This is a genomic window from uncultured Streptomyces sp., assembly GCF_947488945.1.
GTDB lineage: Bacteria > Actinomycetota > Actinomycetes > Streptomycetales > Streptomycetaceae > Streptomyces.
Window position 1 is genome coordinate 1 of the sequence record NZ_CANLBS010000002.1, and the last position, 55760, is coordinate 55760.

The 55760-nt window shown below is 68.6% G+C and carries 57 protein-coding genes (1 of these 57 running past the window's edge); 16 read left to right on the top strand and 41 right to left on the bottom strand.

Annotated elements, in window-relative coordinates:
• A partial coding sequence (locus tag Q0994_RS02180) for a hypothetical protein (protein WP_299528161.1) occupies positions 1-272 on the top strand: 272 nt, incomplete at its 5' end.
• Between the two features lie 76 nt (positions 273-348).
• Here the strand turns inward: Q0994_RS02180 and Q0994_RS02185 are convergent.
• Together Q0994_RS02185 and Q0994_RS02190 are read right to left on the bottom strand one after the other, a co-directional pair.
• A complete protein-coding gene (locus Q0994_RS02185; RefSeq protein WP_299528163.1) occupies positions 349-1512 on the bottom strand; it encodes a hypothetical protein in 1164 nt (387 codons plus the stop codon).
• Positions 1513-1552: 40 nt separating this feature from the next.
• Positions 1553-2659 (bottom strand): hypothetical protein, encoded by a 1107-nt coding sequence (locus Q0994_RS02190; protein WP_299528165.1) that lies wholly within the window; start codon positions 2657-2659, stop codon positions 1553-1555.
• Between the two features lie 197 nt (positions 2660-2856).
• Between Q0994_RS02190 and Q0994_RS02195 the strand changes: the two genes are divergently transcribed.
• The 4 genes from Q0994_RS02195 (at position 2857) to Q0994_RS02210 (ending at position 4885) form a co-directional block, all read left to right on the top strand.
• Entirely contained in the window at positions 2857-2985 is a 129-nt protein-coding gene (locus Q0994_RS02195; protein WP_299528167.1) for a hypothetical protein, read from the top strand.
• Positions 2986-3311: 326 nt separating this feature from the next.
• A complete protein-coding gene (locus Q0994_RS02200; protein WP_299528169.1) occupies positions 3312-3665 on the top strand; it encodes a DUF317 domain-containing protein in 354 nt (117 codons plus the stop codon).
• Between the two features lie 91 nt (positions 3666-3756).
• The gene (locus Q0994_RS02205; protein ID WP_104784050.1) at positions 3757-4047 is read left to right on the top strand and encodes a hypothetical protein; all 291 of its coding nucleotides are present in this window, start codon (positions 3757-3759) and stop codon (positions 4045-4047) included.
• A gap of 16 nt (positions 4048-4063) precedes the next feature.
• Positions 4064-4885: a DUF317 domain-containing protein gene (locus Q0994_RS02210; RefSeq protein ID WP_299528176.1), complete on the top strand. Its 822-nt coding sequence runs from the start codon at positions 4064-4066 to the stop codon at positions 4883-4885.
• A gap of 185 nt (positions 4886-5070) precedes the next feature.
• Here Q0994_RS02210 and Q0994_RS02215 read toward each other — a convergent pair whose 3' ends face one another.
• Complete coding sequence (locus Q0994_RS02215) at positions 5071-5766, bottom strand: hypothetical protein (protein WP_299528178.1); 696 nt, start codon at positions 5764-5766, stop codon at positions 5071-5073.
• A 79-nt stretch (positions 5767-5845) separates the two neighbouring features.
• Entirely contained in the window at positions 5846-6289 is a 444-nt protein-coding gene (locus Q0994_RS02220; RefSeq protein WP_299528180.1) for a hypothetical protein, read from the bottom strand.
• A gap of 187 nt (positions 6290-6476) precedes the next feature.
• Here Q0994_RS02220 and Q0994_RS02225 point away from each other — a divergent pair, with 187 nt between their 5' ends.
• Positions 6477-7292, top strand: coding sequence for a sugar nucleotide-binding protein (locus Q0994_RS02225; protein ID WP_299528182.1), 816 nt, complete (start codon positions 6477-6479; stop codon positions 7290-7292).
• 26 nt (positions 7293-7318) lie between these two features.
• On the opposite strand, the gene Q0994_RS02230 is transcribed toward Q0994_RS02225, so the two are convergent.
• The 8 genes from Q0994_RS02230 to Q0994_RS02265 form a co-directional block, all read right to left on the bottom strand.
• The gene (locus Q0994_RS02230; protein WP_299528184.1) at positions 7319-9052 is read right to left on the bottom strand and encodes a relaxase/mobilization nuclease domain-containing protein; all 1734 of its coding nucleotides are present in this window, start codon (positions 9050-9052) and stop codon (positions 7319-7321) included.
• A complete protein-coding gene (gene mobC / locus Q0994_RS02235; RefSeq protein WP_299528187.1) occupies positions 9049-9444 on the bottom strand; it encodes a plasmid mobilization protein in 396 nt (131 codons plus the stop codon). Before mobC ends, Q0994_RS02230 begins: the two co-directional genes overlap by 4 nt.
• Positions 9445-9707: 263 nt before the next feature.
• Positions 9708-9920, bottom strand: a complete 213-nt coding sequence (locus Q0994_RS02240) for a hypothetical protein (protein WP_299528189.1) — start codon at positions 9918-9920, stop codon at positions 9708-9710.
• An 86-nt stretch (positions 9921-10006) separates the two neighbouring features.
• The gene (locus tag Q0994_RS02245; RefSeq protein ID WP_299528191.1) at positions 10007-10198 is read right to left on the bottom strand and encodes a hypothetical protein; all 192 of its coding nucleotides are present in this window, start codon (positions 10196-10198) and stop codon (positions 10007-10009) included.
• A complete protein-coding gene (locus tag Q0994_RS02250) occupies positions 10195-11787 on the bottom strand; it encodes a hypothetical protein (protein ID WP_299528193.1) in 1593 nt (530 codons plus the stop codon). The genes Q0994_RS02245 and Q0994_RS02250 overlap by 4 nt, the downstream gene beginning before the upstream one ends.
• Positions 11784-12425, bottom strand: coding sequence for a WhiB family transcriptional regulator (locus tag Q0994_RS02255; protein WP_299528195.1), 642 nt, complete (start codon positions 12423-12425; stop codon positions 11784-11786). Before Q0994_RS02255 ends, Q0994_RS02250 begins: the two co-directional genes overlap by 4 nt.
• Positions 12426-12598: 173 nt before the next feature.
• A complete protein-coding gene (locus tag Q0994_RS02260; protein ID WP_299528197.1) occupies positions 12599-13318 on the bottom strand; it encodes a hypothetical protein in 720 nt (239 codons plus the stop codon).
• Positions 13319-13320: 2 nt separating this feature from the next.
• The gene (locus Q0994_RS02265) at positions 13321-14217 is read right to left on the bottom strand and encodes a helix-turn-helix domain-containing protein (RefSeq protein WP_299528198.1); all 897 of its coding nucleotides are present in this window, start codon (positions 14215-14217) and stop codon (positions 13321-13323) included.
• A gap of 684 nt (positions 14218-14901) precedes the next feature.
• On the opposite strand from Q0994_RS02265, the gene Q0994_RS02270 reads away from it, so the two are divergent.
• The 4 genes from Q0994_RS02270 (at position 14902) to Q0994_RS02285 (ending at position 17867) form a co-directional block, all read left to right on the top strand.
• Positions 14902-15354 (top strand): helix-turn-helix transcriptional regulator, encoded by a 453-nt coding sequence (locus tag Q0994_RS02270; RefSeq protein ID WP_299528200.1) that lies wholly within the window; start codon positions 14902-14904, stop codon positions 15352-15354.
• A 179-nt stretch (positions 15355-15533) separates the two neighbouring features.
• Positions 15534-16088, top strand: coding sequence for a secondary metabolite protein (locus Q0994_RS02275; RefSeq protein WP_299528202.1), 555 nt, complete (start codon positions 15534-15536; stop codon positions 16086-16088).
• Positions 16085-17284, top strand: coding sequence for an MAB_1171c family putative transporter (locus tag Q0994_RS02280; protein ID WP_299528204.1), 1200 nt, complete (start codon positions 16085-16087; stop codon positions 17282-17284). The genes Q0994_RS02275 and Q0994_RS02280 overlap by 4 nt, the downstream gene beginning before the upstream one ends.
• A complete protein-coding gene (locus tag Q0994_RS02285) occupies positions 17274-17867 on the top strand; it encodes a hypothetical protein (RefSeq protein ID WP_299528206.1) in 594 nt (197 codons plus the stop codon). Before Q0994_RS02280 ends, Q0994_RS02285 begins: the two co-directional genes overlap by 11 nt.
• A 91-nt stretch (positions 17868-17958) precedes the next feature.
• Here Q0994_RS02285 and Q0994_RS02290 read toward each other — a convergent pair whose 3' ends face one another.
• From Q0994_RS02290 to Q0994_RS02425, 28 genes are all read right to left on the bottom strand, one after another.
• Positions 17959-18819 (bottom strand): phytanoyl-CoA dioxygenase family protein, encoded by an 861-nt coding sequence (locus Q0994_RS02290; protein WP_299528208.1) that lies wholly within the window; start codon positions 18817-18819, stop codon positions 17959-17961.
• The gene (locus tag Q0994_RS02295; RefSeq protein WP_299528210.1) at positions 18816-20933 is read right to left on the bottom strand and encodes a phosphoketolase; all 2118 of its coding nucleotides are present in this window, start codon (positions 20931-20933) and stop codon (positions 18816-18818) included. Before Q0994_RS02295 ends, Q0994_RS02290 begins: the two co-directional genes overlap by 4 nt.
• On the bottom strand, positions 20923-21579 hold the full coding sequence (locus tag Q0994_RS02300; RefSeq protein WP_299528212.1) for an L-threonylcarbamoyladenylate synthase: 657 nt from the start codon (positions 21577-21579) through the stop codon (positions 20923-20925). The genes Q0994_RS02295 and Q0994_RS02300 overlap by 11 nt, the downstream gene beginning before the upstream one ends.
• A 14-nt stretch (positions 21580-21593) precedes the next feature.
• Positions 21594-22364, bottom strand: a complete 771-nt coding sequence (locus Q0994_RS02305) for a phytanoyl-CoA dioxygenase family protein (RefSeq protein ID WP_299528214.1) — start codon at positions 22362-22364, stop codon at positions 21594-21596.
• A 78-nt stretch (positions 22365-22442) separates the two neighbouring features.
• Positions 22443-23222: a class I SAM-dependent methyltransferase gene (locus tag Q0994_RS02310; protein ID WP_299528216.1), complete on the bottom strand. Its 780-nt coding sequence runs from the start codon at positions 23220-23222 to the stop codon at positions 22443-22445.
• Entirely contained in the window at positions 23219-23893 is a 675-nt protein-coding gene (locus tag Q0994_RS02315; RefSeq protein ID WP_299528218.1) for an HAD family hydrolase, read from the bottom strand. Before Q0994_RS02315 ends, Q0994_RS02310 begins: the two co-directional genes overlap by 4 nt.
• Before the next feature lie 20 nt (positions 23894-23913).
• Positions 23914-24339, bottom strand: a complete 426-nt coding sequence (locus tag Q0994_RS02320) for a hypothetical protein (RefSeq protein WP_299528220.1) — start codon at positions 24337-24339, stop codon at positions 23914-23916.
• Between the two features lie 23 nt (positions 24340-24362).
• Positions 24363-25412 (bottom strand): enolase C-terminal domain-like protein, encoded by a 1050-nt coding sequence (locus Q0994_RS02325; RefSeq protein WP_299528222.1) that lies wholly within the window; start codon positions 25410-25412, stop codon positions 24363-24365.
• Positions 25399-26517: a hypothetical protein gene (locus Q0994_RS02330; RefSeq protein ID WP_299528224.1), complete on the bottom strand. Its 1119-nt coding sequence runs from the start codon at positions 26515-26517 to the stop codon at positions 25399-25401. The genes Q0994_RS02325 and Q0994_RS02330 overlap by 14 nt, the downstream gene beginning before the upstream one ends.
• A 104-nt stretch (positions 26518-26621) precedes the next feature.
• Positions 26622-27797 carry a bifunctional class I SAM-dependent methyltransferase/NUDIX hydrolase gene (locus Q0994_RS02335; RefSeq protein WP_299528225.1) on the bottom strand — a complete coding sequence of 392 codons (1176 nt, stop codon included), beginning with the start codon at positions 27795-27797 and terminating at the stop codon, positions 26622-26624.
• 83 nt (positions 27798-27880) lie between these two features.
• Positions 27881-28879 carry a hypothetical protein gene (locus tag Q0994_RS02340; RefSeq protein ID WP_299528226.1) on the bottom strand — a complete coding sequence of 333 codons (999 nt, stop codon included), beginning with the start codon at positions 28877-28879 and terminating at the stop codon, positions 27881-27883.
• 70 nt (positions 28880-28949) lie between these two features.
• Positions 28950-30071 carry a GntR family transcriptional regulator gene (locus Q0994_RS02345; RefSeq protein WP_299528227.1) on the bottom strand — a complete coding sequence of 374 codons (1122 nt, stop codon included), beginning with the start codon at positions 30069-30071 and terminating at the stop codon, positions 28950-28952.
• On the bottom strand, positions 30068-31207 hold the full coding sequence (locus Q0994_RS02350) for a hypothetical protein (RefSeq protein ID WP_299528228.1): 1140 nt from the start codon (positions 31205-31207) through the stop codon (positions 30068-30070). Before Q0994_RS02350 ends, Q0994_RS02345 begins: the two co-directional genes overlap by 4 nt.
• A gap of 4 nt (positions 31208-31211) precedes the next feature.
• Positions 31212-33257: a methyltransferase, FxLD system gene (gene fxlM / locus Q0994_RS02355; RefSeq protein ID WP_299528229.1), complete on the bottom strand. Its 2046-nt coding sequence runs from the start codon at positions 33255-33257 to the stop codon at positions 31212-31214.
• Positions 33258-33293: 36 nt separating this feature from the next.
• Positions 33294-34364 (bottom strand): lanthionine synthetase C family protein, encoded by a 1071-nt coding sequence (locus Q0994_RS02360; protein ID WP_299528230.1) that lies wholly within the window; start codon positions 34362-34364, stop codon positions 33294-33296.
• Positions 34361-36400 carry a lantibiotic dehydratase family protein gene (locus Q0994_RS02365; RefSeq protein ID WP_299528231.1) on the bottom strand — a complete coding sequence of 680 codons (2040 nt, stop codon included), beginning with the start codon at positions 36398-36400 and terminating at the stop codon, positions 34361-34363. Before Q0994_RS02365 ends, Q0994_RS02360 begins: the two co-directional genes overlap by 4 nt.
• An 88-nt stretch (positions 36401-36488) precedes the next feature.
• On the bottom strand, positions 36489-36674 hold the full coding sequence (locus Q0994_RS02370; protein WP_299528232.1) for an FxLD family lanthipeptide: 186 nt from the start codon (positions 36672-36674) through the stop codon (positions 36489-36491).
• Positions 36675-36798: 124 nt separating this feature from the next.
• Positions 36799-37266 carry a DUF6082 family protein gene (locus tag Q0994_RS02375; protein ID WP_299528233.1) on the bottom strand — a complete coding sequence of 156 codons (468 nt, stop codon included), beginning with the start codon at positions 37264-37266 and terminating at the stop codon, positions 36799-36801.
• Between the two features lie 73 nt (positions 37267-37339).
• Positions 37340-37915 carry a DUF6624 domain-containing protein gene (locus tag Q0994_RS02380; protein ID WP_299529239.1) on the bottom strand — a complete coding sequence of 192 codons (576 nt, stop codon included), beginning with the start codon at positions 37913-37915 and terminating at the stop codon, positions 37340-37342.
• Positions 37912-38475, bottom strand: coding sequence for a hypothetical protein (locus tag Q0994_RS02385; RefSeq protein WP_299528234.1), 564 nt, complete (start codon positions 38473-38475; stop codon positions 37912-37914). Before Q0994_RS02385 ends, Q0994_RS02380 begins: the two co-directional genes overlap by 4 nt.
• 185 nt (positions 38476-38660) lie before the next feature.
• Positions 38661-39914, bottom strand: coding sequence for an acyl-CoA dehydrogenase family protein (locus Q0994_RS02390; protein ID WP_299528235.1), 1254 nt, complete (start codon positions 39912-39914; stop codon positions 38661-38663).
• A gap of 87 nt (positions 39915-40001) precedes the next feature.
• Positions 40002-40643, bottom strand: coding sequence for a GAF domain-containing protein (locus Q0994_RS02395; protein WP_299528236.1), 642 nt, complete (start codon positions 40641-40643; stop codon positions 40002-40004).
• Positions 40643-41272, bottom strand: coding sequence for an ATP/GTP-binding protein (locus Q0994_RS02400; protein ID WP_299528237.1), 630 nt, complete (start codon positions 41270-41272; stop codon positions 40643-40645). The genes Q0994_RS02395 and Q0994_RS02400 overlap by 1 nt, the downstream gene beginning before the upstream one ends.
• A gap of 43 nt (positions 41273-41315) precedes the next feature.
• On the bottom strand, positions 41316-41720 hold the full coding sequence (locus Q0994_RS02405; RefSeq protein WP_299528238.1) for a DUF742 domain-containing protein: 405 nt from the start codon (positions 41718-41720) through the stop codon (positions 41316-41318).
• A complete protein-coding gene (locus Q0994_RS02410) occupies positions 41717-42232 on the bottom strand; it encodes a roadblock/LC7 domain-containing protein (RefSeq protein WP_299528239.1) in 516 nt (171 codons plus the stop codon). Before Q0994_RS02410 ends, Q0994_RS02405 begins: the two co-directional genes overlap by 4 nt.
• 76 nt (positions 42233-42308) lie before the next feature.
• Entirely contained in the window at positions 42309-43829 is a 1521-nt protein-coding gene (locus tag Q0994_RS02415; protein WP_299528240.1) for an ATP-binding protein, read from the bottom strand.
• Positions 43830-43859: 30 nt separating this feature from the next.
• Positions 43860-45761, bottom strand: a complete 1902-nt coding sequence (locus Q0994_RS02420) for a glycoside hydrolase family 15 protein (protein ID WP_299529241.1) — start codon at positions 45759-45761, stop codon at positions 43860-43862.
• Between the two features lie 232 nt (positions 45762-45993).
• The gene (locus Q0994_RS02425; RefSeq protein ID WP_299529243.1) at positions 45994-46368 is read right to left on the bottom strand and encodes a DUF6415 family natural product biosynthesis protein; all 375 of its coding nucleotides are present in this window, start codon (positions 46366-46368) and stop codon (positions 45994-45996) included.
• Between the two features lie 389 nt (positions 46369-46757).
• Between Q0994_RS02425 and Q0994_RS02430 the strand changes: the two genes are divergently transcribed.
• From Q0994_RS02430 to Q0994_RS02455, 6 genes are all read left to right on the top strand, one after another.
• Positions 46758-47540, top strand: a complete 783-nt coding sequence (locus Q0994_RS02430) for an aminotransferase class IV family protein (protein ID WP_299528241.1) — start codon at positions 46758-46760, stop codon at positions 47538-47540.
• A 9-nt stretch (positions 47541-47549) separates the two neighbouring features.
• Positions 47550-48467, top strand: coding sequence for an SUMF1/EgtB/PvdO family nonheme iron enzyme (locus Q0994_RS02435; RefSeq protein ID WP_299528242.1), 918 nt, complete (start codon positions 47550-47552; stop codon positions 48465-48467).
• Positions 48468-49402: 935 nt separating this feature from the next.
• Positions 49403-50269: a helix-turn-helix transcriptional regulator gene (locus tag Q0994_RS02440; protein WP_299528243.1), complete on the top strand. Its 867-nt coding sequence runs from the start codon at positions 49403-49405 to the stop codon at positions 50267-50269.
• The gene (locus Q0994_RS02445) at positions 50266-50508 is read left to right on the top strand and encodes a DUF397 domain-containing protein (RefSeq protein ID WP_299528244.1); all 243 of its coding nucleotides are present in this window, start codon (positions 50266-50268) and stop codon (positions 50506-50508) included. Before Q0994_RS02440 ends, Q0994_RS02445 begins: the two co-directional genes overlap by 4 nt.
• An 876-nt stretch (positions 50509-51384) precedes the next feature.
• Entirely contained in the window at positions 51385-51567 is a 183-nt protein-coding gene (locus Q0994_RS02450; protein WP_299528245.1) for a helix-turn-helix domain-containing protein, read from the top strand.
• 38 nt (positions 51568-51605) lie between these two features.
• On the top strand, positions 51606-52853 hold the full coding sequence (locus tag Q0994_RS02455; RefSeq protein ID WP_299528246.1) for a site-specific integrase: 1248 nt from the start codon (positions 51606-51608) through the stop codon (positions 52851-52853).
• 244 nt (positions 52854-53097) lie between these two features.
• Here the strand turns inward: Q0994_RS02455 and Q0994_RS02460 are convergent, their stop codons facing one another.
• Positions 53098-55760 carry the 3' portion of a DUF499 domain-containing protein gene (locus Q0994_RS02460; RefSeq protein ID WP_299528247.1) on the bottom strand. It continues 283 nt past the right edge of the window, so the window shows 2663 of its 2946 coding nt (coding positions 284-2946); its start codon lies off the right edge, out of view; it ends in the stop codon at positions 53098-53100.

Below are 55760 nucleotides of genomic sequence, written 5' to 3' on the forward strand. Positions count from 1 at the left end.
GACCAAGTCCGCGCATCCCCCACCAGATCACTCACACACCATCAACGAGCCTGCACCCAAAGCGTTTCGGATCAATAGCGCCGTATGAGCGCAAGCGCCGACGCGGCACAGGCTTCGCGATCCCAGTTATCGACGCCTACCTGGCCAACCCGCCGGCGCGCCGTCCAGAAGCCCGTGTCATCCGCGGGCGGGATGATGCCTACCTGCCGACCTCCTGGGCCTTCATACACGATGCGCAGGTGGTCAAGCGCGGGTATGTGGGGTGGTTGTGAGCGCTCCGCAGCAGGCCAGTCGCCAAGAACAAGCCCTTCAGGATCTGGCCTGCCGCCCATGCGCGGGATACGGGCCTCAGTGCTCCAGCAACTCTGCGCTGATCCGGTCCCAGGTCGGTCGGGGGTTCTCGACCGAGCGTACGACCGTGACCAGGCGGCCGTCGAGGAACGTGTCGAGCCGATCTCCTGTCAGGGTGGCCAGTCGCTCGCGCTGAGCACGGTGGTCCAGTTCCACGCGCTCGCCCAAGATACCGAGCAATACCTCGTGCCGCGCCTCACCAAGGGTGTCGCCCGGGATCCAACGCCCCCGGACAGGTACGCCAGCAAACGTGCCGATCTCCTCCTCCTCGCGGCTGAAAGCCCGGTTCATCGCTGCCTCCGCCGCCGGCCCCACCCGGCTGATCGCCGCCCTGGTGGCAGCCTGACCGCTGACCACACGAAACGGAGCCTGGATCGCGAAGTCTTCCTCCGGGGACGGGTCGGCCATGCGGCGGAGGTCGGGTCGGGGGACGCGGAACTGCCAGGGCTTCCCGCCTCCCGGTGTCTCGATCCATCCGGTCTTGAGGCCCTTCAGGGCGAGGGAGTCCTCGGGAAGGAAGATATCGACGTAAACGCCGCCCTGGCCGATCCAGACCCAGCTCATGAAGTAGGCATGATCACCGTGGTCGACGGACCACTGGGCGAGCTTCTCCAGACGCTTCCGCTGCTCCGGGGTGCCTTTGCCTGCCGGGAACATCTGCTTGGCGCGCCTTCGCCGACCCCGTGCTTCTCCGGCGACCGGCCCGTCGGCCAAGTCGTACAGGAGATCCGGTCGCACGCCCGTATTCGCGTAGACCCCACGGAGCTTTCCAGGCAACACGTCGAAGCTGCTGAGCCCGCTGGTCGTGTGCTTCCAGTCGAACAGGACCTCACTGGCAGCGCTCATCACACCGAGCCCGGTGCACTCGCTGACGAAACGCTGGATGTGGCCAGCGCTGGAGTCGAGGGCGTAACACTCGGCACCGAGCTGCCCCTTGCCCTGATCGCCGACGATGTAGCTGAGCAGCAGACTGATCTCGTGATCGCGTACACGCTGGTCGACCGTCTTGCGCAGGTCACAGGCAAGGGCATTGACGTTGACCATGGCGGCCAGGGAAACCGGCAGCGGGCCCTGCCCGATCTCGACGGCCCGGACAGCCTCCGCGCCAGCCTTCCCCTTCTCGATCGTGAAGCGCCACACCCGGGCGCGCACTGTGCTCATGAAAGAAGCCTAAGGTCTGCTTTTCGTCGTGAATTACGCGTCACCGCACAGGTTTGGGACCGGTGTCCAGCTCGCCGTCCAGAAGGGCTTGGATGATCCTCTGAGTGCGGGCCCGCATCTCGTGGCTGAGGCCGGCGAGATTGCGGTCAAGTTCGGCCTGCGGCAGGTCAAGCACCTGCTTCATCTCGCCTACCAAGGTCGGCCATCGCGCCAGTGTGGCAGCCAGGTCCTCCACGTTGCCGAACCAGTCGGCCCCGCGTGCACCCAGGACGAAGGCCATCAGGAGGACGGCCATGAGGGGCTCGCTGTCCAGCGCGGTGTGTCCGCCCATACCGGCGAAGTTCTTGTTGCCGGTCATAGCGGCGACAGCCCGGCTGAAAACGGGGAGCTGGAGGAAGAACGCCGCAGCTGATGAGCGAGCTTCCTTCCATTCGGTATCGGTGGCGTCGGTGAGTGCTTCGGTCATCCGCGGCAGGGAGACGAAGTCGGCAGCGCCGACGAGGACGCTCGCCGGACCGGTCAGCCAGGGGCCGGCGTCCTCCACGCGATGCCGTCTGCCCGGAGAGACGCCAAGGACCTTCTCGACCGTCTCCGCCTCGTCTTCGGTCACGTTCGGCTGGGTGCCGAGGGCGAAGATACGAAGCAGCTGCGCGACGGCGGTCGCCCGTTTGCCTGCCGGGACGCGGATCGGGCGGGGCAGAGCGTCCTTGCCTCGCTTCGCGGCCATAGTCTCGGCGACGGCGTCCACAACCGCGTCCTGGTCGTCAGCTGGGTCGAGGCCCCGGCTGGATGCCTCCGTCTGCAGGAGCTGCTCCAGCTCGTGCGACAGGCCGTCCATCACGGCGGTCGCGGAGGCCCGGACAACGTCAAGGGCGAGCGGGAAGCCTTCAATCCACAACACGACGCGCAGCACGTTCACATTCGAGGTGTGCCTGCGCCAGCGCAGGAGCTGGACCAGCTGGCGGTCGCTGCCCGGCGGGTAGATCCAGACCGGACGGTGCCCGTCGTTGCCAACGCGGACGGGACGGGGCATCAGGCCGTCGCGTCGAAAGTCCTCCAGCCGCCGCTCGGTCATTACGCTGAAGCCGGCGGACGTGGCGGCGAGAAGGAGGTCGTCGCGCCGCAGAACACGGAGTTCAACTGCCATGCGGAGCAACGTTAGTGGCGCAGTGGGCGACCGGTCGAACCGAGTACTCCCGTCCCGGGCCGCTCTAACTTGCAAACGCACCTATGCCCGTTGTCACCAGTGGCTTTGCTCTGCTTCTGTGAGTGAGCGGCGCCAATTCGAGCGTCTCTCCCTTCTCTCGGAAGGACTGACCTATGTCCAGGAATCAGGTAGCGGCCGTGACTGGAGTGATCGTCCGTGCCCTCGCCAAACGGTGGGCTGACGCGAACGGCGTCAGCAGGAGCCAGAGCCTGCTGCTCGCCTGGGCGGCTGGCGCCCTTGCGTCGGTGGTCGTCATGCGTGTCTGACCCAGTGGATGGAGTAAACGGCCGCCTCCGCAGATGCGTCGAAGGCCCTGGGAACCATGGATGGTCCCCAGGGCCTTCGAGCCGGAGTGGATGTGAACGGGTAAGGCGGCAGATGCTGGTGCTGGGTCCTGCCGACGCGCGGGGGGACTCAGAAACTGCCCTCGTGGTGCCATTTGCCGAGCTTCGGCGCGTCGCCGTTCGACGTCGACGGACACAGTTCGCCGGGGGCAGACAGGAAAGAGTGCGGAAAGACTGGCCAACGGCCGCGAGGGCATGTCAACGTAGACAACCTTGCAGAAATCCCCAGGTCAGAGAGGTGTTTGCCTATGACCGCACCCCCTGCGGGCCCCGGTTTCTCCACCACCGTTGAAGCCCTGCGGCTGCGTGAGTGGCAGCTTGGCCCCGGTCGGCCCACGCTGGTCCTGGACCAGTTCTCTGCGGAGGACTTCCACCTGATCGTGGACGATCGCGCGGACGTGCATGTCAGCTCGAAGGACGGCCGTTTCTACCTCGGCTGGTTCCCGGACGGCCGCCCCGGCACCGACGGTGAGGGATGGACGATAGCCGTCACCGGCACGGCCGAGGTGCCCGGCTACCACCTGTCGTTCGACACCGAGACGCCGGCTGACATCGTCGCCGCCGCCGTGGCGCGAGTGTTGGAGACGTCGCGGCGCGTATGACCGTGCAGAACTCAGCGGAAGCCCTCGCCCGGAGGACCGGCTTCCTGTCGGCCTTCTTCGCTCCCCGTCCCCTCACCCCAGGAGGCCCTTCGTGACGTCCCCGGAGATGACCGTCGGTGATCTCATCGATCTGTTGTCCGCCTGCGACCGAAGTGCTCCGGTTCGCCAGGCCATGAACCCATTCTTTCCGATGGCACACCGGCTGGCACAGGTCGTGCAATCGGTGGACGAGACCGGCCGGACCGTCGTCTACCTGGCCGAGGGGCGGGACGAGAGTGCACAGCTCGGCCATTTGCCGCCCGAGGTGGCCGTTGCCCTGACGTGGCAGGGCCCTGTCCAGGCACCCCCACGCCGACCCCGCCGCCGTGCCGGCGGCAAGTAGAACCCGCATCGAGCCTTTGGAGGCGCCCCTGTACCCCGACTTCCCTTTCGACCCGTCCACTCCGCGTGGCGGCCAGCCCGCGTTCTGGGTCGGGCCCCGATATCTGGCCGGTGATGATGGGCGCCTCTACGACGCCGTCGCCAACACGCTTTCTGGCCTGGGCTGGACGAGCCTGACGATCGTCCGCGGTCGTCACCAGCCGGACGAAGCAGATGAGGACCGCCAGGTCCTGCGCAGTACCATCCTGCACATCAGCCCCGACACCCTCCGGTGGGCACAGTGGAGCTTGGCGGACGAGCCGTTCCACCTGGGGGATCTGCCGATCGCCTGGCAGGTTTCCGCCCGCCCGGACACGAGCAGCCCGCTCGCTCAGTGGTCGGCGTACTTCACCTGCGGCGTCCCTGGCGAGTCCGTGGCCGACTTTCTCGTCGCACTCGATGCCCGCGACCAGCCCGCCGTGCCGATCGCGGGCCCCGAGCTGGTCCTCGACGCCGTCGCCTCACACGGCTGGTTCCGCGACATCGACCAGCCCCGGGCGGCGGCGACGGATCCGACGTTCACCTCGCACATCAGCCTCGGCGAGGTGCCGCCCCTCATCCAGGACGGCGACCCCCGCGCTTTGACCACCGAGGTCGACGAAGTGGGATCGGCTGGGTGGCAGGCGTGGGCGGAACCCGCGCTCGGCGCGCCGTGCCTGTGGGCGGTGTCCTTCGGCGCGAGCGTCCCGCACGACCTCGTCGCGGCCTTCGCCTCCTCCCTCAGCTCGACCGCGCCGGTCCTGCGCCGGGTGCTGCCCGAGGCCACCCAGGCTCGCCTTCTGCGCGCGCCAGCCATCTAACATCCAGCCAGCCCCTCCCGACGCCCGCAGCCCGGCGCCCTCCTCATTGGAGGGCGCCGGGCTTCCTGCTTCCCCGACCGCGACAGTCGCGGTGCACCGTTGATGTCCACAAGGCTTTGCCCCTGGGACGCACTGCTGCCCCCGACGCACAGCGTTCGGAGGCAGCAGCAGGGCGGATGGGCAGGTCAGCTCGTTGTCGTGGCCTTGTCGAGGGCCTTGTCGAGGTGCCGGTCGACGAGGGCCGGGGAGCCGGAGACAATCAGCAGCAGACTTCCGTCGCGGATGGCGGTCTGCTTGACCACGGTGCTCCGTTCCCTGGTGGAGAACGTCAGGAGCTGGCTCCACTGCTCGTCGCCGAGCTTGTGGGGCGGTATCAGCTTCTGCGAAGCCATGTCGATGGGGGTGCCGCCGACGACGACCTGATAGGTCGGGCACCCGGTCATCGCGTCGAAGATCCGGCCGATACCGTCGGACAGCTTGGTCGGGTTGTCGCTGTACAGCTCCTCGGAGACCTCTGAGGAGCTGCCCCCGTAGGTGAACTCCGCCTTCGCCTTGCGCGGGAAGCTGAGCGTGCCGCCGGTCGCGGCGTCGCCGCCCAGCTCGCTCAGGGCTGGACAGCCGATGACGGTGACGTCGTCGTCCTGGGAGGGGCGTTCAGGCTTGCGGAGGTAGCCCCTGCCCAGGTCGCTCTTGTTGAGCAGGCGCGTCTCGAGCGCGGCCGACGAGAGCAGGGCAGTCTGCTGGGCTGTGTCGGCCTGCTTCCCGGGACGGGCGGACGGTGTGGTGTCGGACGGGTTGCCGACGGTGTCGGTGGAGCAGGCCGGTACGGCGAGGAGGGCGGCGGTGATGCCGAGGATGGTGGTGGCGACGCGAACGCGCATGACGGAACTGACCCCTTGGTGCTAGGCGACGGGTGGTCAGTGCGGGCCCGAAGGCCCGGTGGGGTCGTAGGAGTGGTGGTCAGTGCCCAAGGTGGCGCAGGCAGTCCTCGAACGTGGCGTGCGTCGCGTCCGCCGGCCCGCTGTTGCGGTTGTACCAGGCGGTGTCGAGGCGCCTCTCCTGCTGCTGGTGGCCCGCCCGGCAGCGCAGCCAGATCTGGTCGCGGGTGGAGAGGATGAGCCAGTTCCGATACGCCCCGCACTCGGCGCAGGCGACCATCTCGCCGTCGAGGACCAGGGGCTGCGTCCACGGCATCATCTTGCCACCGAGCTGGTCGTGGCTCGGTACGCGCAGCTCCGGCGGGAGGAAGTCGTCGACGACGGCGACCGGCTCGGTGTGCTCCGGTGTAGCGCGCGGCGCCCCGAGGCCCGGCGGGACCTGGTTCTGCATCCGCGCAAATACCTCGGCGAACTGGCGCTGCTCCTCGCTCGGCCCCTTGGCCCTGCGTCGTATTCGGTGAAACACCCTGGCGTCCTCCTCTTGCCTCAACCGACTCGCTTCATGATCGTGCCTCATGCCCCTGGCGGTTTCAATTCACAAAGTTCACAGTCACTTTCCGCAGGTCATGAGGTGTTTCCTCGCTTCTTGGGGGCTGGCGTTGCTCCAGGCGAGGCGCTTCGAGCGAGGTGAGGACCGTCTACCGTGGCATGACATGACTGTTCTTGTTGTCGGCGGCGGCGGTTTCCTGGGCGCCGAGTTGGTCCGCCAGGCATCTGCCGCTGGACATCGCGTCGCCGCGACCTTCGCGACCAGGCCGTGTGATGGTCCGGAGGCCACGTGGTACGAGGTGGACCTGCGGGTCGGCGACGGTGTCGAGGAGATCGTTGCCTCGCTCGCCCCCTGCGTGGTCATCAACGCGAGCAGCGGCGGCGCCGACTGGGCCGTCACGGCCGATGGCTCGGTCCGCCTGGCGATGGCTGTGGCGAAGTACGGCTGCCGCCTCGTCCACGTGAGCAGCGACGCCGTGTTCTCCGGCGCGCGAGTCCACTACGACGAATCCTGTCGTCCCGATCCCGTCACCCCGTACGGCGCAGCGAAGGCCGCGGCGGAGACCGGCATCCGGCTTCTGGCTCCGGACGCCGTCGTCGCCCGTACCTCTCTGATCATCGGCGGCCTCCAGTCCGAGCATGTACGCCTCGTGCACGACCTCGCGACCGGCTCCCGATCCGGAGCCCTGTTCACCGACGACATCCGCTGCCCCGTGCATGTCGGTGACCTCGCCGCCGCCCTGCTGGAACTGGCCTTCACCGACGCCCGCGGCATGCACCACCTTGCGGGTACCGATGCCGTGAGTCGTCACAGCCTGGGTGTGCTGATCGCTGAGCGGGACGGCCTCGATGCTTCCCGACTGCCGAAGGGCCTCCGCGCCGGCACCTCGCTTGCCGGCGCACTCGACGTCCGGCTCGACAGCCGGGCCACCCAGGCGAAGCTGCGCACGACACTGCGCGGCGTCCACGAGTTCCTCTGAGGCGCAGTTGCACCGGCGGCGGGGGCTCATCGTGTGTGGCCGGGTGCCTCTTCACCGAAACGGCGACCAGAGGTGGTGGCTCGGGCCGTTGCCGGGCGCACCTTCGCCGGATTTTTTACCGTGCGATTCTTCGGTACCCCCGTAGCGTCGGCCGGTAGATCCGCTCGCCGCCGCAGTCGCCACACCAGGACGTCACTGACCGAGTCCGCAGTGCCCAGTTCTCGGCTCTCCACGGCGTCGGACAGGAGTGCTGCCGAGTCGTGGCCGGCGGCGTCGGCTTCCACGATGGTCGCGGCCAAGGCGTACCAACCGGGCTCGGCGAGAATCTTCTCGGCCAGGCTCGGCAGCGTTTCGCGCAGAAGCGCCGTCTGTCGTCGGAGTACCGGCTGGCTCAGGCGTCGGCCGCGCTGGTAGAGCACGCCGAGTGGCTGAGCGGCGGCGGGCCGGTAGGCATTGCGCAGGTGCTCGGCGGCCCGGCTAGCGGCTTCGGCTTGCTGGGCATGGCCCTTCCTCGCATGCCAGTGGGCGGCGGCCGTGACGAGGAAGAACAGCATGTCGATCACCATCGCGGTGCTGGCGCCGTCCTCGCCCCGGCCGAGGGCCGGGCCTCCGTGGACGAGGTCGCGTGCAGCCTGCCGCAAGGCCCGGTCGTGTCCGCGTACAGCGCGTATGTGTGAGCGCGAGGCCCGCTCGAACGCGTTGGCAGCATCGCGTAGTTCGCTGCGGGTGTGGGCGGCGGACGTTTTCGCGAGGGCGTCCAGGACCTCGCCGGTTGCGGCGACGTACGCAGCAGCGACTGCGTCGTCACCGTCCTCGACGACCCCGATTGCCACCCACGCAGCCGTGGCCGTCCGGCGACGCGCGGCAGAAGGGCTGTGGGGCGATGCACTGCCGGGGGAATCCGGCGCCCCCGTCTTGTCGGAGTCGGCGGACCAGCGCTCCCGGATGCGCGGCAGGGACAGATCCGGGGCGAGGCGCGCGCCGGGGTAGAACACGGGCTCACCGTTTTTGTTGCGGTCATCCGGCAGGGCCACCTTGTAGCCGAGCAGGTCGCCGGATGGCGCCTCGCGCTTGCGGATCAGCAGGCCGGCTGCGGCGAGGCGGTCGAAGAACTCCTCTTCGCTTCTGGCGCCGGTCACTGCTCGACGTACGCTCTCGCGCAGTTCTTCGCGCGCGGTGCGCTCGCGGCCCTGTCGCTGGGCCTTGTGGCGCTCGGCGCTGGTCGGGCGCTGCGCTGCGGTCCCATCCCCGGTGCTGAGCTGCTTGAGCCCGTACTCGGCTTCGATCAAGCGGGCTTCGGCCTGCGACCGCTTGGCGTCGTTGTTGAGGCGCGGGCGCCGGCCGTCCTCGCGGACGAGTGTGGCGATGATGTGGATGTGGTCGTCGGCGTGGCGCACGGCTGCCCAGCGGCATCCCGCCTCGTCGGCGGCCGGTGCGATGCCGGTCGCGGCGACCATGCGTCGGGCGATCTCGCCCCATTGCTCGTCGGAGAGAACCGGGTCATCCGGTGCGGCCCGGACCGAAAGGTGCCAGACGTGCTTCGCCGGGCGGCGCGACTCCGCGAGTGCCTGGACGGGCTGGTCCAGGAGCTGCTGCAGATGCCGCTTCGTGGCCTGCGGATCGCGACCGGGGTCGGGAGCGAAACTGTCCCAGGCCGCGACGAGATGCGGGTCGACATGCTCCTCATGGGTCCCTTTGCCGTAGAGGTAGTTGATCAGGCCGAACGTGTTCGAGCCTCGCTTGTGGACGCGCGGGATCATCCGGATCGGGTTTCGGTGTTGAGGTAGTGCTGGATGAAGGCGTCCACGCGCTGGGTGGCGCGCTGGACGGCGCCGAGTACGGCTTCGGCGTACGGGACGTCGGCACCAGAGTTGGTGGCCTTGGCTACCTGGTTGACGTTGTTGCCGATGTGGCCGAGGTGCCGGCGCAAAGCGAAAAGCTCGTTGTGGACTTCTCGTTGGGCGGCGATTTCCGCCGCCGTACGGTCGAGGTCGCCGGCGGCTTTAAGAGCGGCGTGGGCGAGGAAACTGGCGACGCTCATGTTGCACACGGCGGCTGCTCGGGTGAGGAGTTGGTACTCGTCGTCGTTCATGCGGCAGCTGGGCTGGCGTATGCGTTTGTTCTCGTCGCGCAGGCGTTCACGCTGCTGCACGTGCGGCTTCGAAGGGGCGGTGTGCGTGCAGTGCGCACTGTGGCAGCTGTGTTCGTCCTGCTTCCCAGGATGCGAGCCGCCCTCGGTCGCATCCTCACGGATTGGCGCCCCCCGGTGCCGATCCGCTCCCGCCGCCCCAGGGGCGGGGGACGCAAGAGCATTGCTCCCGGCGGGAGCAATGCTCTTGCGATAACTTGCTCGCCCCGAGACCGAGTTGGAGTCGGGAGCGGGTTGCGGGGTGGTGTCGTTCTGGGGCGTGTTCGTCATCGGGATTCGGACCTCGTGGAGCGGTTGCGATGCTGGATGGTTGCGGCCTGCGCGACGACGTCGGCCGGCCCCGAGAGGATGCGGACGGGCCTCTCGGGCCGGTCCTGGTTGAGCCACTGGCCTGCGGCCTGCAGGAGCCGTCGGCGGACCAGGACATCCGCCCAGGCGCTGGCCTCGGCGGCGGTGGGCTTGGACGAATGAGGGATCACGGCGTGTCTCCCAGAGCGGGGAGGTGGCCCGGCACGGAGCCGGGCCACCGATACTGATAGGGGCGATGAGCTGGTCTTCTGCCAGTTCAGCCGCACTCGGGGCAGCGCCCGACGTGGCTGCTGAGCGCCCGGGCCATCCGCTGTTTCGCCGAGGCTGCCTGCTTCGCACTGGACTTCGCCGCCGGCCTGCCCTCGTATCGCTGGGAGTGAGCGAGCATGTAGCCGATCTCTCGCTCATACTCCCCGCGGACGGTGTTGAACTGGTGGCAGGTCTTCATGTGGTGCCCCTTGTCGTCGTAGTGTCCTCGCTCCGCAGTTCCTGGAGGACGAGGGTGATTCGGTCGTTCCGGCAGCCCGTCAGGCCCTCGCGGCGGATGATTTCCCGCAACTGAACCCGAGTGATCGCTCCGTTGCCGTCCCGTGCGAGCAGGCCAGTGACGTGGGGACGGACATCTTGAACGAGCTGGCGCTCCGGCGGCTCCAGCTCTCGTGGCGGGCGCTGGGTCTGCGGGGTACGGGACCGGCCGCGTTTCCCCTTGCTCTTCGTCCGGGGCTTCGTGATCGGCTTCCGACGGAGAGGGACCTTGTGTCCCCGGTCCCCGGTGGGTTCGGTCCCCGTGTCGGTGGTGGTCGGTCCCCGGTCCCCGGTGGGTTCGGTCCCCGTGTCGGTGGTGGTCGGTCCCCGGTCCCCGGTGGGTTCGGTCCCCGACTCGGCGGCAGTCGGTCCCCGATACGAATCAGGGACTTGAGCAGGCACTTTCTGCACGGGACGGTCGGTCCCCATGCCTACGGCGCCCTCCTGTGTCCCCTTCCGTCGAGAGGGTCCTGCCCCCGGGGCCGCGCCTGCTTCTGGAGTCGTGGTCCCCACGATGGTCCCCGCGTACCCGTCCTCGGTCCCCGGGCGTTCTTGCGCCGTCAAGGTCTCGACTTCAAGGACCGGTCCTTTCGCGTCGCTCGGTCCGCGGTCCCCGTTCGTCGTCGGCTGCGGGGGGACGGTGGCGCCCGGCGCGGTGTCGGGTTCCGGGGACCAGGGGGAGGGCAGCGGGACCGTGGCGAGCGCGAGTGCGTGCCGTCGTGCGGCGAGCTGGTCGAGTAGTTGTGTGCGCTGCAGCGGGTCGGTGCCGACCGAGGCCCTGCCGACCGCTGTCGACAGGCGCCGGGTGAGACGCCGCCCGCGTCGGCTCTGCTGCTGCTGGGGTGTGCGCTCGGCGAGCTTGGCGGCGAGGGTGACCGCGCGGGCGGTGGCTCGGTCCCGGGTGATCTGCGCGGCGTCGCGGTCTCGGGCGGCGATGCCGAGGCGGGACAGGAGCCGTTCGCGGGCCTCCCGGCCCAGGACGGCGATCAGCCCGTGGGAGGCGGCACCAGGAGTGTGCAGGCGCAGCTCGATCCCCATGGCGAGATGCCACAGCATCGCCGCCATGATCGGTCCGACGAAGGCCCGGACCGTGCCGCCGACGAGGCCGCTCTCAGCGAAGGCGGGGATCACCTGCACGCCGGTGATCACCCAGACCAGCGTGCCCGGCAGGCCGGGGGCGCCCTGGGTGGCCAGGTTCTGCCGGGCCATCAGGGCGGTCGCGAAGAGTGCCAGTTCGGCCGCGGCGAACATCATGATCCGCTCGGCGGTGCCGGCCATGTCGAGGTAGTCGGCGGCGAAGCGCCAGCTCGTGTCGGCGCTGTAGGCGGTGCAGCCGAGGGCGGCGAGCGCTGCGACCTTGACCGCTGGCCCGCCGCGACGCTTCTGCGTGCGGGTTGTCCGGCGCCGGGCCGCCCAGGCGGTCAGTACGACACCCAGGGCGGCGGGCACGACGGCGGCGAGGAGGAGAGGGAGGTCCGGAGCGACACCGAGGGCCAGGACGGGATGGGTCATGCGGCCTTTCCGAGAGGGGACGTCGCCGGCGTCGATGCTGCCGGGCGGGGTACGGCCTGCTGGGTGCAGGGCTTGACGGGTGCAGGGCCGCCTGCTGCCGGAGCGGTCTTCTTCCGCTTCTTCTTGGGCCGTGGCACGCCGTAGGTGCGGTCGCGATCGAGGACCTTGTTGGCGGACTGCCGGAGCAGGTCACGGGCGTGCTTGCGGCTGATCTGCAGGGCGGCCCCGAGCCGGTAGGGACTCCAGCCACGGACGTAGGCGTGGTCGATGACGACCTGCCGCTCGACTTCGGTGAGATGGACGTCGCGTCCCCGGAAGAAGGCCGTTACGCGCCGGTAGTCCAGGCGCTGGGGCAGACCATCGTGCAGGGGACGCCGCTCGGCCTCGGTGAGGCCGCCCCAGACGCCCTCCTTGAGGCCGTTCTCCAGGGCGAAGTCGAGGCAGTCATGTCGTACGGGGCACCAGCCGCACAGTTCCTTCGCCTCCGCGATCTCTTCGTGGTCCCGGGGGCCGGGGAAGAAGACCGCCTCGGCGTCCTCGACATCCAGGCCGTAGCAGGCTCCGCGGGTGTGCCAGCTGGTGTCTCCGATGCCACGCAGGCCGGTGGCCGGCGCGTCGTGGGTGGTGATGTGGTGCAAGGGGATCTCCGATGTGCTGCCGCGTCGGCCGCGGGGGCCGGCCGCGGGGGCCGTCGAGGCGGACGCGGCGTCGGGGGCCGGCTGCGGCGCGAGAGCGGGCGCCGCAGCCGGGGCGGGAGGGTGGTGTGGGGAGGGCGGTGCACCGGACGGGATGTACCGGCCTTGCTCGCAGGTCAGGCCACGGCGGGCTGCTGGACCTGCGCGGTCTGCCCGGCCTGCTGGGCGGCAGCGAGGTCGAGGCGGCTGGGATGAGGCGCGCACTGGGAGGTGCCACGGGCACCGCCGTCGGGGCCGATCCTGCGGCGGCGGCACGGCTCACCGGGCTGGGCCAGGCACCCCTCCCACTCGCACGGGACACTCAGAGCGTCCGGCAGTCCCTGTGCGACGGCTGCCTCGCGTGCTGCTCGGGCGGGCCGGTAGGGCGCGAGGGCGGCGCGGGCGGCGGGCGGTATGCAGGAGCCGACCTCCCGCAGCCTCGCCTTAAGCCGCGGATTGATCCCGTCACGACCGGTGGTAATCGCTCGGGCCTGGACGGGCTGCGCGATGCCGACGGCGACGGCGCGCCGGGTGCCGACCAACTCGGCGGTCCAGGCCGCCTGGTCGTCCGGGTTCGCGGACGGTGTGGGGTCGGAGTGGAGGGCCAGGCGGTTGCGCCGGTAGCTCTCCCAGGGGCGGACCACGTCCGCCGGCTGGATTTGGTAGGGCGAGGTGCGGTAGTGCTGGCGGGCGGCGACGCGGGCGTCCCAGCCGTGCGGGGTGGCTATCGGCACGTCACCGAGCAGCTCGTTCCACTGGGCGAGCTGATCGCGGGCCTCGCCCTCGTCGGTGCGGATGCTGCGGGGGTCGAGCCGGCCGATGTAGGCCAGCAGGGCGGCTATTTCGCGGCGGTCCACGGTCAGCCCTCCAGTCCGGTCGGCTCGTCGAGAGCGGCGAGAAGGGCGGCGGTGTGGGCCTCCGCCCGCGTCATCCCGCCAGGCGCAGCGGTGTTCTTGCCGGGCACGGCGTGGAGGTTCGGGCGGCTGGGGGCGTGCTCCCGGGTGATCCAGGAGCGCCAGTCGGCAGCCCAGGCTTCCGCCGGCCTCGGAGCATGGCCTGCCCGGTGTGCACGCCACTTCGCGTCGGCGGACTGCAGGCCCTGCTCGCCGAGGCGGTCGAGGTGTCCCTGCTGGCGGGTCCAGGTGTGGGTGGCGGGGTCGACCTGCCACTCCGCAGCCGAGGTGACGGCAGCACCACTACTGCTGTACCTCCGGTTCAAATCAGGTTCACTACGGTTCTGTGTGCCGGTAGCCGGTACATCGCTGTGCCGGTGGCCGGTACGCCGCTGTGCCGGTTTCCGTCTGGACCTGCCGGTTTCCGGTACTGCCGGTTTCCGGCCCCTCGCGGGGGATTCCGGCACCTCACGAGGGCGGATTCCGTACCGCCGCAGAGCCGAGAGCCGGAGCTGCGCAGGGGCGGCGGGCTCGTCCGACACCGTTGCGTCCCCGTCCTCCCCCTGCTGCTCGCACCGGGCCTGTGCGAGGGCGTCGGCGGCGAGGGGCAGGCGGTAGACGGTGCTCCGCTGCGGACCGACGAGGTCGTCGAGCTGTTCCAGCTCGTCGGCGAGGATCAAGCGCTCGATGGCTTCGCGCACCGTGGAGACCGAGGCGCGTGTGCGCTTGGCCAGGCTGGACAGGGAGGCCCAGGAGATGCACTGGTCGTCGGCCACCCGGTCGGCGATCGACAGCAGGACCAGACGCGCAGCCCCTCGGCTTGAGCTGTGCTCCCACACCCACTCGCGGGCTTCGCTGCTCATCGGCCGCTCCCGAGGAGCAGGCGAGACCGGCGGCTCGCCGGGGCCAGGAGGATGCGGTCCGACTCGGGGAGCTGAGGCGCCGAGGCGGAGGTGGCTGCCGCGCAGGCCGGGGGGAAGGGCCTTTTGCGCAGGGCGGAGCGCATGTAGGGTTCTCCTTTGGTGTTGCCGCGCTGAGACGCCCCGTGGAAGGGATCAGCGTGGTGATGGTGGCGATCTCCGCCCTTGCTGGGGCGGGTACAGCCGTTAGGCGTCGGCGTCCGGGAGTTGCTGCTCTCGGACGCCGTCGCTGTGTCCAGGGACCTATGAAGCCTGGAGGTTGTACACGTCATTGCTCCTGGGCTCGTCCATGCGGGCGGTCTGCCCGGCGGGGACGACGAACATACGCACGGCGCCGCGTCAAGGTCCAGAGTTGGTTCTTAAACCCTGTAGAAGTCGCTTGAGCTGCGACGACGGGGGCGGAGCGATCATGGGCGGGTCCTAGCGCGTACGTATGCCGCGAAGACCGAACAAGGAGCGTCTGCTGCACCCTGCCGCCTCGCAACACTTCAGTGAAGTCTTGATCGGAAACCTACGCCAAAGTGATCCCTACCTGTCAACACTGAAGTGAAGGTCATCGGTCTTTGGCCTCAGGAACTGCACTGCAGTACAGTCCAGGGTCCAACGTCTAGATGGGAGGAGTTGGTGATGTCGGAGTCCAGCGGACCGGCGGAGGTGCCCGGTGGCGCGGCCGACGCGCGACGCTCTTTGGCCGACAAGCTCAACCACCTGTTCGAGACCAGGAAGAACCCGGCGACCGGGAAGCGCTACACCAACGCCGAGGTCGCACGGGTGATCTCCGTGTCGGAGAGTGCGATCTCGCAGTTGCGGACCGGGGCCAAGCCCAACCCCACCCTGAAGACCGTGGAGCGCCTCGCGGGCCACTTTCACGTCGAAGCGCAGTATTTCTTCTCGGACTACGACGCCGATGAGGCCGAGAAGGTGCGTGCCTCCATGGAGCTGATCGAGGCTGTGGCCGACAGTGAGGTGCGCGGTCTTGCGCTTCGGGCCAATGGCCTCTCGGCGGACAGCTTGAAGATGATCACGAACGTGATCAATCAGGCGCGCCGGTGGGAAGGGCTCGACAGGCCCGGTCAGTGATGTGACCTCTCTCACCTGCTGGGTGGATTTGCCTGGTATGCCGTACGTGATCCTTCAAGTCGCCCTGGGCAACCATCTGAACGTATGTAAAGCTCCGCTGGAACCGCGCGGAATGGTGGGTTCCGGTTAGCGCAGACCGTGCCAGCGCTCATTCGGGGGCTACAGCAAGGATCTCGTCCATGTTCAATCGGCGATATGCGCGCAGAGAGGCGCAGCTGAGGCAGCTTTGTGAAGAGCAGTTGCGGGGGGTCGAGATATCTGATCCCTACGCGGTGGATGAAATATGCCGACAGCTCGCCATCCAGCGTGGCCGCCCCCTGTACCTACACGAATTGCCTGAGACCGGAGGGGCTAACGCTCCCTGCGGGATGGTTCTCTCTTTCGACCATGGGGATTACGTCTTTCACGTGGCGGCTACGAGCGAGCGCCATCGTGCGCAGATCGTGCGTCACGAGCTAGCGCACCTGCTGCTCGGGCACGCCGGTAGTAATGAGAGCGTCGTTCAGTCCTTGCTGAGAGTCCTCCCTGACGGGGTCGACCCCTCTGCTGTGCTCTCTGCTCTCGGCCGGACGAGCTATGACAGCGAGACCGAGTATGACGCCGAGATGGCTGCCTCCTGCCTGGGGGAGCTTTTCCATGATCTTGCCCACTCGGGCCGCGAGCACGGCCGGTCCGGCGCGGTGTCGCGGCTCGAAGACGCTCTCGTCCATCCACGGAGGAACCGCCGCTCATGAGCACATCCACCATCGTCGCCGGCGTTCTCTGGCTGGTGGCTCTGTGGCGACTGCCGTCTATCCGGCACTCTCACAAGCAGCGAAGCCTGGCGCTGACCCTGGTGACTCTCGCGGTTGCCATGACGTTTGAGGTCCCGCCAGTCAAAGAGGCGGTTGATGCCGCCGTCGGTGCAGATGCCAGGCTATCGCCGCTGTTGAAGCACCTGCTCGGCGTTACCTCGGCGGCGTACCTGCTCGACTTCGTCATCGCAGTCGTTCGACCCCAGGGCCTGGCGCGTCGCACACGACTGGTGGCGGCCGGCGTGACGCTGCCCCTCATGCTTGCCTTCTACGCCTTGGCTAACTGGACGCCGGGAGGGCCGGTCAGGCTCGGGGGAGGGCGTGCTGCCCTCTTTCCTGTCCTCTATATGGCGGTCTTCACGCTGTACATCGGCATTGCCATGGTCGTAGCCACGTGGCTGTTCCTTAGCGGGGTGCGTCACAGCCGGACTCTCCTTGGGAAGGCCGGCCTCGGATTCCTGGGCTTGGGGACCCTGTTGGGAAGCCTGTACGCCATACAGCGCATTGTCTTCGTGACGGTTCAGCTCGCCTCTGGTGCCAACTATCCGGACTTGGAGAACCTGCTCTCCACAGCGCTTAAGCAGGCGACGGTCCTGTCGGTCGCGCTGGGTGTCTGCTTGCCTCCTCTCTCCGTCGCCGTGGAGTACGTCGCGGCGTGGAGCACTCTGCGGAAGCTGCGACCCCTCTGGGTGCAGCTCACGGAGGCAGCCCCGTATGTGGTGCTGGCGACCTCCGTAGCCAGGAGGCGCATCCCCTTCCGGTTGGAACGCTGCGTAATCGAGATCGAGGATGCCTGCCTAGCGCTCCGCGAGTACGTGTCAGTCGACGTTTACGCAGAGGCTCGGAAATTTGTCCGCCAGGAGGGGGTCGACGCGCAATACTCCGATGCGGTTGCGGAAGCCTGCTGGTTGCGTACAGCCGCCCAGTGTGCTCGAAGTGGGGTTCGTCTGCAGGGTGTTGAATATCCGCCCCTCGGTGTCACAGGGCGAGACAGGGCGAGTGAACTTTCATGGTTGCGTACCGTTGCCAGCGCATATCTATCCTCGCCGGTTGTTTCAGCTTTTGCCCGGCAAGAAAAGTCGTCTGTCTTCCGTGGGCAGGGCGATGCGGAAAGGATCTCTTCGCATGACAACTGATGTTCGCGCCAGCGAGTCACAGCTGGCCCGCCGTATCACGGACTGGCTTGAGCCGAAGAACTGGATTATCGCCGTCACGCTGTTGGTCGGTTGGCACACCGCGCAATGGGCGGGTGTGGCGTGGGGAGTGGTCGGTGCTCTTTTCGCGGCTGTCATCCCGATCACCTTCATTAAGTATGGAATTCGCAAGGGCCATTGGGGCGACAGACACGTTGGGGCGAAGCGTGCGCGTCTCATCGTGATGGCTGTCATCCTGCTCTCCGTAGCTACTGGCATCGTCTTGATGCTTGTTGCGGGGGCGCCTCGCACCATGGTTGCCCTCATCGTCTCGATGCTCGTGACGTTGGCGATCCTCACCGCGATCACCTTTGCCTGGAAGATCTCCGTCCATCAGGCCGTGTCTGCGGGCGCCTGCGCGATGCTTGTGCAGACTTACGGCCCGTGGATGGCTTTCGGCTTTCTCTTGGTCGTTGTCGTTGGCTGGTCCCGTGTCGAACTGCGTGACCACACACGCAACCAAGTGATCGCAGGGACGATCCTTGGCACCATCGTGGCCGCAGCCGTCTTTCACCTGGCGCGTTGATCTGACACCGTCCGCCGGGAGCGAGATGGTCGGCTTCTTCGGCGGCAATGATCATCTCGGGCTTCGGCTGGTTGGTGGATCCAACGTTCGACTAGCTCTTTTGCGTTGGTACGGAATTCCATGAGCTGCTCTCCCACCAGGAACGGATGGGAGCGGCTCCGCTGCCCTTGGCGAGGGATCCGTCCGGACGGCGGTCAGGCAGGCCGAGGAGTTGCTGCTCGATCGGGGTGAGGGCGGCGTCTTTGCGGAGGTTAGTGGTGGGGTCGTCGACGGGGTGGAGCCAGCGGTAGCCGTACTGGAGCATGAGGGCGATGCGGGGTTGGCCGGAGAGGTTGATGCCTCCGGTGTGCCAGACCCTGTTCTCGAAGAGGACTGCGTCGGTCCCAGTGATGTCGGGCGTGACGGCGCCGGGCGGGTCGATTGCGCCGGTGGGAACGACGGGTTCCTCGGTGAGGAGGTGGCTGCCAGGGAGGAACATGGTCAGCCCGCAGCCGGGGGTGACGGGGGTGAGGTAGTGAGCGGCCTTGATTGCCATCCGGGGGGTGCTCGGGAAGCCGAGGTCGGCGGTTACGCCGTACATGTCGCGGTGCCAGCCGTGGCGCCCGGGGATGCGGATGGTGCGGGGCGGGCCGCTGGGCAGTGCGATGAGGTGGGCGGAGAGCAGGTGGATGTTCGGGCTGAGGAGCTGGACGACGGTGGGCAGGACGGCCGGGTTGGCGAGGAGCGGGAGGAAGGCGCCGTCGAGGTTGAGGCATCCGCGGAAGCCGTCCTTGCCGTCGCCCCCTCGGTCGCGGCCTTTGGTGATGTCGCTGGCTAGCAGCTTCTCGGCGGCGGTCAGGAGCCGGTCGCGAAGGGCCGGGGTAATCGCGTCGCGCACGACCGTGTACCCGTCGCGTTCGAAAGCGTCGAGGGTGCCTGCGTCTGGGGCGACAGGCGGGAGCGGGGACCTCATGCCGGTATCTCCTTCGGGTTGTCGGTGAGGTTGGTGGCGAGCTGCCACAGGCCAGCGTCGTCAAGACCGCAGAGCTGGCGAAGGCGGTTCTGGGAGACGGGGCGGCTGGGGTCGCGGTAGCCGAGGACGGTGAGCCGGGGCCCGGGGTGGCGGCGTCCGAGGAGCGCGTGGATGTCGGCGGGGTGTCCGCTGGTGGCCAGGACGATTGGCGCTCGGGTGCCGAAGTGACGAGCGAATGTGTCCGGGGCGAGGGCGAGAGGGCGGGAGCCGTCCTCGGCCAGGACCGTGAGGTCGTGGACGTGGACGTACTGCACGCGCAGGCCGGGGCGTTCGGCGCGCAGCCGCTGGGCGAGGGTGGTCAGGGCCTCGGCGGGCAGGTCGCCGGCGGAGGCGAGGACCAGGCCGGGTTCGCCTGAGCCGGGTTGGGTGAGGTGGGGCCAGATCGCGATGCCGTGCCGCAGTTCCTCGTCGAGTGTCCCCAGGGGGTGCTGGACCGTGGTGTGCTTGCTGGCGACGACGATCGTGCACCGGTCCAGCTTGCGCAGGGCGAAGGTGAGGGTGGCGGCGGTGCGCGCGGGGTCAGCGGGGGTGAGGACGTGGAGCGTGGGGTCGCCGCTGGCCAGAAGCGCCGAGGTAAGGCTGGGATTTTGGTGGGTGAGGGTGTTGTGCCAGCCCAGGCTGGTCAGGAGGTAGACCAGGCTGGGCAGCGGGGCGAGCCCGGCGTGCCGGCGCACCGCCCGGTGTTTGAGCTGCTGCTGGATGAGGCTGAGCGTGATCGGCGCGAACGCCTCGTAGGTGGCGACGAGCGCGTGCCGGCCGGTCTCCGTGTAGCCCTGGGCCCAGGCGTGGCACAGCTCCTCGCTGAGGACTTCCACCGCCCACGGCGCCGGGCGTCCGTGTTCGTCGGTGAGGTCGAGGCGGTTGGAGGCCAGCTCGTCGGGGCTGAACACGCGGAACGCTCCCTGCCCGGCGCGGGCTCGCAGGACCTCGGGGACTACCTGCGCGAACGGGCGCCCGGCGGCTTGGGCGGCGACCTGGGTGGAGGCGGCGACGCACCCGCGCGGTGCCGGGAGGCCGGCGGGCTCGGGCCGGGGTAGGGGGAGCGCGGGCAGCAGGTGAGGCCGGGGCCGGCCGCTGGGGGTCAGGAGCTGGGCGGGCTGGTAGGAGGCCAGCCAGTCGGCGAGCGCGTCGAACTCGGCGGGCACTTCGGCCGGGTCGCGCAGCGGCGTCTTGTGGACCGCCGGGGTACCGGCGAGGTGGGCGGGGGCGCCGTGGCCCTTGTCCAGGGTGAGCACAAGGACGCTGGAGGGCCCTGGGATGCCCAGGGGCTGGGCAGCGCCGAGGGCTTCGGTCACTGCCTGGCGGAGCTGGCCGATGTCGAGGCCGTCGCTGTAGACGGGCCGGTGGCCGAGGCCGGTGAAATAGGCGGTGAGTTCGGTGCGGCTCAGGGTGGACAGTACGCTCGGCCCGCCCATGCGCATCCTGTTGAGCAGGACGACGGGAAGGACGGTGCCGTGGTCGCCCGTACCGTGCAGGGCACGGGTGGCGAGCCAGGAGGCGGCGGTCGTTCCGGTCTCGCACTCTCCGTCGCCGATCAGGACCACCGACAGCCGGTGGGCGGCGTCGAGGACGGTGCCCTGCCCGATCGCGAGGGCGGGCCCGAGCTGGCCTCCGGTGTGCAGGTGGCCGGGGATCATCGGGGTGATCTCCCCGCCGATGTCGGCCCGGGGGAAGCCCGCGACGAGTTCGCCTAGCCCGGCCTCGCCTTGGGACAGATCGGGATGGGCGCGGCCGAGCCGGCCGGTGAGGTAGGCGTGGGCGAGGGCGGAAGGACCGGCGTGCCCGGCACCGTGCAGGACGTGCAGCTCGTAGCCTTCGGGCACGGCTGCCTGGAGCGGGCCCAGGGCGGCGAGCATCCGGTTGACGGGCGGGCACACCCCCCAGTGGCCGACCGGTCGAGTCTTGACGTCGGCCGGGGCCAGGGGCCGGGCCAGGAGCGGGTTGTCGCGCAGGTAGAGCTGGGCGAGACAGAGGTAATCGAGCGCGTCGGCGACGGCGGCCACCGAGACGTCGGGCACCAGGCGGTTCGAACGGCGGGCGAGGTCAGCCCACATAGGGTCCTCCTGCCGGGGCGAGCGCGGCTTCGACAGCGCGGGCGTGGACGGTGCCCTCCCGTTCCAAGCGCGCGGCGGCGCCCGCGGGGCAGTCGACGATGGTCATGTGCCGGCCGTGCGGGCAGATCCCGCCGTCAACGACCGCGGCGATGCCTGCCTCCGTGGTCTGGTCGAAGGCGGTGACGTGGTCGGCGGTGAGGGCCGGGTGGTCCTGGTCGCCGGCGGCAGGGGCGGAGATGCTGCACACGGCGGCGGCCAGCGGTTCGCCGACCAGGGTGACCAGCTGTCCCAGGATCCCGTTGGGGCAGCCGACGAGCGCCGGGGAGCCGACCGCCGCGACGGGCTCCACCCCGGGCTTCCACGGAAGACGTAACGCGAGGTCCCCCGGCCACAGGCCACCGGTCAGTAGGCGGGCGTCGTCGCTCAGGTCGAACAAGGTCTCGGCCGTGGCCGGGTTGTCGAGCAGGAGCAGCAGCGGCTTGGTGCGGGGGCGCTGCTTGATTCGGAAGACCGCGCTGGTGGCGTCGGTGTCGGCCGCGCGGGCACACAGCATGTACCAGCGGGGCGTGGGCACGGCGACCACCTTCCCGATGGCCAGGAATCGGGCGGCCGCGTCGGGGAGCTGGTCGCGGGCGAGGATGTCCATGGCGTTCTTCCCTCTCACACGGTTCCGGGGCGGGTGAGTGCGGCGAGTGCCGGGTACTCCAGCCACGGGTCCGACAGAGCGCGAAGGGCGAGGTCGGGGTGCTGGGCGTGGCTGACGCGGAAGTACGCCATCACCCTGGGTGTGCTGCTCGCGTTGATGCCGACCCGGTGGGGGACGAGGTGGTGCATCACGATCACGTCGCCGGGCACGGCAGTGAGAGCGGTGCCGTCCTGGTTGTTGATGTCGTCGGGGGTCTGGGCGGGCTGACCCAGGACCCAGTCCGTGGCGAAGTAGTCGGCCATCCGGTGATGCCCGCCGGGCACGTAGTGCAGAGCGCCGGCGTCCGCGGTGGCGCCGCCGTCCAGGACGACGCCGACGATGAACGTGAACGTGCGCAGATCGCGGGGCTCCAGGTGCGGGCAGGAGACGCCGTCGACATGCATCCGCTTCACCGGCTGCTCTGCGGAGTGCGGCATCCGGATCTGGATCTGTGCCCGGGTGACCGGGGCGGTCCTCGCGGGCCGGAGCAGGTCTCCGGCCAGCTCGGCCAGGCCGCTTTGCTGGTAGAGGGCGAGGAGGGCGGGGTGTTCTTCCAGTTCGGGGGCGAAGCTGCGGTCGGTGTAGGCGGTGAGCCGCGCGGGGTCGTACGCCTCGGCTAACCAGTCGCTGACGAGGTCACGGGCCCGGGACAGGACTTCGCCGTGGACCAGGCCACGGCGTATGAGGACGCCGTCGTCGAGGAACCGGCGCCGCTCGTCGTCGCTCCACGTCTGAGGTCGGGGCATGGTGGTTCTCCTTCCGGAGGGACGGGACATAGAGCCGGAGCGGGGAGTGGGCCGCCCCGGCGTAGAGGGAAGAGCGGGTTAGCCGCGCCGACCGAGGACGACCTGGAAGGAGGCGTGCTCGATCAGCCCGCCTGCGGCGGTGTGTTCGTCGAGCAGAGCTCGGGCACGGCGCTCGAAGTTCTCGACTCGCTCGCCGAACAGTGGCCGGGCGGCGAAGGAAGTCGAGTACAGGTAGCCGATCACGCCGTCGGTGGTCCACTCTCGCTCGACCGCGATGGTGTGCTCCTCGACCTGGCCGAAGGCGGACTCGGCGAGGATCTCGCTGTATGGCCGGTCGTGCGCCTCGTACTTCTTGCCCACTCCGGCTCGACGCTTCTCGCCCAGGTACTCCTGGATCAGGGCCCGCAGGGCGTCGGTCCACCCGGTGCGTGCGGTCCACAGGCTGCCGTCGCCCATGACCGCGACGGTCGCGTCCGGCGCGGTCATGCCCTCCAGACGCGACAACACCACCTCCTGGTCCATCCAATGGAACGCGCGACAGACCGTGACGAGATCGGCCCGGGTGGAGGTGCGCGGAGTGAACTGCTCGGCCGAGGCGTTGTGCAGGCGGACGGTGACCGGCAGCCCAGCGAGCGCCTTGTCTGCCTCGGCGAGCATGCCCGCGTCCTGCTCGACGACGTCGATCTCCGTCACCGTCCCGGCCAGGGCGAGGGGGACCTGTCCGGTGCCGGACCCGAGGTCGAGCAGGACCCGGTGCTCCTTGCCGGCCACCCGCCGCGCGAGCAGCTCGACGGCATCCTTCGGGATGCCGGGCCGGTAAGCGGCGTAGAACGGGGCGGTGGTGTCGAACTGGCTCACGGGGTGGTGCTCCTGATCGTGTGGGGTGACGGAAGGACGGTTTGCTCGATGTGCCCGACCGCGCGAGCGAGGTCCGGTACGACCGTGACCCGCCCGGGGTGCTCGGCCAGCAGCCGGAGGGCTTCGGCCGACGGCGGGCGCGGGGTGATCCACAGAGCTTGGGCTCCGGCGGCGAGGGCGCCGCGCACGTCGTAGTCGAGGCTGTCGCCTACGTGCAGGACCTCTGAGGGATCACGCTCGTGCAGCAAGGCAACAGTCTGCACAGCGCGTGGGTCGGGCTTGGCGAACCCGAGCTGCCAGGAGGGGTGGTGGGCCCGCAGGTGAGGGGCGAGAAGGGCGGCGACGTCGGTCTCCCGCTCGTCCCAGTGGCTCACATTCGACAGGGTGACCACCGGCACGACCCGGGCGATTCGTGCCACCGCCACCACCGCGCCGGGCCACAGAGCGAAGCGAGGCGGGCGGTGGTCGTGGGGGAAGGCAGACGGCCCGAGACCCAGAGCGGCGCACACCGTCTGCGGCCCCGCCGCATCACGGCGCGGGTCCAGGGCGTGCAGGATCCGCTGAGCGACCTGCTTCGCCTCACGGGCCGGGAGCGGGGACAGCTCCACCAAACGCTGCGTCAGCGTCGTCCCCGACGGCTCGCCCAGGGTGTATCCGACATCGAGGCTCACCAGCCGCACCCCACCCGCGTTCACGACAGACCCGCCAGAGCCGCGATGATCAGGCCGATCCGCTCGGTGCGCACAGGTCCGGAACCAGCTTCGCTAAGGAAGGTCAGCAAGTGCCGGGCTTCGGCCGGCGACCAGCTGCTGGTGTCGACACCGGCCTCGGCAGCAGCCTGAGCGAGGTCCTCGGGGATCGTCGGCGGGCGGGCGCCGTGCGGAATCAGCAAGGTACCGCCCCACTCCTCCCCGTCCTGCGACTGGGGCAGGACGGAGACGAGGGGTGCCAGAACGGTGACGTCGTCGAACGTGAGGATCCGGACAGGGAGGTCAGGAAGGCGCACCGGCTGGTCGAGGCGAAGAGTTGTCGACAGGAAAGTGTCGTGTCCGCTCAGCCGCTCGTCCACGACGAGCAGGACGGCTCCTTCGCGCCGCTCCAGTCGTCCGCGAACCATTAACTTACCTGTGTGTCGAGGCATTACCAGCGCACCTCCATCCCGAGACCGGGCCGGTCGGGTAGGGCCACATGCCCGCCCTCCGGCCGGAGCGTGCCGCGCAGCGTGCGCTGCCGGCGTGGCTCCCACACCACCTGGTACTCCACCGCGCCCGCCGCGTGAGGGAAGGCCGCAGCCAGGTGCACGGCGGGAAGGAACGCCCGCCCGTGCAGATGGACGGGCACCCCGGCATCGTGAGCGACACCCAGCCAGTCCCGCGCTTCGGTGATGCCGCCGCACCACACCGCGTCGAACGTGAACGCCTCGAGTCGGCATCGCCTCAGCAGGACTGCGACCTCCTCCAGGCAGGACAGCCGCTCGCCCACCGCGACCGGCAGACCTTTCGTCTGCCTGCGCAGAAGCGTGTAAGCGGCCAGATCGGTCCGCGGGAGCGGGTCCTCTACCCAGCGCACGGCCTCCAGGGTGAGCCGCCGTGCAACTTCCCCGGACCGTGTGTGGCCCCACGTGCCCAGTGCGTCCACCGCCACGCTCTGCCCCGCCCACTCCGCAGCCCGTTCGGCCAGAACCGCCAGTTCGCCGGCTTCTGCCTCGCGCAGCGCCCATTTGGTGAAGGCGAACCCCTGGCTAGCCGTGGCCTTGACCGACTCGACGGCCGAAGCCGCGTTCAGGTCCAGGGAGAGCCAGGAGGCGTACACCGGCACCTGTCCTGCGGGACGGTCGCTGAGCAGGGCCGCGACCGGGAGGCCGGCGAGGTGCCCGTGCAGGTCCCACACCGCGCAATCCAGCGCCCCGACCGCCCAGCGTCCGAGCCCCGCCGCATGCGGACCGAGTTCGCCCAGGAGTTTGCGCAGCAGACCGTCGTGGTCGACCACCGGGTGGTGCAGAGCGCTCTGCCCGAGCCGGGTGGCTACCAAGGCGGCGGGCAGCTCGTCGACCGGAGCGAACACTCCGGCCACCCCGCCGGACTCGACCACCACCGCGAACTGGCTGTCACCGGCCTCCCATGGGCCCGCCCCGTTCTCGTCGAGGCGCTCGACTCTCACCCGGTCGATGACCGGGTCAGCGAAGCCCATCGACGAGGTCCTCTCCCGCGTAGGTGAAGTACCACAGCGGCCGGTAGCACTCCCAGCCCACCGGCCGCAGCCCGGTCGGTGCCATGGCCCGCTCGATCACCGTGCGCGCCTGCAGGTAGTACTCCAGGCTCTCCGCTGCCGGCGTCCGCATCCCCTGCATGATCAGGTTGTGTGCCTGGAAGACCTGGATATTCGGGAACGCGGTGACCTCGTCGACCAGCTCGTTCACACCGCGGGCGAGGTCGTCCATCGGGTCCAGACCCACGATGTACGTGTACGAGGTGTCCAGCCCCGCCTTACGCGCCCGTGCCAGCAGGTCCGGCATCTGCTCCGGCTGCAGGTCGGCCTTGGTGGCCTTCATGAGGGCCTCGCGCCGAGTGAAGTGCTCGGCCGTCAGCCGGAGCACGAATGGCGACACCTGCGACGCGATGGTCTCGAACGCCTCGTCGGTGCGCAGCACGGAGGTGAGGAAGCCGATCCGGGCCGTGACGCCGGCCCGCTCCAAGGCGGGACGCAGGGCGGTCAGGTGCGCGACGGCGGCGCCCTCGCGCTCGAAGCAACCGGTGGAGACGGTGACTTCTTCCAACTCGGCCAGTCTGCGCCGGGGGTGCTGCTCCTCAAGGGCCAGTAGCAGGGCATCGAGCCCTTGGTCCTCCTGCATTCTCGGATCGGCGGCGGCTTCCAGAGTGTTCGGGCACCAGCCGCACCCGACGCAGCGGCTTCGGGCGTTGGGGTTGAGCGTTGCGGCCCGGCCGTCGTTGCGGAAGTACCCGCCGACGGCCTCGTCGGCATCGATGCGCTCGACGTGCGCGACTAACGAGCCGTTCAGCGACAGCTCGTCGCCGCGGAGCCGGAACGGGCTGGCCGGTTGGTTCAGCGGGACGATGATCTGCCAGGCATTGTCGGGGCGTCGTACGAGCCGGAGGTTGACCCGGGCCCGGTGCCGGTCGTGGTCGGAGGTGATCCCGTACAGGTTGACGGCGATCAATAGCACGTCCTCGACGGGGACTCCGTGGCGCAGGGCAGCCTGCTCCAGATCGTGCAGTCGGTCGGCGCCGACGGCGCCGTCCGAGGATATGGACCGGCGGATGGAGAGGTGCGGCATGGGAAACTCCAGCTTGAAGTCGAGCGGTATGTGTTGCTACCGGGGTGCGGCACCGATGTCGTGTCGCAGGAGGGCACAGGGGGCGACTGACGTGTCAGCGGCGCCTATGTGGCAGGGGTAAAGGCGGTGAAGTGCGCTGGCGGGTGGTCAATGGGCAGGTTGGGACGCCAGGCCGTGAGGATCTGGGCGCTGCACACGAACAGTCCGTCGGGGAGCTGATCGACCGGGTACCACTCCCAGCCGCCGACGCTCTCGTTCGGCTGTGTGGCCGGCTGCCCCTGCCAGGCGTGGACGAGCGCGCCGACGGTGACTCGCAGGACACCTTCGACGTGGTCGACGAGCGTGCCCAGCAGTTCCACGTCGCCGGTTCGAGCGATCAGGCCGGTTTCTTCCGCGAGTTCTCGGACAACCGCGTCCTCGAAGGATTCACCAACGGCCTCGACGCTTCCGCCGGGCAGTTCGATGGTGCCCCGGCGGTGTTGGCCCAGCAGAATGCCCTGCTCGCTGAGCAGGATGGCTCCGACGCCGACTGCCGCGTGGGCGGCCGGGGCTTGGGTGCTGCGGGGTCGGCTGGAGACGCGCGCCGGCCGGTCGGGAAGGCGTCGGGCGCGGATGAACTGCTGGATGACTGAGGCGCTCTCGTCGGGATGCGGGAACAGGTCGATGGCCTCGACGCGGAAGCCGTACTCGGTAAGCAGGTCCTCCCACAGTTGCGGTGCCAGGACCCACATCTGCGTCAGCAGCGGCGGGTCGTCGCGCAGCAGGATCACCTGGTCGCGCGGCGCCACCTCGGTGGACGGACCGCAGCCGTGCAGGTCGGTGTGCAGGAGCGAAAGGATTAGTGGGGCGCCAGGAAGCAGGCCGTCGCGCAGTGCCGGCAGCGAGCGGTGCGGGTCGATGAAGGCCAGGGTTCCGATCGCGTACGCCGCGTCGAACGGCTCGGCTCCGGCCAGGTACTCGGTCACGTCTGCTTGGACGAACTCTGCCCCGTCCACGCCCCCGTGGGCGCCGACGGCGCGTTCGTGCTGCGTCGCGGACAACTCGATCCCAGTGACACGCGCTCCGTGTGCCTGGGCGAGGTAAACGGCGTGGTGGCCAGCCCCGGAGCCGATGTCCAGGACACGGCGGCCGGTGACGTCACCGAGAACCTCGGCTCCCGGTCCAACACCTTCCCAGGACGTCCAGCTGAGCCGGTCGGGTACGGGAGGAGTGTAGGCGCGGGCGAGTTGGCGCTGGCCATAGATCTGCCAAGCCCGGGTATTGGTGTCCTCGGCGTGCACGGTTGCCTCCTGGGTGGCGAGTGACGAGTGGCGAATGGCAGGCATCAGAGGGCTTGATCAGGTAGGTGGGCTCCTCGCGCTGGTCACTCGACGGCGTTGAGGCGAGGCGACGGCCTGCCCCACCCCGGTGCACGCTCCGAGGCGGGGCAGACGGGTCGAGCTGGCGACGTGTTGAGGTCGCCGAGCAAGGGTGCGAGCAGGCGGTAGTCCCATGGCGCCAGGTAGGGCGGGAGTAGCCAGTGGGGGGTATCGCCGGAGGGGGAGGAAGACCGCGGCAGTGGAGGTTTGTAGTCGGGGCGCGCGAGGCTGCCGCACTGCGGGCGGCCGTCACCGACTGTCGAGGGGGCGAGAAAGAGACGGACGCACCTTGCGTACGGGTCGATGATCGCGGGACCTACGTCTGTGGGGGCGATGCGGGCGAAGAGGTCACGGGCGTCGTGCAGGCGCAGGGTCAGGACCCGCGCCTCCGGCGGGACCGCGGTGTGGTCTGGGCTGAGGGTGGCCAGCTCGCGGGGGAGGAGATCGAACAGGGCGGGTCGTGGTGTGCGGGTGGCAGCAGGCATGCGCGTGAGGGCCGAGGTACTGCGGACCGGGACCTGTTTCCGGCGGGTGATCGGCAGGTGGACGACGAGTTCGTCGTCGGCAAGGATGCCCAGTTCGTACCCAATACGGACGCAGGCCGGCAGCTCAACCCCAGTTAGCCGCTTGATGGCAGCCAGCACCGGCCTGATCGTCCCGGCAGTCAGTCCGAGCCGGGTGGCGATGACGGCGGGCAGGTAGTACTGCGTCTCGTCGATGGGAAGCAGCCGCCACACATCGCGCTGCAGCGGGGTCAGGACGTCCGGGTCCACGCGCTGGGCGCCACTGGGCGAGATCAGCCCGACCTGCAGGACTCTGTGCACCAAGGCCCTGTTGGTGCCCACGCCTGCGGCGTTGCGGGCCTCCAGCACGATCCGCCGCAGCTTGGTCTGGGGCATCCGAAGGTTGGCGGCTATCTCCTTGTCCACGAGGCCGTCAGCCAGCAGTGTGACGGCCCGCAACTGAACCGGGCTCAGGTGCAACTTGTCCGCGGTGACGATCATTGGATACTCGCTCGCTCACTGGTTAATTACTGCGCTTGTGGGGTGGATGGGTGGACCGGGTCGACCCGCCTCACTGCGGGGATGTCCTCGTCGTGGCGCTAGGCTGCGCGCGGCTTTCGAAGGGCTTGGGCAGCGCCAGTCGCGGCCCCGGGATGCGCATGCGGGGCGGCGGGGCGGGTGGCTCGCGTTCGGTCCGGCCGGTGGCGACGTGGCCGGCGTCCACGGTCTGCAGAAGTCCGTCGCTGACCAGCGTCCGCAGAACTCGGCGGAGTTGGCTCTGCGGCGCGCTGAATCCGTAGGCGAGGTGCCGCACGGAGAGGCGGGTGCCCTCTACATAACGGCCTGCGCGGAACCGGTCTCGCAGTTCGCGGTCGATGTAGAGGAAGAGAGGGCATCCGGCCGGGAGCTCCCACCCCGTGCCCGCGACGTTGAGACGCCACCCGAGCGGAGGCTGGTACTCGACCAGGTTCTCCTCCCGCAGATGCACGAGGACATTCCGCAGATCCATGTACACCGGGATGCCGGGCACCAAGCCCGCGACCGAGTTGGCTTGATAGAGGTCCCCCCGCCGCCATTTGTGCAGATGTATATACGTGCGCAACCGGTGGGCGGCGTCCTGCTCACCGCCCGTCAGGAGCGGCAAAGGCGCCTGCGGCGTGCCGGGCGACGGGATGGCGACCGCCGTTGGCCGCCCCCCGGCTCCCATGACCAGCAGGCCGCTCTCGGCGAGGGCCCGCACGGCCATGTAGACCGGTGTCTGCGACATGGAGAACTCGGCGCAGAGGTCGGCCTGTCTAGGGAAAAGGGAACCAGGCGGGTACTCCCCTGCCTCCAGGCGGCGGCGCAGAATGCCCTCAATCCTCCGGGCCTTCACCGCCACGCTGTCCAGTACACCTGGGGGCGAGCCGGCCGTGGAGCGTCTGACGGGTGATGTGTCCGCTGACGACGGCGGGGAGGGTGCCTTCGTCATGCCGATGGGCAGCCATCCGCGGCTGCTCCGCTCGACAAGGCCGTCCGCGGCCAGTGCGTCAAGGACCCGCCGCATGGTGCGCCTGTCCGTCGAGTAGCGCTCTGCGAGGAGACGCAGGACCAGGGCGGTACCTGTGGGCCAGTCACCGGTGCTGATCTGGTCCCGGAGGAGAAGGCTGAGGATGGCCTCCAACTCCACCGGGTGCGTGGACTTTTTCGTCATCGGGCGGACTCCGGTGTTGCACAGGCGCCAGCATCGTGTGCAGCCTGCAGCAGGTTCTCCAACTCTGTCTCGGCGTGGTGGACCGTGCTCGTCAGTGCCTCGTGGTGGCAGGCGGAGAGAACTCCGGATTCCAGTCCCGCCGTCGTGATCACTGCGTGAAGTTCGTCTGTCGCGCGGTCGTCCAGGGCGGACGCGGCGAGTGGGTGGTGCAGCGCTTCCCGTGCGGCGTAGGCGTCGAGTCGGGCGACGCCGACGAGGCAGTCGAGGATGCGTGCGGTATGGCGTCCGGTGTGGTCGAGTTCCAGGGCTGACAGGCCCACCCGGGTCTGGAAGGCGGCGGTCGGCGGATCGGGGAGGTCAAGGAGCTGGAGTGCCTCTTCCAGGGTGCGGTCGAGGTCGGGTGCAGGCACGGGGACGTCTGCGGGCTGACAATGGGCGTGCAGGAGGAGGGCGACGGCTTCCTCCCACGGCTCGGTGGGCTGGGTGGTGTCGATCAGGGCGCGGGCCTGCTCGTCCAGGCCCTGCTCCATCAAGGCCATGATCTTGATCTGGCGGCCGTCGAGGAGCCGGTTGCCGATGCCGCGGTGCTGGGCCATGGCGTCCGCGGCTTCGGTCCACCGTCCGATGCGGGCGAGGGCGCGGGCACCGTCCACGAGCAGGGTGATGTACAGCTCCTGGCACACCGCGCGGTGGTCCTCGTCCGTGTCGGTCAGAGCCGAGAGGTCGACGCTGCGGCCGTCGACCTCGGTCTTCTTCCGGTGCCGCGCGGCATCATTGAGACGGACCAGCAGGTCGTGAGCGGCTTCCCCTTGACCGGCGCGGATCCGCAGCCGGGCGAGGTTGACGAGTGGCATCAGCGACATGACCGCGATCCGTCCGCTGAGGCGTCCGGCGTCGGCGAAGACCTGGTGCTGGCGCCAGCACAGGTCGGTGGCCAGGTCGGGCAGGCCGACGTCGGAGGTGATGAGCGCGGCGTAGTTGAGGACCCCGCAGGTGCGGGCCACCAGGTCGTGGTGGCTCGCACCTGCGGGTGCGACGGTCAGCCCGGTGAGGTGGTTGAGGCGCTCGTCCAAGGGGAGCGCGGGCGCCTTGGTCCGGAGGACCAGGGGGATGCGGCTGGCTATCGCGGGGATCATCGGCTCAGCCCTTGCGCGCCCAGTCGACGACCAGTCGGCTGTAGGGCTTGTCGACGACGAAGCGCGGGTCGCCCGCCGTCAGCAGGTCGCGGGAGTCGGCGGTGGCCATCCGGAAGCCCGGTGCGGGGGCGTCGTTGCCCCCTGTCGCGTCCCAGGCGCGGATCTCGTCCACGACGTGCTCGGCGAGGCCGGCACCCGCCTCACCGTGGCCGATCACGCCGACCTCCCAGTAGCGGCCCTTCTCGTCCTCGTCCTCCCGGATGGTCAGGTACGCGAGCGATCCGCCGTCGAGGGCGGCCATGGAGCCCCACCCGAAGTGCGGGGTGAACCCGGGGCGCTGGCCGGGCAGGCGGGACAGGCCGTTGGGCAGCACGCAGGCCAGGTACAGGTACAGCCACTCCCAGGCGGAGCCCTGGCGGAACTTCACCCCGGTGTAGAGCTTGGTCTGCTGCTGGTCGAGGACGGTGCGCAGGGCGTCGCGGTCGACGTCCTGCTCGCTGAACGTCTCCAGGCGCACGTTGCCGTCGCCGGCCATCGGCACCAGCGTGTACACGTCGTCGCAAACGCCCTTGCGCAGCGGGATGAAGGTGGCCATCTCGCAGGAGACGGTCTTCCACGTGTCGCCGTCGCGTTCGAAGGCGAAGGAGCGGGAGATGCTGCCGCGGATGCGCATCGGCAGGACCAGCCGTCCGCCGGGCGCGAGCTGGTCGAGGATCTTCACGGGCACGTCTCCGGCGCCGACGGTGAAGACGATCCGGTCGTAGGGGGCGTGCTCGGGCAGGCCGGCCGCGCCGTCGGCCATGACCGCGGTGGCGTTGTCGACGCCGGCCTCGGCGAGGTGCCGGCTCGCGCCGGCGACGAGGTCCGGGTCGACGTCGAGGGTCCACACCTGCCCGCTGGGGTAGACGATCTTGCCGAGGAGGGCGGCGTTGTAGCCGGTGGCGGCTCCGGCTTCCAGGACTTTGTGGCCGGGCTGGGCGTCGAGTTGTTCGAGCTGGGTGGCGACGATGGACGGCGCGGAGATGCAGGAGATCATCTCCCCGTGCTCGTCGTGCTTGATCGGGACCGCGTCCTCCTTGTACGCGCTCTCCAGGTCGATGCCGGGCAGGAACATGCTCCGGTCGGTGGTGCGGAAGGCGTCGATGGCGGCCTTGCTGCGCAGGTGGCCGCTGTCGACGAGCCTCTTGGCGAGGGCTTCGCGCAGCTGGCTGGGGTCGGTTACGGGTGTCACGGTGGTCTCCATTCGAGGGAGGCGAGGGTCCGCGGATACGGACCTGTGGGTAGGCACGTCGGCTCCTTCTCCGGTGGAGAAGGCGACGTGACGGCCGAGCCACGCGGTGGCGGCCTGCGCATCGGCAGGTACGCCCGCGCGGTTGAACGCGAAGATCGCGTGATGGGCGAGGACGCCCCGGACTCCGCGTATCAGGCGTCCGTCGGCGGCGAGCCGGCGCAGGTGATGGCCGGCATCCTCGAACGCGGCGACGCGCTCGGCCCAGCCAGCTTCCGCGTCGGGGCGCAGAGCCGCGTCCGCGTTCATCAGCCGCCGCATCGCGGAGACGGTCTTCTCCAGGGCAGGACCCTGGGGCGGGGTGACGGGGGGTCGCAGGGCGGCCCACTGGGCGTAGACATCTCCGGCTTCGAACGGGTCCAGCCCGGCCGCGCGGATCATGGCGGACAGCAGCATCACGCTGCGCTCGCGGGTGCCGGGGGTGCCGGTCTCGGCGAGCGCGGCCGGGCTGTCTGCGCAGAACAACTCGTGCGCGACCGCCATACCCTCAGAGCCGCCGAAGGCATGAGTCTCCGGCTCATAAATCCCACCCGTCCAGCCGGTGATCAGGCTGTCAGCGATGAGCTGGTCGAGGAGAGCGGTGGCGGGCTGCTCGGTGCGCAGGCGCACGCCAGCGTCCTTGCGCAAGAAGTGAAAGCGGTGTTCGGCCAGCGCGGTCGCCAGGGCCCGAGCGGCGTCCACATGCGGATCGGCGAAAGCCACGGATGCGTGCCACCAGGACGTGGCCGGAGGGATCGGCAGGTTCTCGTCGTCGAAGGTCATAACTAGGAAACTCCTTGCACGGCGGCAGGTTCGGGGTCAGGTGAGCAGGAGGGCGCGGCTCCAGCCGGTGGTATCGGCGGGCTGCAGAGCGAGTTGGGCTCCAGCGCGGCCTTCCATGAAGCCGAGCTTGGGCAGGTGCTGCCAGCCCACGGCCAGCCGTCGGTGCAGGTCCTGGATGATCGGGGTGAAGCGGTCGGGCGCGGGGCTGTCGGCGGCGACCGCGCGGGTGAGCATCACTAGTCCGGCCCAGCCGTGGCAGAGCGTGGAGTCGGTGATGCGGGCGAGCCGCAGCGGGTCGGTCAGGATGGCCGCGACGGTGTCCTCGGCCGCCCGGCGACGGGCAGGGTCACCCAGGGCGAGCCCGGCAAGTTGCTGGGCGCGGGCGATGCCGGGCTGGCCATAGCACCAGGACTGGCGGGCCGGCTCAGGCGCGGCCGGCTGGGCGGCGTCCAGGTATTCTGCGGTGGACCAGTAGTGGACGCCGTGCCGGTCGAGCCAGCTCGCGAACGCGCTGACGGCTTGCTCTTGGCCGGGGACGCTGACGCCTTCGCACAGGGCGAGGGAGAGCACGGCAAGGGGCCCGGCGATGCCGTGGGCCAAGCCGTTGTTGCCGTGACCGCCAGCCATCTCCTTCCCGTCCGGGCCTACCGTCGACCACCACCCGGGCAGCATCCGGCCGTCACTGCGGGCGGGGTCGGCGAGCGCGACGAGGCAGGCGAGCACGTCGGGCAGCCGGTGAGCGGGCGGTTTTCGGGACAGCAGGAGGGCGGCAAGTCCGGTCAGGCCGCGGATGAGGTCCCATTCGGCGAGGTGGGGCAGCACGCCAGCCGCCTGACGGCGGCGGGCGGCGGCGAGCCGGGCGTCCACAACGCGGTCGACGGCCGCGCGGACATCGTCGCCGGCCCCGTTGGCGCGAGCCAGGACGAACTCCAGGGCGGGGGCGCCGTGGAAAAGGCTGGCGTTGTTTCCGGTGCTGACCCCGCGGGCGGTGGCCTGGGTGAGGTGGCGGCGGGCGGTGGACAGGTCATGGCGTTCGATATCGAGCAGAGCCATCCCGAGGGCGCCCTCGGACAGGTCCTGCGTACGGGGCACGGTCGTCGCGGTCATGAGCGCCTGGCCAGGGGAACGACGATGCTGTGGGCCCGGCCGCCGATCCACCCGTCCGCGTCCGGCGGAGGCGCCTCATGCAGGGTGGCGATGCCGAAGGGGCTGGCGTCCAGGTGCGCGCGCAGGAGGTCCAAGTCGAGGGGGCGGGTGAGGTCGAGGGGCAGATGCTGATCGTCCTCCGTGAGCAGCACCCGCTCCGGCACCCGAAACCGATTACGCCAGGAATGGAGTTGGTCCGCCCACTGCTGGAGCGGGGCGGTGCGGGCGGGCAACGTACGGCTGCTGATCTTCCACCGGGCATCGGTGAGGATGGTGCGCCGGTAGGTGAGGGCGGGAGTGAAGGGCAGGGCCCAGGCCGCTCCCCAGTCGAACCAGGTCACCTGCGGGGAGGTCGCCCGGCTGATCTCACCGAGGAAGCGGACCATCGGCGGCGTGTAGTTGTGCCACAGGAAATTGATGGCAGTGGGGGCCAGCAGCTCCAGCGGCTTGCCCGTCGCCGACTCCACCAGCTGGGGCCGGCCACCGGTGACGGTGACCGAGAGGTCCCGGGGAAAGAGGACGTGCGGGGCGGGGCGGCGGAATTCGCCGACGCTCACGATCCGCGGCAGGGCTTGCGGCGCGCGGGTGAGCAGGTCGGCCGGCATCCGACCGGCGTGGAAGGAGAGCTGCAGGAGTTCCGCCTGCGGATCAACGGTCGGCAGGTTCGCGTACGTTGCCTCGGCGCCGGGGAAAAGGTGCCAGAACCGGCCGGTCATCGATCCGGCCGAGCGTGAGACGGTCAGGACACGCAACCGGAAGTCGCCCCGGTCCAAGGCCGTGACGGAGGAGGAGTGGAGCTGTGCAGCCAGTTCGAGGTGGGGCGCGCGGCCGTGAGGCTTGTCGCCGGCCGCTGCTTCCAGTTCCGCGATCATCGCCCCGGTCACCGCGATGGTGCGGCTACCTTCGGCGGCGGCGGTGCCGGCCAGCTCCAGCAGCAGGCGGTCGCGCCGGGACATCGGCCGAGGTGGTTCGCTCGCCTTGACGAACCCTGCCGGTAAGCCCACGCCCCGGTCGGGGTCTGTGGCCACGTCCACCGGTACCGCGGTGTTTTCGCCGTAGCGCTCGGTGAACTGCTCGATCCACCGGCGCCACGTCGGTGTTCCGTTCGGATGGGTCACCAGGCGGGCCAGTACGGTCGCAGCGGTCTCCGCTTCGATCAGTACCTGCTCGGGCAGCTGCACGTCGGCATCCAGCCGCAGGTCGCACGCCGTCCGCAGGCCGGCTGCTTGAGCGCGCGCCTCAGGCGGTAGGACGTCGGTGGGGTCGGCGACGGTGGCGGGTGCGCGCAGCGAAGAGCGCAGCAGCCGCACGCGAAGCAGTTCACCGAGCAGCCGGTCACGCGCGGTGTCGCTCACAGCGGGGAACTCCGCAGCCAGCTTGTCGGACAACTGGCGGTACCCGATGGGCGATCGGGCGAGGTCGAGCACGAGACGCAGTGCCGGGCTCAGAGCGAGGCGGAACTCGGCGTCTCCCTCGGAGGGCACGTGAATGTGCCGGTCGCGCTGATAGATCAGGGTGTTGACGCAGACCTCGATGTCGGCCATGCGTGCGGCGTCAGTCTCCCAGGCGCTGAGGACTGCATCGAGCCCGGCAGGCCCGGGGCGGGGCACGGCCTGGTGCTCGTTACCGATGCGGACAGACGTGGTCTGGGCGAAGGCGAGCGGGGCGACGCCGGCGAACAGGCCGTAAGGGGTGGAGCGGTGGGCGTAGCGGATCGCGTAGCGGGCTGTGGACAGTGCCACCCGGCGCATCCGGCGTGCCTTTGGTGTGCGGCCGTCGATGATGGCCTGCACCTGCTCGGCCAGGTGAGGGCTCGCCTGCGACACGGTCAGGCGGAAGTCGGTGTCGGACCACACCGTGCTCAGCCACGCGCGCCACTCCTCCGCGAGTGCCATGGCTGTCGGCCAGGGCGGCATGGCGGGCTGGGTCGTGTGGACCGCGGCGCGCAGCATGGTCTGCCCCGTGGCCTCGTACAGGCTGGGCCGATGCCGTGTCATCAGGGCTCTCCTCATCTTCTTGCGTGGCGGGCGGGGCGGGCCGGGCGGGGAGAACCCCGTCCGGCCCGCGTTGCCGGGGTGATCCGGCTTACGAGGTGGTGCAGGCGCTGGGGCAGGAGCTGCCGCAGGTGTCGCCGGTGCTGCACATCAGGACCGTCTCGGTCGCCGGCGTGCCCTCGATGAAGGTGATGTCGAGCCCGAACGGGTCGTCGTCGGCCTTCACGAGGTCCGCCTGCGCGGGGGCGGTCGGCCTTTCGGTCTGGATGGCGGTCATGCATGCCTCCTGGGAGTGGTGGTACGGGATGCCGGGGCCCGGTCGGGCCTCGGGGCCTGATGCCAGACGAACAGGCCGGTGAAGTCACCTGGACCATGGCGTCTGAGAGTCGGGTGGGGTGCCGTCAGACTGCCGCGGGTCGCGCCAGCGGGGCGTTCGCGGCGGCGCGGTCTAGTACCCGGGTGAAGTGCTCGGCCCGCTCGTCGCCCTCGGCCTCCTGCGCGCGGAGGTCGCCAAAGCGCTTGCAGTACCGGCGGCTGACGTCGCTTTTCATGATCCACGCGGCGTGGAAGGGCAGGTGCCACTTCGGGACGAAGCCGAGGCGGTGGCGCAGGCTGAGCATGCAGAGGAGCCGGTTGGCCGACATGAGCCGCATGTACTCCTCGGTCTCCATGTTCTCGGGCTTCCAGAGCTCGGCGAGGTCGGGATTGGTGGACACCTGCCCCAGCCAGTCGATCTGGTTGCCCGCGAGGAGCGCCTCGTTGCGTTCGGCCTGGTGCCGCGCGTCCTGCCAGAGCGGGGCAGCTCCGACCACGGCGGTCACGAGGGTGACTGCGGTGCCAGCAACGAGGACGGCGGTGGTGAACTTCATACGGCAACGGTCCTTTTCGTATGAGGGGATCGGTGGGTGCGTCGGATCGGTGAAGTGGGCGGGGCTGGCTGGGTCATGCGACCGCCGCGAGTACGACGGTCGAGGAGTCGTCGACCGGGTGATCCCGGGCGCACCGGAGACGCACCTTCTCCAGGCCCGTGGCGATCGGTGACAGCCCGATGGATGCCCTTCGCTGGTCCAAGGCATCGAGCGCGCGCACCGGACACAGAACAACCCCTGTTGCAGTGACCGCCTGTTGGGTCCCGAACTCCTGGGGGCGACCGCTGTTGACCAGGGTGCGGTCGTAGAGGTGAGCCCAGTGCTGGATGCGCGCGTCGCCGCCCTGGACTGCGCGTTCCAGCAAGATGGTGGCTGCCCGTTGAAAATCGGCGTCGTCGTCGGCGTGAAGAGCCAGGCTCCAGGCGGCACGTGCCGCTTCGGGGCCGACGAGGCGGTGACCGGGCCAGTCGTGTTCGGCCAGGACGCGGCGCAGCACCTTGGCGTCGGCGTGGTCGGCGTGGCGGTCCTGGCCGAGCTGGACGGCGTCGAGCTGGTTGCGCAGGCGCTTGGCTCTGCGCGCTGCCGCCTTCGTGGCTCGGTCGATGAGTTCGCGGGCGAGGTCCGGCCGCAGCGGTTCGGCGGCCGTCACGTGGTGGTCCGGCTGTCTGCGGAGGACTGCGGTTCCTGGACCCGGCAAGATATGAGCGCACTCAGTCCAGAACGTCGCTCGGCGATGAGTTCGAGGTGAGCGGCGCGCTCCTCGTGCTGCCCCGTGCCAGATCCGCGCACGTCCCAGCCCATGTCGGTGAGTCGGCGAAGAAAGGGGGCGATCGGATCAACGTCGAGGGGCTGGCGGGCCAGGGCCTCGGCGCGAACGAGCGGCAGGTCGAGTCGTGCGGCGAAGTCGGAGGCCCACAGGGTGATTAGCAGAATGGTGTCGTCGGAGCGGTCGGGCAGGGTGTGGAGGCAACTCAGGAAGAGACTCGGGCCCGGACCCCATCCGAGGTCAGGCGCTCGCTGCGGAATCATGCAGGCCAGCAGCACACCGTCCTCGAACAGTCCAGCAGGCTTCGACTGAGGATCGCGGAACAGGGGTAGGACATCGGTACGGGCGGGCACCGGCAGGCTGCGCATGGTGAGCCAGCTCTGGCGGTCCTGGACGAGCGCCGCGGCCTCGTCCCGCTCGGCGTCCGTGCACAGAGTCCGCATCTCGTACACGGCTGATAACCGTGGGGTGCGCTGGTGGAGTGATGTGGGCGCGGTCACGGGTGTCTCTTTCTCGTCTGGAAAGGCGTTCAGGGGACTGGGTGCCGCCGGTCCCCGCGGGGGACGGGGGCCGGCGGCACGGGCCCGTGCACGGCGGTCGGGATTCACGGGGTGCCGCGCACGGGGGTTCATGCGGCGGTGGGGTCGGGCTGCGCCCAGGCGGTCTCGGTTGCGAGACGCTCGGACCACTGGATGTCGTCCTCGTCGAAAGCGGCGTCGGCCAGACGTATTCGCTGGACTTCGCCCGTTCCCGCCGGCGGGTGGGTGTGCTGGATATCGCGCCACAGGCGCTGGAGGACGTACTCGCGGTCGAGGGCGTGGGCGCCGTGCAGCTCCATGGCGTCCTGGGCGGACGTCATGGCCCACTGGTGGCCCAGGTACTTTGCGTTGATCAGATCGGCATCACAGGACAGGCCCTGGTCGAGGAGATGCACGGACTGGTAGGCCAGGATGCGTGCCGCGCGCAGGCGGGCCTCCACGTCGCCGACGCGGTCCCGCAGGACCGGCAGATCAGACAGGGCGCCCTGGTAGCGGGGCCGGGCCTTGAGGTAGGAAGTCGTGGTGGCTGCGACAGCCTCGTGGATGCCCAGGCTGACAGCGGCCAGGTTGGGGCGCCCATACAGAATGCTGCTGCTCTGGGCAACGCTCAGCCCCTGGCCGATCTGTCCGATCACGTTGTCGACGGGGACGCGGACGTGATCGAGGTCGAGGCGGCCGGCGGAGAAGCCGTGCAGGCCGAGGCCGGGACGGTGGGCAGGGACGGAGAGCCCATGGCGGTCGGATTCGACCATGAACGCGGTCAGCGCCTGCGAGGTGCGCACGCCCGCCTCGGCGGTCCGGGCGAGCACGAGGTGGGCTCCCGCGAGGTGGCTGTTGCCGATGTGGATCTTGCTGCCGGTGATCAGCCAGTGGTTGCCGGCCTGCTCGGCGGTCGTCTCGATGCCGCCGATGTGTCCGCCGGCGGCCGGTTCGGTCACCGCGATCGACAGGAGCAGCGAACCGTCAGCCACCTGGGGCAGCCACCGGGCTTTCTGCTCAGGGGTGGCGAAGTGCAGCAGGGCGCCGACGGGGATCAGGGTGGCCTGCAGGATGGCTGCGGCAGCTGCCGAGACCCGCGCGATGCGGTGGATCAGAACCGTCTTGGCCACATGGCCGGCACCCAGCCCGCCGAAGACGGGCGGGATGGTGACGGCGAACCAGCCCCGCGCAGCCATCAGATCGGCGACCTTGCGCTCCACCCGGCCCGGAGCGGCCTCCATCCGCACGGCGCGCGGCGCGACGTGCTCGGCCGCGAAGGCGTCCGCCTCGCTCCACAGCAGGTCGTGGCGGGCGGTGAGATAAGGACGCAGCGCCGGAGGCGGCGTGGCGGATGTGGCGGGCATGGTCGTCTCCCTCTCCCTGGATGAAGTTCGCGCGGTGAAGCGGCCGGGTATCGCCTGCGGCTCCCGGGTGGAGGCGGTGGAACGGGTCTAGCGGACGGGCGCTCGGGCGATGCGGCTCATCACCTGCGTGCCAGCGTCGATGACGATGTCTCTGAGCCGTCGGGCCTCGCTCAAGGGCCTTTTCTCGGGGTCGATGACGCAGACCGTGCCCAGCACGGTGCCGCTCTCGTGGATGAGCGGGGCGCCGAAGTAGGAACGGATGCCGACCGCGTCGACCACGTGGTTGCTGCTGAAACGGGGGCTGGCGTGCACGTCGTGCAGCGGGAGGGCCTTCTTGCGTGCCACGACCTCCGGGCACCAGCCGTGGTCGTGGCTCATGGTGCGGCCGACGATGACGTACCCGCTGTCCGCGGGCGGCTGGTGCAGTCCCACGAAGGTCTGCTCCTCCAGGAACAGATTGACGAACCCGTACAGGAACCCGGCTTGCTCAGCCATGTCGCGGGCCAGCTCGTCGAAGTCCGAGCTGGCAGCGGTCGACACGCCCAGGCGCTCCAGCAGCTCGTACCGCTGCGCCAGTTCGGTCGCCTGCTGGGCCTGCGGGCCGGTAACGGCAGCACCGGCTGGGATGGGCAGCCCGTGGGCGCTGTCGCGCATGCCGCGTTGCGGCAGGGACAGCGCGGACGGGGCGGTTTGGGGCCCGAGGTGGGGATCGTTGGGCTGATATGACATCAGGCGTCCTGGAAGGTGGCGGCGGATGTGGGGTGAGCGGGGCGAGCCGGTGTGTTCTGCACTGCGTGGCCGACGAGGGTCAGCAGGACTCCGGCGACATGGCTCGGATTGCGGGCGTCCCACGCGGTTGCCCTCGCGCCCTCCGCCGAGTGGGGCGAAACGCCGGTGACCACCGGTACGGAGGCGGGCAGGTCGAGGGCGGCGCGGACCTGTTCGGGGTGGTAGCGGTGGGCTCCGTCGAAGTGGTTCACGGCGACGACGAAAGGCAGGCCGATGTCCTCGAAGAAGCTGACGGGCGTGAAGCTGTTCTCCAGTCGGCGAGTGTCGACCAGGACGACCGCTCCGACGGCCCCGCGGGAGAGTTCGTACCAGAGGTCGACGAACCGGTCCTGGCCAGGCGTGCCGAACAGGAACAGCTCCAGAGGTACGGGCGCGTCGGGGAGGCTGAGGCGGCCGAAGTCGAAGGCGACCGTGGTGGTCTGCTTTGCCTCGACGCCTTTCAGGCTGTCGACGTCCGTGCTCGCCTCGGTCAGGTACTCCTCGGTGCTCAGCGGGGTGATCTCGCTGACCGCGCCCACTGCGGTGGTCTTGCCGGCGCCGAAGCCCCCGGCGATCACGATCTTAAGCACGGTCGGTGCGCCGGCATGCGAAGTCCGCGAGCCCACGGGCGGGTCATCCGGCCTGGCGGTAGGCGTTGGCATCGGGGAACTTCCTTTTCAGGGCCACTGAGAGGGCCGCCAACAGGTGGGTGGTGGGACGTTCATCTGCGTCGGAGCCGTAGGCATCGGTGACGGAGATGACCAAGGCGTGGGAGTCCAGGAGGTCCGAGACGAGGATCTTGACGGCGGTGACGGGGCGGCCGAGGCGTCCCGCCAGCTCTGTCACCGAGCGTCGGTGATCCCGGCACAGGGCGAGGATCTCTTCGCATTCCTCGGCTTGGCCCGGGCCGGGCCGTCCGGAGCCGGCGTCCAGCACGGTGTCCAGGCCCAACAGGTGCCGCGGCCTGGTGCGCCCGCGCGTCAGCGTGTAGGTCCGCACGAACGTAGAGTCCTCGGCCGCATCGCCGTGGGTGCTCACCGGGGCTCGTCACTCGTGCCGACGCGGACAGGGATCTGCATGTACGGGGCGAACCGCTTCACCAGGCGCCCCATTTCGAACCCGACGGGGCCTGCGTCGGCGTCCGGCGCGGCGATGACGGCGAGGATCGTGTCCACCTCACCGCGTTCGTTGCCGGGGTGGCCGTCGAAGGCCGAGCTGCGGCCGGCGCTCTGGACGAAGAACAGGCAGTCGTCGCGCTCGATGATGATCTGCTTGGCCGGCCGCTTCTGGTGTGTGGGGCCGGTGGCGTTCGACGCGAGGGAGGCCATGCCAGCGAGGGCGGCGGACAGTTCGTCTGCCCAGTCCTTGTCGACGTCGCTGTCCAGGAGCCGCAGCGCGTCCCGCGACAGCAGAACGGCGTGCAGGACGCCCGGGACGTCGGCGGCGAACTGCCGCAGCAGCCAGGCCATGTCATCTCGCTGATGACTCGCCGTCGCCCCGGACGCGGGCGCGATGTCGGTCGTCGGGTTCATTTCAGGGTGGGTGTTCATGAGGATCGCTCCAGAAGGGGGGAAGGGCCGGCGGATATGTCCGTGCCGCCGGGAACGGGGAGAGAACGGGCGATGGTCAGGGCCTGGGCTGCTCTGCCGGAGTGAGAGGAGCGCCGGCGGCCCCGCCGACCTGGATGCCCGTGCGGAAGGCAGCTGCGAGCCCGGGCGTCGGTGCGGTCGCAGGGGCCTGCTCCCGCTCACGAGGTGGGGGGAAGGAACCGGCCTGCCGTGTACGCCGGGGAAGGTCGGGCGCTGGAGCAACGTGCCTCGCCCTGTCGGCTCCCGGCTGGCCTACGGCGGTCGGATGTTGGACCTGCCCTGTCGAAGGGGCAGCCATCGCTGCGGCAGTCCGCCGTGGCGGGAGCGTGGAGGGGCGTGTTTCCGGGCGTCGAGAGTTCGCGTCACCGACGTGGGGAATCGCCACGAGGAGCCGGGCCGGAATGACGACCAGAGCGGTGGTGCCTCCCGTCACGTTCTCCTGCAGGAGAACGGACAGCCCGTGTGACTGGGCGATCTTCGCGGCGACCAGCAGGCCAAGCTGGCCGTCTCGCACCTGACCGCTGACATCGACCTCATCGGGGGCCTTGAGTAGATGGTTCATCTGGGCGCGGGTCTGCGGGTGCATGGGGATGGCCCGGTCCTCGACTTCGACTGCCAGCCCGTTCGGCACTCGTTGCGCTCGCACCATTACCTTCGTTGCCGGGTCGGAGCACTCGCAGGCGTTCTCGATCAGCTCGGCCAGCAGGTGCGTCAGGTCCGGGCCTACATGTCCGGGAAGCCCCAGCTCGCCCCCCACGGACCCCGCCGCGACCACCACGCGCGGATACTGCACCACCTCGGAGATCGCACCGCGCAGCGTGGTCGTGACGGGCACCGGCCGGCGCACACTGCGCAGGGACTGCCCGCCCAGCACCGCCGTGCTCTCCACCTGACGCCGCATCCGCGTCACGAGGTGATCGATCTCGAAGATCTTCGCAAGCAGTTCCGGGTCGTCGGTCAACATCTCCAGCTGAGTCAGTGCTTCGAGTGCTTTCCCGACCAGGGCGTGCTCCCGCGTGGCCAGGCGGCGCAGTACGTCCAGAAGGACGACGGACTGGGATTCGTCGTGCACGCGTATCAGCGAGGCGACGGCCTGCACCTGGAGTGCACCGAGCGCCTTGTCGATTTCTGCGGTCGCACTGGCCGGCTGCGGCATCTGAGTGTCCGGAAGGGGCGGTCGTGTTCCTCGGCACAGTTCGTCCGCCGACCACGCCACCGACTTCTCGATGGCCGCCGCCGCTCCCGCGACGGCGGCCAGTACCGCAGCTCGCCGTTGCTCTGCGGCTGTCTGTACGGCGTCGGCGGCCGTACGCACTCCGCGGGTCGCTACCTGCGTGACCGCGGCCACTCCGCAGACCAGGCCGACCAGGAGCCAGCCGAGAGGCACCGCAGCCGTCGACCAGACGGCGAAGGCGACGCCCACCAGGCCCGAAAGAAGCAACAGGGGCAGCACCACGGCACGACGGACGCAGTGCACCGTGAAGGCATCGGTCCGTCGCGATCGCCGTCGGCGATGGCCGGTCGCGGCCGGCCGTGTCGGGAACGGGCTGTCAGACATAAGGATCCTCGTCAGTGGAAAAGGGGACGGCTAGGCGTGCTGTGACGTCGGGGCCTTGCGGTTCTGTAGCAACCCGAGTGAGGGGAAACGGCGCGCCGGAACCGCCACCGCGCCCCGGTGAGGAGAGGATTGTGCCGCCAGCTGATGCAGCAGCAGAGCGCTCTGGACCAGGCCCATGTGGCTGAATGCCTGCGGGAAGTTCCCGAGTTGGCGCTGCTGGACGGGGTCGTACTCCTCGGCGAGGAGGCCGAGATCGTTGCGCAACGCGAGAAGACGTTCGAACAAGGCATGGGCCTCATCCAGGCGGCCGGTCAGGGCCAGAGCATCCACAAGCCAGAAAGAGCAGAGGACGAAAGCACCCTCATCACCCGTCAGGCCGTCCACCCCGGTGTGCTTGCCTATCGTCGGGTACCGGCGCACGAGCCCGTCCGGCGTGGACAGCTCCCGGCGTACGGCGTCCACGGTGCCGACGACGCGCGGGTCGTCGGGCGGAAGGAATCCGACGCGGGCGATCAACAGCGTGGAGGCGTCAAGTTCCTGAGAGCCATAGGACTGGGTGAAAGTGTTGCGCACCGGGTCGAACCCCTCGGTGCAGACTTCGCGGTGGATCGTCTCGCGCAGCTCGACCAGGGGGACGGGATCCAGCGTTAGGGCGCCGGCCTCGGCCAGGCGGATGGTGCGGTCGATGGCCACCCAGGCCATCACCTTGGAGTGGACGAAATGCCGGCGTGCCCCGCGGATCTCCCAGATCCCCTCATCGGGTTCCTGCCAGCGCTGGACCAGGTGCTCGATGAGCCGCTGGTGCAGGACCGCCGTGTCGGCGCAGTGCGCGACACCGCTCTGGTGCGCGAGGTACAGGGTCTCGACCACCTCGCCATACACGTCGAGTTGCAGCTGGTCCGCCGCCCCGTTCCCCACCCGCACCGGTGCTGATCCCTCATACCCCGGAAGCCAGGGCAGCTCCCGCTCCCGCAGATCACGCTCCCCGGTGATCCCGTACATGATCTGCAGGTTCTCCGGGTCGCCGGCCACCGCCCGCAGCAGCCAACGCCGCCACGCCTGGGCCTCCTGCCGCTTCCCGGTTCCCAGCAGCGCGGCCAGGGTCGTGGAGGCGTCGCGCAGCCAGGTAAAGCGGTAGTCCCACTGTCGTTCGCCACCGATCTCCTCGGGCAGCGACGTGGTCGGCGCCGCAACGATCCCGCCGCTCGGCGCGTAGGTCATGGCCTTCAGTGCAATCGAGGAGCGGATCACGGCCTCGCGGTAGGGACCGTCGTAGGTGCACTCCTGTGCCCAGTCCTGCCAGAAGGCGAGCGTCTCGGCGAGCGCGGACTCCGGGTCGGGAAGGTCCGGTGCCGCTGCGTGGGAGGGGCACCAGCTGAGCACGAATGCCACGCTCTGCCCGGCGGCGATGGCGAAGGTACTGACGATGACGCCGTTCTTCTCCACATGCTGAACGCCCGTGTCGAACCACAGAGCGTCCGCGCCAGCCTCGGCGACCATACGGCCCCCGACCTCGTGGATCCACGGGCTGACCCTGCCGTAACCCGGCCGCGGACGCATAGCCGAGACCATCTCCACCTCGCCGGCCACACCCTCCACGATCCGGATCACTTGCGGTGCCCCGGAGCGCGGCGGCATGAAGTCGAGCACCCGGACCGATCCGGACGGGGTGCGCCACAGAGATTCGAGGACGAGCGAGTCACCGAGGTACCGGCGCTCAGAGACCGCCCCGGCCTCGGATCGACTTGCAGGCGGGGCTGGGGCGATCTGCCAAGCGCCGTGCTCCTGCGTGCCGAGCAGGCCGGCGAAGATGGCAGGCGAGTCGAAGCGGGGCAGGCACAGCCAGTCGATCGACCCGTCGTCGCAGACGTGGGCACTGGTCTGCATATCGCCGATCAGACCGTACTGCTCGATACGCGGAAGACGCTTCATCGTGTGGATCTCCGTAGACCCCGCGGATCCGGGGATGGCATCGGGCCGCCGCAGCGGCCGGGAAGGGTAGGTGAGGAGGGACACGTTGGTCACCTGTGCGGGGAGGGCTTGTTCTGCCCCGGTGCGGAGTCCTCGTCCTGCGGAGCGGAGCGGCAGGACACTCGGCCACCGCGGAGAATCAGCCAGGCCACCGGGCCTAGAACCACCGCGATCAGAACTGCCCCGGTGACGGTCATGCCCGGGGCGCCGACGCGGCCAGAGCCAAGAGGGCGAAGGCGACAGCGAAGACCGAGCCGCGCAGCACGTTGAGCTGTGGCCTCCACCAACGCCGTCTCCGCATCGGCTTCGCGGGGACACCACCGTGAGCTTGCACGGCCGCGACGAGTGCCTGAGTGGCCTCGGCCAGCTTGACCAGATGAACCCTGCTCGGCATGTAGCCGTCGGGGACGCCCGCCGAAGCGAGCTGCTGCGCGCCGCGCAGTGCTGGGGCTCCTGGCGGTACGACGGCCCCGAGCTGTCCGATGTGACCGCGAAGGCGCCGCGCCAGTTCCACCACCTCGCCGGCGCTCTCCGGCAGCGGCGAATTCTCGTCCAGCACGAGCGCCACCGTCTCCGCCGCGGTAACCGCAATATCGCGCTGCGGGCCGGGTGTGGTGCCGATACTGCCCTGCCTGCTCGGGGTAACGCGCGAGCCGGTGTCCCGACGGGAAGTCAGCGGCAGACGCATGACGGAACTCCTCTTCACATCAGACCACTTGGGCTTGGCCGCGACTGGTGCGCCGCCTGGAACAGGGCTCATCGGGGTCCTCCCAGGTGGGCAGCGCAGAAGAGCGCGGCAGTAGCACCGATCACGCTGCCGATCACTCGAAGTGATTGCGCGGTGACCAGCGAACACCCCGTCGCCAAGGCTTGGGAATGACTCTCAGATGACGTTGACCCGTCAGTAACCTGCATTGGGGTGCCGCCGGAGCAGACGGTCCTGACATGCTGGGCGCCATGGTGACTCTCAATGGAAAGCCCGCATCCGTAGACGACCTGCTCCCTCTGGCGCTTACGAACGTCGGGCACTTCACGTCCATGCGCGTCGACTCCGACGGCAGCATTCGCGGTCTGACGCTGCACCTGGAACGCCTCACTCGGGACTGCGAGATCGTGTGGCACGCGGCACTGAACCCCGACCGTGTCCGCGAGTACGTCCGCCAGGCCCTGGGAGGCCAGGCCCTGCCCTGCGTCGTGCGCGTGACGATCTACGACCCGAAGGTCGAGATGGGCCACCCGGCCGACGCCAACGAGCCGCACGTTCTTGTGTCCGTACGCGGCGCCGGCGCCCTGCCTCCGGCCCCGCTGCGCGCCCAGAGCCAGGTGTACGAGCGCGACCTGCCCGAGGTGAAGCACGTCGGCCTCTTCGGTGCTCTGCACGGCCGGGGCGCAGCCCAGCGAGCGGGCTTCGACGATGCCCTGTTCGTCGGTCGCGACGGCTTCGTCTCGGAAGGTGGCACCTGGAACGTGGCGTTCATCGACCAAGAGGGCACCGTGGTGTGGCCCGCCGCTCCCGTATTGCCCGGCGTCACCATGGCTCTGCTCCAGCAGCAAGCCGACCACCGCACAGCAACCGTCACCCTGGACCAGGCGAAGGGCATGGCCGCGGCCTTCGCCACGAACACCTCGATCGGCGTCCGCCCCTTGGCCGCGATTGACGACACCGAGTTCCCTGTAGATCACCCCGTCTTGAGGCAACTCCAGGAGGCATACCTGTCGATCCCCGGCGAGACCCTGTAGGGGAAGGCCATGGCGGGGGTGACCAGGTGGACCGGCCGAGAGGCCGAGTTGCTGCGCATCGCTATGCGCGAGAAGCAGAAGGACTTTGCCGATCTGGTCGGTGTGAACCCGCGCCAGGTCCCTCGATGGAAACGCCGAGGGGAGACCATCGAACTCGAACTGGACAACCAGTCGGCCCTGGATACGCTGCTGTCCCAGGCCCCGACCGACGTCCAGCAGCGATTCGCCGCGCTCATGACCGAACGCGCCGCTGTTGAACACGACGAGCGCGCCGAGGAACTGCTGCGAAGGGACCCGAGCACTCGCCGGCACCCGGTCGACGGGAAGGTCATGGCCCTCGTTGAAGAGGGCATCTTTCTCTCCGGCCCAGACAACCGCTCGGTGTGGTTGGAGCCGTTCCTCATGGACGTCTACCCGACGACCAACGAGGACTACGCGAAGTTCGTTCTGGCCACCAGTCATCGACCACCCCAGCACTGGCCCGACGGCCACTGCCCCGTCACACTGGCCAACCACCCCGTGGTGTGGGTGACGTGGCACGACGCGTTCGCCTACGCTCGTTGGGCTGGCAAGGCGCTTCCCTCCGCGCGGCAGTGGGAGAAGGCCGCTCGCGGACCGCGCGGGCGCATCTACCCCTGGGGCAACGAGCCGACAGCCGCGAAGGCAAACACGGCCGAGACCGGCATCGACACGACCACCCCCGTCTCCCGCTACCAGTCCGGCGCCAGCCCGTTCGGCATCTTCGACATGTGCGGCAACGTCTGGGAGTGGTGCGGCACCGAAGAGGAGCCCGGCAACGGACGGCGTCACTTGAAGGGCTCCGCGTTCACGTCCCCGATCGGACGGGCAGCGCCGTCCCTGATGAACGCTGCCTCCACGTCGATGAAGGACAACGACACAGGGTTCCGCTGCGTCGCTGCCCCCTAGGGCCAGGTCAGCACGCCAGACGTGGACGGCTCTGGCCCTCATGCCTGCCCCTGGCCAGTCTCGGGGATCACCACGGCGACGAAGCCCCTGTGCTCGAACCAGTCGAGTTCCTGCCGGTATTCGTCAACGTGAGAACTGATGACGTCGGCCGTAACCACTACGACCCCATCCGCGTACCCAGCGAGGATCTGCCGCCTTACACCGCACCAACCGGGCCGCGCCGTAGGAGCACCGGCGCCGTGGTGGTCGGCATAAGACTGACCAGCTCCCACCTGCCAGCACTGGCGAACCGCGCACGCAGCAGCTGCGTTGAAGGAGTGCTGGGGCTCCTGGCCCCCGAAGGCCAGCGCGTACAGGCAAACACGCGGCATCCGCCCACGGGCTCGTGCCCGCGCCACGATCTGCTCAAGGTTGTCTCGGCGTGCAGCCGCGAGGGAACCGTATGCATCGGCCCTGACACGGAACCGGTTGGGGTTCAGCCCCTCTTCGAGATCGCGCTCCTGATCCATCCAGGAGGTCGGTTTCCTGCGGGCGGTGCTCTGGCGCATCACGGGCCTCGGCTCTTGACGGGGTGTGGGAGTGTCGGCGCGGCGGTTACCTTCGCGATCCTTGGGTTGGCAACGTGCCGCGCACTAAGCCAGGGGTGAACGGCCCCAGCGGTGGCCGAACGAACCTCTGGTCCGGCAGCCGTAACTACTCTGCTGCGCGCGCTAATTAACATTCAAGGGAATCCCCAAATGAGCCCTAACTGGCATGTGCCAGCTAGTGGGCAGGGGGTGTTGCAGAGAGGACGCGCCGTGTCAGACTCCGGACACAGGCCCCTTGCCGACGCACAGGCATCACGATCTCGCGGGCAGGGGAGAGGACTTGGTGCACGGAGCAGCGAGGTGAGGGGACAGGTGGCGGCACGACGGGGACCGACGTACCTGCGGGTCATGCTCGGTAAGGAGTTGCGCGAACTGCGCGAACGAAAGAAGAAGCAAGCCGAGGCGACGGCCGAGCCCGGTGGCGAGGCGGACTCCTATACCGCCGAAGCTGTCTCCACGAAGCTGAACTTCTCGCGATCGAAGCTGAGCCGGGTGGAGGCCGGCGAGATCCCGCTGCCCAAGCTGGCGGACCTCGAAGCGTTGATGGACGAGTACGACGTCATAGAGCCGTCCGACCGTGACGTCCTGCTCCAGATGCAGCGCGATTCACTCAAGAGCGAACCGTTGACGACCTTCCGGAACGTGCTCCCCTCAGGGATGCCCCGGTACCTCGGTCTGGAGCGGGATTCGGTCCGCATCCGGGGCTTCGAGAACAACGTGGTGCACGGCCTGCTTCAGGACGAGAAGTACGCAAGGGCCCTCATGGGCTCGGCCAAGATCGTGGAGGAGCGAACGACTGACGCCGTCGAGCGCAGCGTTCAAGCCCGCATGGAACGCAAGAAGCTGCTGGACAGCGGTCGCGAAGTACACATCATCCTCACCGAGAACACGCTGCGCACGGTGATCGGCAGTCCTGATGTGATGCGTCGCCAGTACGCGGAGATCATCCGCCTCTGCGAACAGGACAACGTAGAGGTGCAGATCATCCCCGAAGATTTGTCCACCTATCGCGCAGGCTTTTGCTTCACGGTGCTGGAGTTCGATGAGCTGGATGCGGTGGTCCAGGGCGACGGCCACAGATCCATCACCATGTGGTCGAAGCCATCCGATGTTGGGCAGTACCAGAGGCAGTTCGATGCCATGGTCAAGGCGGCGCCAGGGCCCTCCCAGACGCCGTCAATCCTGATGGAACTCGACAAGAAACTGTGGAAATGACTGATCACACGAAGCCCGTTCCCTCTACGGAGTTCGCACCGGAAGGATCCTGGTTCAAGTCTTCGTTCAGCGACCAGGGCGGTGGCAATTGCGTTGAGGTTGCCCGTCGGGGCAACCTGGTCGGAGTCCGTGACTCCAAGGACCGGCAGGGTTCGGCCATGATCCTCCCCTGCGGTGTGTACGCGTCGTTCATCCGAACGGTGAAGAGCGGCGCCGTCGACTGCGAGTTGGTCGGCTAGCAGCAGGCCGGCGCACGGGGCCTGTAGAGGAGGGCCCGCATCCCTGACCTTAACAAGGGGGTGCGGGCCCTTCTCGTGCAAGCCCCATGCCTCCGAAGGCGCGCGTCGGCGTCTTCGCTTCAGCCCTGGTAGGTCCTGCGTTCTGCTGCCGTTGGATGGCAACATCGGTGCATTCGCCCACGGCAGACAGGAAAAAGCGGCGAAGGACTGGATAGCTGGGCGAGGACTATGTCAACGTACAACGTCCCGCAAAAACAACGCCAGGAGGTGCTGCTTCTTCATCGTGATCAGGATCCAAGGCGGTTTGGAATCACGTGCCGCGAATATCGGCCCCTGGTGTGAGTTCCTCTAATCGCCTGCAGCGGGGGGACCGCAGCGACCGCGCGGTTCTCGCGCACGTGGCACGGCGTCCGGGCGCCACAGCCTGCGAGGTTGCACAGGCCACTCGGGATGCCTGAACGTCGCGTCACGGCGAATCTTGGCCGGCTCAACTCGCACACACGGGCTTCTAGTAGTCACCTCGGACGGCACGTCCGGAGCCCCCTGCTCGTACCTCCTCTCCCATGTGGGTGGGGAAGGCGAGGAGACACTTCGAGCGGGTGATGCGGCGGGCAACATAGCCGACGATCGCCGGTTAGCCAAACCGGCGATCGTCGCGACGATTGAGGAGTTCGCAGTAGCTGCGCTTGGCGGTGGAGCTACAGCAGACGCAGCGGATCGCGTCGTGCACTCAGTTGTCAGGAGGAACGGCACTGTCCGCTGTTGCCCAAATGACCGTGGTGTCCGTCGCTAATCCGCAACGGTGCCTTCGCCGATGGAGTGTGACGTAGTGCGGTTTAGGCCAGAAAAGGCCACCGGGGTGAAAAACGTGACGCGTTGACTGCGGGAGGCAGCAATCGTCTGCTGACTCCGGAGGAAGTGGCTGCATGGCTAAAGGTCAGCGAGATCACCGTAAAGAATAAATACCGGTCATGGGGTCTCAAGGCCCAGAAAGTGGGACGCCTTTTGCGATTTCGTGAGCGCGACATCGTCGCCTACCTGGATGAACACTACGGGTAACGGCTGCGCAGCCACGCCCCAGCGCGAGAGAGGAGCCCATGGCCACCGTTTTCCAGAGGTGCAAGACCGACGAGAGGAGCCCTCTTTTTCCATGCGAGAGGGTTCGCTGTGGTCACGACTGGACCGTGAGATACAGAGAGCCAGGCGGCCGGACTGGCGGGCAGCGGGAAGCCAGCTTCAGCAAGAAGACGACGGCAGACAACTTCGCCAGCAAGGTCGAGAACGACAAGAGCGTCGGGACGTACATCGACCCCAACGCGGGGAAGATCACCGTCCGGGCTTACGCGGAGGACTGGCTTAACCGCCGTGTGATCGGGGACTCCACGTACTCGAACTATCGAGGGTTCATCGATACACACCTGATTCCCCTGCTCGGTCGGAAGACTATGGCCGGAGTCGCGAAGCGCGATGTCGAGCACTTCAAAGCGGCCATCAGTAAGAAGCTCGCCGCGAGCACGGTCCACGACCGCATGAAGCTCGTCAAGCACATGTTCTGGTCCGCCAAGGAAGAGAAGGTCATCCAGGAGGACCCGACCAGGGATGTGAAGACTGCTCCGGGTAACCACGCGGTCGATGAGGATGAGATCCCCACGCTTGACGAGGTTCGCCTCCTGTACGAGCACATGTCGCCGCAGTACAAGCTGACCATCTGGCTCCAGGCCGGTATAGGCATGCGGGTCAGCGAGGCCCTCGCCTTCCATGTCGGATGCCTGCGCGACGACGTGATCCGCATCCGCTGGCAGATCAGCTCGAAGGCTCACCGAGGCGACAGCAAGACCCGACTGGTGGCGCTGAAGCACCGTGACGAGGGCGAGTACCGCGATGTGCCTGCTCCGCAGTTCGTCTGCGACGAGATCAATGCCCATGCGGAGGTTTGGGAGCCAGTCCCGCTCTCGTTCCAGAACGCGGCTGGGAGGTCGCGGCAGGTCGAAGTTTTCTTTGCGCCACGCGAGCGGGGTAAAGGCACGATGCCGACTGCGAACACCTACTCGTACCACTTCAGGAAGGCGTCCAAGGCCGCCGGGCTGGTGGATGCCGAGGGGAAGCCCAAGTACCACCCGCACTCGCTTCGCCACTTCTTCGCCTCGACTGCCCTGGCGGCCGGCATCCCGATCCACGAGGTCTCGCGCTGGCTCGGCCACAAGTCGATCAAGACCACTGTCGACATTTATGGCCACCTCGTTCCCGAAGCGTGGGACCGTTGCCGTGCCATCATGCAGAAGGCCATGGGCCCGGTGCTCGGCGACACTCCGGAGGAACCCGGTAAGTACAGCTCGGCGGCCTGAGGTGCTGAGCGTGCTGGATAGCTTCCTACCGTGCTGGATCGGTGCTGGATCCGATCATCAGAAGAAAGGTTTCCGCAGGTGGGAGCCCTGTGCCAAACGTTCCGCTTCAGTTCATGAATTCCACCACGTCGCTGACGTGGTGGAATTCATGTCAGAAGTACAAGCGCCTAACGAGGCCGGGATGAGTTCGTCCCGGCCTCGTCGTGCCGGAGGCTGCGATGGGGAGTAGCCGACTCTGGCGTCGCTACATGTCCCGTACGTGAACGGGAGAGCCCAGTTCCCGGATTCGGTCGGCAAGGCCCTCGGCGGCCTGGCTGCTGACGACCATCTGAATGTTGCCTTGCAGGAAAGAGACGTCTCCTCGGTCGATGACGTCGTACAGTTGCCGGAAGAGCTGGCTCAGCGCCTCGGAGTTGCCAGTGTTATTAAGCATGCTCTGGGTGACAGAGAAGGCGATCTGTTTCTCCTGAGGTGCTGGCAGGGTCTCGTCCTCGCCGCTGCGGTGCTCACCTTCACCATCGCCTTCAGGGCTGGGCGCGGATTCGGGCGCGGAATCCGTCCCGCTAGATGATGGTTCATCCCCCTGAGGGGGTGGAGGCAGGGGTTTGCCGAGCCGGAGCCGCTGGCTCGAGAGGTTAATCTCCGAGACGCCCGTGACCGCTACTTCTTCTCCTTCGCCGTCTACGATGCGCAGCAGGCCGGCCTGGACACCTTCGAAGAGCGCCTGCCGCAGGTCGTTCTGTCCGCCGTGGAGTAGGGGAAGTCGCGGGGTGTTCCAGAACGAATCCCGCAGTTCGTCAAGCGGACGTCCATAGTCCGTTTCCCGAAGATTGTGAAGCAGCGCTTTCGCTGTGAACGTCCCTTGGTCGAATGCCTTGCCCTTCTCAACGAGCGCCTTCCATACGATGGCGCCGTTGAGGGCGGTCTCCGTCTTGTCGTCGAAAGTCACCTCATCTATGACACGAGGTGCGACGTCATCAGGCTGTGCCAGGAAAAGGACATGCTGGAAGGCACGCTTGATCGTCGTCTCAAGGCTGCGCTTCGCCTCGTTCCGCTCAGCTACTGCCTTGGACTTCATGTCGTCATCGTCTTGAGTCTCTTGGACACCAAGGACGCGCTCCGCAGCCAGGTATGCGGTCGCCAGACGACGAGCCGCGTGCCGCTGCTGCGTGTTGGCCACAGCGAAGACCGCTGAGGAGGCCCACCTCGTGGGCAACTTCTCAGCGCCGAGCCCAACCGCCGCTTGGACTGCCTCGCGAGTGGCGCGATCTGCGCCATTGCGCAGGGTGAACTGCGCGGGATCAAGCACGACCAGGCGAGAAACTCGCGCGTCATCAATGCCGGCACTCGCCAGCACTTCCCGTGGCGCCTGGCCCTCCGCGGAAGCCCGCACGAACTGCTTGCGATCGAACGGACCCGTCTCGGTGAGTCGTTCGGCGAAGTCGGCGATCACTGTGTCGCGCTCGGCGTCGGTGATGGTGTCGCGCATCGCTCGCTGGAGCATGACTAGCGTCTGGCTGGTGGACAGGAAGTAGCGGGTCTGCTGACCCTTCTGTCCTGGCGTGGTCTCGATGCTGACCAGGCCGGTCTCGGGGTCGGTGACGTCCTTGATGACGGCATCGGCATCGGCGAACATGTAGGCGGGGTCAGGGACGGCTGTCGCCGCCTTGACCTCTGCATCGGTAGCGCCCCGGCGCCCCTGGCTTCGACCGGACACGATGGACGTGAGGAAGATGGCCGTGGCAGCCCGCTCGGCAGCTCGCGGGTTGGAATGGTGCCAGAGCGCGTCTTCGTCGGCGCCACGATTCGTGTCGAGGAGTCGAGCTGTTCCGCTTGAGTCCTTAACGCCGACGATGTCGTTTTGGGCTAGAGATCGGTAATTGTTCTGGGTCTTTGCGTCGCTGATGAGCCCGGAGCCGATAATGGACTCGCGGACCTGGGTGCTGGACAGGGGAAGGTCGCCCGGCCCGATGAGTGGCGGAGCCCAGGCTCCGCTTTTTCCCCGCTGCTGGAGGGCGAAGACAGTGGCGGCGAAAACCTTTATGGTCGAGCGGACCTTTTGGAAGCCAGTTCGGTTGGCCCATTCATGTTCAGCCATGTGCATGAGCTGAGGGTGGAACGGGTAAGTGCGGCTGACTTCCTCGCTGAAATTTGCCGTCCATGGGGCGTGGAGGGCGTCGTATACCTTGTTTTTCCAAGGTCCGTTGCTCATCGCCTCGCTGTACTTGCGGACAGTGGCATCGACGACTTCCTTGGCAGGAGGCTGAGTGAAGATCCGGCGGCGGAGAATTGCCGCGAAGTCGTCGTTCTCGTGGACGCCTACGGGCTTGCCGTTCCGGTCGAGCAGCCGTTCGAGGTCGAGGCGTCGGCGCTCTCCCTCTGGACTGAGGGAGATGGAGTCCTTGTCTGAGGCGATCATGACGGCCAGCATCGCTGTGCGCGGCGTCTTCGTGACAGCGTCGAGGAGGGCGCGCATGAATGCCTGGTCCTGGGCCGTAAGGGCCTCGTCGCCCACGCCGTCTAGGCCGTTGCCGAAGTAGTTCATGATCTCGTCGACGATGATCAGAACGGGCCTGTCGAGAGACCTGATGGCTTCGGAGATCTTGGACACGTTGCTGAAATGCTCGCGATAGGTGATGTAGCGCGAGTAGTCGCCGTCGAAGAGACGCCAGAGGAAGCGCTCGTAGAGGCTCTTTGCCGGGCCGTCGTGCTCCTCTACGGTCGCGCCCGGTGTCATGTTGTCGCATGGAAGCACGACGACGTGAGGATTCTCAAGATTCTTCGGAAGCGGTCGGCCAAGGATCGTCTCGGCGTGTTCGAGAACGGCCTTACCAACGTCGGTTTTGCCGAGTTTGAGGGGGGCCTTGGCAAGGTGGTAGGCACCGATGCAGGCGTGGGACTTGCCGC

What these genes read in the sequence shown, in the direction of transcription:
- Q0994_RS02185 (WP_299528163.1), bottom strand. Translation starts at nt 1,512, where the DNA reads ATGAGCACAGTGCGCGCCCGGGTGTGGCGCTTCACGATCGAGAAGGGG.
- Q0994_RS02190 (WP_299528165.1), bottom strand. Translation starts at nt 2,659, where the DNA reads ATGGCAGTTGAACTCCGTGTTCTGCGGCGCGACGACCTCCTTCTCGCC.
- Q0994_RS02200 (WP_299528169.1), top strand. Translation starts at nt 3,312, where the DNA reads ATGACCGCACCCCCTGCGGGCCCCGGTTTCTCCACCACCGTTGAAGCC.
- Q0994_RS02215 (WP_299528178.1), bottom strand. Translation starts at nt 5,766, where the DNA reads ATGCGCGTTCGCGTCGCCACCACCATCCTCGGCATCACCGCCGCCCTC.
- Q0994_RS02225 (WP_299528182.1), top strand. Translation starts at nt 6,477, where the DNA reads ATGACTGTTCTTGTTGTCGGCGGCGGCGGTTTCCTGGGCGCCGAGTTG.
- Q0994_RS02230 (WP_299528184.1), bottom strand. Translation starts at nt 9,052, where the DNA reads ATGATCCCGCGCGTCCACAAGCGAGGCTCGAACACGTTCGGCCTGATC.
- Q0994_RS02245 (WP_299528191.1), bottom strand. Translation starts at nt 10,198, where the DNA reads ATGAAGACCTGCCACCAGTTCAACACCGTCCGCGGGGAGTATGAGCGA.
- Q0994_RS02250 (WP_299528193.1), bottom strand. Translation starts at nt 11,787, where the DNA reads ATGACCCATCCCGTCCTGGCCCTCGGTGTCGCTCCGGACCTCCCTCTC.
- Q0994_RS02265 (WP_299528198.1), bottom strand. Translation starts at nt 14,217, where the DNA reads ATGAGCAGCGAAGCCCGCGAGTGGGTGTGGGAGCACAGCTCAAGCCGA.
- Q0994_RS02270 (WP_299528200.1), top strand. Translation starts at nt 14,902, where the DNA reads ATGTCGGAGTCCAGCGGACCGGCGGAGGTGCCCGGTGGCGCGGCCGAC.
- Q0994_RS02275 (WP_299528202.1), top strand. Translation starts at nt 15,534, where the DNA reads ATGTTCAATCGGCGATATGCGCGCAGAGAGGCGCAGCTGAGGCAGCTT.
- Q0994_RS02280 (WP_299528204.1), top strand. Translation starts at nt 16,085, where the DNA reads ATGAGCACATCCACCATCGTCGCCGGCGTTCTCTGGCTGGTGGCTCTG.
- Q0994_RS02285 (WP_299528206.1), top strand. Translation starts at nt 17,274, where the DNA reads ATGACAACTGATGTTCGCGCCAGCGAGTCACAGCTGGCCCGCCGTATC.
- Q0994_RS02290 (WP_299528208.1), bottom strand. Translation starts at nt 18,819, where the DNA reads ATGAGGTCCCCGCTCCCGCCTGTCGCCCCAGACGCAGGCACCCTCGAC.
- Q0994_RS02295 (WP_299528210.1), bottom strand. Translation starts at nt 20,933, where the DNA reads ATGTGGGCTGACCTCGCCCGCCGTTCGAACCGCCTGGTGCCCGACGTC.
- Q0994_RS02300 (WP_299528212.1), bottom strand. Translation starts at nt 21,579, where the DNA reads ATGGACATCCTCGCCCGCGACCAGCTCCCCGACGCGGCCGCCCGATTC.
- Q0994_RS02305 (WP_299528214.1), bottom strand. Translation starts at nt 22,364, where the DNA reads ATGCCCCGACCTCAGACGTGGAGCGACGACGAGCGGCGCCGGTTCCTC.
- Q0994_RS02320 (WP_299528220.1), bottom strand. Translation starts at nt 24,339, where the DNA reads ATGGTTCGCGGACGACTGGAGCGGCGCGAAGGAGCCGTCCTGCTCGTC.
- Q0994_RS02325 (WP_299528222.1), bottom strand. Translation starts at nt 25,412, where the DNA reads ATGGGCTTCGCTGACCCGGTCATCGACCGGGTGAGAGTCGAGCGCCTC.
- Q0994_RS02330 (WP_299528224.1), bottom strand. Translation starts at nt 26,517, where the DNA reads ATGCCGCACCTCTCCATCCGCCGGTCCATATCCTCGGACGGCGCCGTC.
- Q0994_RS02340 (WP_299528226.1), bottom strand. Translation starts at nt 28,879, where the DNA reads ATGATCGTCACCGCGGACAAGTTGCACCTGAGCCCGGTTCAGTTGCGG.
- Q0994_RS02345 (WP_299528227.1), bottom strand. Translation starts at nt 30,071, where the DNA reads ATGACGAAAAAGTCCACGCACCCGGTGGAGTTGGAGGCCATCCTCAGC.
- Q0994_RS02350 (WP_299528228.1), bottom strand. Translation starts at nt 31,207, where the DNA reads ATGATCCCCGCGATAGCCAGCCGCATCCCCCTGGTCCTCCGGACCAAG.
- fxlM (WP_299528229.1), bottom strand. Translation starts at nt 33,257, where the DNA reads ATGACCTTCGACGACGAGAACCTGCCGATCCCTCCGGCCACGTCCTGG.
- Q0994_RS02360 (WP_299528230.1), bottom strand. Translation starts at nt 34,364, where the DNA reads ATGACCGCGACGACCGTGCCCCGTACGCAGGACCTGTCCGAGGGCGCC.
- Q0994_RS02365 (WP_299528231.1), bottom strand. Translation starts at nt 36,400, where the DNA reads ATGACACGGCATCGGCCCAGCCTGTACGAGGCCACGGGGCAGACCATG.
- Q0994_RS02370 (WP_299528232.1), bottom strand. Translation starts at nt 36,674, where the DNA reads ATGACCGCCATCCAGACCGAAAGGCCGACCGCCCCCGCGCAGGCGGAC.
- Q0994_RS02375 (WP_299528233.1), bottom strand. Translation starts at nt 37,266, where the DNA reads ATGAAGTTCACCACCGCCGTCCTCGTTGCTGGCACCGCAGTCACCCTC.
- Q0994_RS02385 (WP_299528234.1), bottom strand. Translation starts at nt 38,475, where the DNA reads ATGCGGACTCTGTGCACGGACGCCGAGCGGGACGAGGCCGCGGCGCTC.
- Q0994_RS02390 (WP_299528235.1), bottom strand. Translation starts at nt 39,914, where the DNA reads ATGCCCGCCACATCCGCCACGCCGCCTCCGGCGCTGCGTCCTTATCTC.
- Q0994_RS02395 (WP_299528236.1), bottom strand. Translation starts at nt 40,643, where the DNA reads ATGTCATATCAGCCCAACGATCCCCACCTCGGGCCCCAAACCGCCCCG.
- Q0994_RS02410 (WP_299528239.1), bottom strand. Translation starts at nt 42,232, where the DNA reads ATGAACACCCACCCTGAAATGAACCCGACGACCGACATCGCGCCCGCG.
- Q0994_RS02415 (WP_299528240.1), bottom strand. Translation starts at nt 43,829, where the DNA reads ATGTCTGACAGCCCGTTCCCGACACGGCCGGCCGCGACCGGCCATCGC.
- Q0994_RS02420 (WP_299529241.1), bottom strand. Translation starts at nt 45,761, where the DNA reads ATGAAGCGTCTTCCGCGTATCGAGCAGTACGGTCTGATCGGCGATATG.
- Q0994_RS02430 (WP_299528241.1), top strand. Translation starts at nt 46,758, where the DNA reads ATGGTGACTCTCAATGGAAAGCCCGCATCCGTAGACGACCTGCTCCCT.
- Q0994_RS02435 (WP_299528242.1), top strand. Translation starts at nt 47,550, where the DNA reads ATGGCGGGGGTGACCAGGTGGACCGGCCGAGAGGCCGAGTTGCTGCGC.
- Q0994_RS02440 (WP_299528243.1), top strand. Translation starts at nt 49,403, where the DNA reads ATGCTCGGTAAGGAGTTGCGCGAACTGCGCGAACGAAAGAAGAAGCAA.
- Q0994_RS02445 (WP_299528244.1), top strand. Translation starts at nt 50,266, where the DNA reads ATGACTGATCACACGAAGCCCGTTCCCTCTACGGAGTTCGCACCGGAA.
- Q0994_RS02455 (WP_299528246.1), top strand. Translation starts at nt 51,606, where the DNA reads ATGGCCACCGTTTTCCAGAGGTGCAAGACCGACGAGAGGAGCCCTCTT.